The following is a 57,606-nucleotide window of genomic DNA, read 5'->3' as shown; positions in this document are numbered from 1 at the left end:
GCCGCGCAGCCATTGCCGCTGCCAATGCGCGAAGTCCGCGTACTGGATCGGCAGCTCCGGCAACGGCGAGGGCGCGCCCTGCAGGAAGGCGCGATACAGCGCGGCCACTTCGCGCACCACCACGCCCATCGACCAGCCATCGGACACAATGTGGTGCATGGTCAGCAGCAGGATGTGTTCCTGTTGCGCCAGGAGGATCAGGCTGAAGCGCACCAGCGGGCCGGTGGCAAGGTCGAACGACTGGTTTGCTTCCTCCTGCATGCGCAGGCGTGCGCGCGCTTCACGCTCATCGCCAGCCAGTTCGCCGAGGTCGACGATCGCCATCGCTGACGATACATGCGGCGCAATCACCTGCACCGGCTCGCCGTCATGCATGGCAAAGCGGGTACGCAATGCGTCATGGCGGCGCACGATCTCGTTGAGCGTTTTCGCCAGGGCATCGACGTCGAGCTGCCCCCTCAGGCGCACCGCCGCGGGTATGTTGTAGATAGCGCGCTGCGTTTCGAATTGGTCCAGGAACCACAGGCGCTGCTGCGCGAACGACAACGGCAGCGGTTCATTGCGCGGCGCCGGTGGTATTGCCTGCCCGTTCGGCGACGCCGCCACCGCATCGCCCGATTCGATGCGCGCCAGCAGCGCCTGCACGGTGGGCGCTTCAAAGATGCTCTGCACCGGCAACTCGACGCCGAACTCGGTACGGATTCTCGACACCAGTTGCGTGGCCAGCAGGGAATCGCCGCCAAGTTCGAAGAAATGGTCGTCGCTCTCCACGGATGGACGGCCAAACAGCTCCTGCCACATGGCGGTGAGTGCTTGCAGCCGGCTGGCCGGCGGCGCGCCCTGCTCCGCCGTTGCTGCGGCAGGCAGCTCACGGTGCACGGGCTGGCGCGCAAAGTCCGGCACGTCCGGATACGGCACGTCGGTCCAGTAGCGCTCGCGTGCGAACGGATACGTCGGCAGGCTGATGCGTCGCGGATGCGCGTTTGCGTACAGGGCACGCCAATCCAGGTTCAGGCCCTTTGTCCACAGTTTCAGCAGCTTGGCGAATTTGCCCTTGGCCACCCACGCCTGCACCATCGCGGCCAGGTCTTCGTCGCCCGCCAGCATCGACAACGCGCCACGCTTTGCCTGGCCACGATGGATGCCTTCCACGTTTTCACCACCCGCGACGAAGGCCGTCAATTTCTGTTGCAGGTCATGCAGCGAATCCGCCAGCAGTGCCAGGCGCTCTTCCATCGCCTCACGGCCCACCTGCAAGGTGTACGCCACGTTCGCCAGCGTCATATCGGCATGCGGCGAGGCGATCGCCGCCAGCAGTTGTCGTGCGCGCTCTTGCAGGCGCTCCGGATTGCGTGCCGATAGCACGATCATCGCGGGCGCCGACGACATCTGTTCCGCACTGGGTGGCGCCACGTATTCCTCGATTACCACATGCGCATTCGCGCCGCCCGCGCCGAACGACGATACGCCAGCGATGCGTGGCAGCTCGCGCAGTTCGCCATCCGCTTCCATCACGGGACGCGGCCATGGCGCCAGGCTCTGTTGCAGCACGAAAGGTGTGTCGGCGAAGCGAATGCTGGGGTTGGGCGTGCTCGCATGCAGCGTGGGCGCCAGGGCTTGATGCTTCATCTGCATCAGCACCTTGCTGATGGCAACGAAGCCGCTGGCGCTTTCGCTGTGGCCCACGTTCGACTTGTGCGAGCCGATGGCGCAGAACTGGGTGTCCTGCGTCCAGTGGCGGAACGCCTTGGTGAGCCCGGCAATCTCGATCGGATCGCCCAGGCTGCTGCCGGTACCCTGCGCCTCCACGTAACTCACGCAGCGCGCATCGATGCCCGCGCGCTGCATGGCATCGCGCACGACCTGCGCCTGCAGGTTGGGACTGGGCACCATATAGCTGTGGGTCTTGCCGCCCGCGTTGATGGCGCTGCCCTTGATCACGCCATGGATATGGTCGCCATCGGCCACTGCCCGATCCAACGGCTTGAGCACAAGCGCGCCCACCGCTTCGCTGTCCACGAAACCATCGCCGCCCGCGCCGAACGAACGGCACGCATCGCCGCTGGACAGCAGCATCAGCGAAGACAGGTCGATCAGGTGCGCGGGCGCGGTAATCAGGTTCACGCCGCCGGCGATCGCCACCTCGCTGTCGCCGCTGCGCAGGCTTTCGATCGCCAGGTGCACGGCGGTCAGCGATGACGAGCACGCCGTGTCCACCGCCATGCTCGGCCCCTGGAAATTGAACAGGTAGGACACGCGGTTGGCGAACGACCAGAAACGCACGCCGGTGGCGTAGTGCTCGTTCAACACGCCGACGAAGGTGCCGATCTTGCGGCTGCTGCACAGGCTTTCCGGCGTGTAGCCGGCGTCCTCGATGCTGGCGTACACCTCCTGCAGGAACAATCGCTCCTGCGGACTCATCAGCTGCGCTTCGCGCGGGGTGATGTTGAAGAACAGACGGTCGAAGCCAGCGATGTCGTTCAACCAGCCTGCGTAGCGCGTGTTGGTCTTGCCGGGTTGGTTCTTGCGGTCGTCGAAATAGCGGGCGTGGTCCCAGCGCTCCGGCGGTACCGGTGCAATGCAGTTGCGTCCCGCGGCGAGGTTGTCCCAGAACTGGTTGACGTTATCGGCGCCGGGGTAGCGGCCGGAGAGGCCGATGATGGCGATGTCCATGCGCTGGGCGACAGGTGCGTCTATGGATGCCGATGCCTTAGTTGCCGGAAAACCACCCTTCGTCATCCCAGCGAAAGCTGGGATCCAGCGACTTTCGCCCAAAGGCACCGGATTCCAGCTTTCGCTGGAATGACGAGCAGAAATTTCCGGCGGCTGAAAAACCATCGATTCATGTGCTGGGGTGACGAGTGGCGGGGCGGCGGAATCCAACCCCGTCCACCGTACCAACGCCTCCGCTTGGCCCTCCATGAAGTGCTCCACCAAGCGCTCTATCGTCGGGTATTCAAACAACAACGTCGTACTGATGTTGTCCGCCCCAAACACCTCCGCCAGCGCGTTGGTCAACTCCATCACCAGGAACGAATCGATGCCGTATTCGTCAAAGCCGGCGGTGGCATCGATCGCCTCCGGCGCAAGGCCGACGCTCTTGCCGATCAGCTTCTGGAACTCGCGAATGCTTCGGTCGCGCAGCATCTCGCTTGCCACGGCGGCAACAGGTTTCGCATCGCTCATCGTTGCGGTATTCCGGTGAGTGTGCGTGCCGCGCGTCGCATCGGGATCGAAGGCGCGGAAACTGAATTGACTGAAGCGGATGCAGACCAGGCCATCCGCATCGCACAGGTCGATGTCGAGCTTGCGTACCGCATCCGCCGGGGAGCTGCCTTCGCTGTAGCGCACGAGCGCCCACATCCGGGAGGTGCAAGGCGCGCGGACTTCCAACGCTTCCAGTGCGAACGGCAGCATCAGCGTCAGTGTTTCAGGCGATGAGAGCTGCAAGCCGAGCGGTGCCTGCAAGGCGGCATCGAGCAGGCTCGGATGCAAGACGTACTCATCGAATGAAGCGGCAACGGTGTCCGGCAAGGTGATGCGCGCCAGCACCTGGTTGTTGCCGATGAAAAGTTCATCCAGTGCGCGGAAGGCCGGCCCGTAATGCAGGCCGTGCTGCTGGAATATGGCGTGGCATTGCGCGCCGTCGACATGCGTCACGCTGCATTGTTCGCGCCATGCGGCCAGGTCGTGGCGCGCGGCTTGGGCGTGCGCATCAATGGGCGAGGTCCACACGCTGCCCTGTCCATGCAACGACGCCGAGCCATCGATATCGCCATGGATGTCGTAGTGGATCGCGCCACCTGATTCCGCGCGCAGGGTCAGGTGCACGTCCAGGCCCGCATTCGGCACTACCACCGGCCTTGCCCAGGTCACCTTGCGTAATGACAGGCCGTGCTGCGCATGCGTCGACAGCCGCGCCGCCGCAAGCGCCATCTCCAGTTGCGCCACGCCGGGCAAGACGCGCATGCCCGTCACGACGTGGTCGGCCAGGAAGAATTCCCCGCCATGGAAGCGGCTGCTGAAGCGTTGTGCCGACAGGTCAGAGGTGTTGCGATGTAGCAAGGGATGCAGGCATGGCGACGCGGCTTGCACGGCACCCGCATGCGGTTGCGCAAACGGAACGGCATAACGCTCGCGCGCGAAGGGATAGGTCGGCAGGCTGATGCGGCGCGGTATGCGTGCGCCATACAAGGCGCGCCAGTCGACAGCGCTGCCCTTTACCCATGCACTCAGCAGCGCATCCAGGTCGCTGCCCTCCGGCGCAGTAGAAACGGCCGGCGCATCTTTCTGGCGCCGCACTTGTCCGCGGTACAGGCCGTTCTCCTCGCCCGCAAGGAAGCGCATCAGCTTCTCGCGCAACTCGGCGAGCGAGCTGGCGACGAAGCCGAGCCGTTCCTCCATCGCTTCTCGCCCCACTTGCAGCGTGCAGGCCAGGTCATCCAATGCAACGTCAGGCTGCGCATCCAGGAATGCCAGCAGCGCCTGCGCCTGTTCGCGCAGGCGCGCTTCCTGGCGTGCCGACAGCACGATGGCGCAGGGCCGGTTTGCATTCGATGTCATGCGTGCCGGCGGCACGTATTCCTCCAGCACCACGTGCGCATTCACGCCGCCGAAACCGAACGAACTCACGCCGGCGCGGCGTGGCAATGCACGGCCGCGCGCATCGCGCATGGCCGTCCATTCGCGTGCCTCCTGCACCACGTAGAACGGGCTGCCATCCAGCTCGATGTATGGATTGAGCCGTTCGCTGTGCAGGCTTTTGACCAGCGTGCGGTGCTTCATCTGCAACAGCACCTTGACCACGCCCGCGATGCCGGCCGCCAGTTCCAGGTGGCCGATATTGGTTTTCACCGAACCCAGGCCGCAATGTGGCTGCGCCGCGGCGTTGGCGCCGCCATCCGCATACAGGCTATCGAACGCCATCTTCAAGCCGTTGATTTCGATCGGATCGCCCAGCGGCGTGCCGGTGCCGTGCGTTTCGATATAGGTAATGCTGCGCGGATCGACGCCGGCCTCGCGATGCGCCTTCATCACCACCGCGGCCTGCGCCTTGGTATTGGGCGCGGTCAGCGAATTGGCGCGGCCGCCGTGATTCTCCGCGACGCCGCGGATCACACCATGGATGGGATCGCCGTCGCGCTCGGCCTCCGACAACTTTTTCAGCACCAGCATCGCGACACCTTCGCCGCGCACGTAGCCGTTGGCCTCGCTGGAGAAGGTCTTGCAGCGGCCGTCCTCGCACAACATGCCGGATTTATCGAGGCTGATATGCGCCTCGGGCGTCACGATGGTGTTGACGCCGCCGACGATGGCGATGCCTGCATCGCCATTGCGCAGCGCCATTACGCCACGGCGCAGCGCCACCAGCGAACTGGAACATGCCGTTTCCACCGGCTCGCTGGGGCCGTGAAAATCCAGCAGATAGCTGATGCGGTTGGGGCCGACCGAAGGCACGCCGGCGGTGGATGAATACGCCTGCCCCCACAGGTTGGCGCGATGCAGCAGCGTGCCGTAGCCGGGCGCGCCGGTGCCGACGTAGATGGCCGTATCGCTGCCAGCCAGCTGCGAGGCGGCATAGCCGGCATCTTCCAGCGCCTTCCATACGTGGATCATCATCAGGCGCTGCTGCGGATCCATCATCTGCGCTTCCTTGGGCGAGATGCTGAAGAACATCGGATCGAACTCGTCGACACCGTCGATGAAGCCGCCCCACTTGATGCGTGTCTTGTTTTCTTCCCGCGCCGGATCGCCGTAGCACGCGCGCCAATCCCAGCGCTCGGGCGGAATCTCGCTGATGCAATCCTTGCCGTCGCGCAGGTTGCGCCAGAAGGCATCGAGATCGCGCGCCTGCGGTAACTGCCCGCTCATGCCGATGATGGCGATGGGTTCGGGGGCATCGGGTGTGTGCGGAATGCTGACGCTTGCTGTGTGCAGTTGTGCGGGCACCGCACGTTTCGGTGAAGCGGCAACTTCGGCGTCGCTTGCGATCACTGCGTCGTGATGCTCACGCAGCAGGTAGTCGGCCAGGCCGGCTACGGTTGGGTACTCGAAGAAAATCGTGGGCTTCAGCTCGAGCCGGTAGCGGTCGTTGATGGCGTTGCAGAATTCGGTGAGCGTGACCGAATCGAAACCGTATTCGCTGAGCACGGTGCCGCTGTCGATGTCATCCGGCTTGACCTTGATGAGGGCGGAGACGAGGTCGATCAGGGTTTGCTTGACGTCATCCGTTGCGTTTTCTGTCCTCGTCATTCCGCCGGACACTGACATCCGGTGCCTTTCGGCCAGAGTCGCTGGGTCCCGGCTTTCGCCGGGATGACGGGTGGGAGCATCTGGCGATTGAAGCAACAGCGCCGCGCGAATCCGCCCCGCATCCCCCGCCACCACCAGCACCTGATGCAAGCCGCTCGCCAGCGCCTGCCGCAACGCCAGCACGCCACGATCAGTAGCCAGCGCGTGCACACCCAGTTGCTGGGCCACCATCGCGCGCGTGGCGGCGTCCACCTGCATGCCGCCCTCGTCCCACAGCGGCCAGTTGATCGACAGAGTGCGGCCATGCCGCTGGCCGCGTGCCACCAGTTCGGCGCGGTGTTGTGCGAAGGCATCCATGAAGCCGTTCGCCGCGGCGTAGTCGGCCTGCCCCAGGTTGCCCACTGCACCGGCCATGGACGAGAAACAGACGAAGACATCGAGCGCCATGTCGCGGCTGGCGTGGTCGAGATTCAGCGTGCCCGCCACTTTCGCGGCCAGCACTTGATCCAGTTGCTGCCGGGTCTTGCGCACGATGAAGCTGTCGCGCAGCACGCCTGCGCTGTGGATGATGCCGTCCAGGCTTTCGAATTCCTCCGGGATGCTCTGCACCAGCTGCGTCAGCGCGGCGGCATCGGTGACGTCCACCGCGTGATAGCGCACCACGGCGCCGAGTGTTTCCAGCTGCCGCAGGTTCGCCTGGATCGCTTCGTTCAATGGCGAGCGGCCGGTCAGAACCAGCACGGGATTGCGCGCCTGTTGCGCGATGTCGCGCGCGAAGATCAAACCCAGTCCGCCCGCGCCGCCGGTGATCAGGTACACGCCGTGCGCCTTCCATGGCGACGGCGCAGTAGATGACGGTTGCCATTCGGCCCATGCGCCGACCTGGCGCTCGCCGTTGACGTAACGCACAAGGGGTGCCTCGCTGCCGCGGTTGTCCAGCAAAGCCTGCGCGATGTCCTGGCCATGCTCGATGCAGATCATCTGCCCGAACAGGCGCAGGTTCTCCTGTTGGGCGGTACGCAGCATGCCGCCCAAGCCGGCGAGCGTTCGCGCCATGCCCTCGCCCGGCACCGCCACTTGCAACCATGATTTGCCGCGCTGGGTCGCCAACGCCTGCAGATGTTCCAGCAAGCTTGCCGCTGCCGCTTCGTAGTACTGGGCGGGATCGCCTTCCACGGCGAGCGCGAGGCAGGTGGCTTGCGGCATGCAGGCCTGCACGCGCTCGATGACGGCTGCATCGGCGCCGCACACCAGCACGCGATGGTGCGCGATTTCGGCCTCGTCACGTCTCGTTGCGGCTTGCGCGATCCAGGCAGGCTGAAACAGCAGCGTTTCAATCGGCGCACTGGCAGCCGGCATGGGTGCGCTTTCCTGCATGGCAGGTGCCGGCTCGTTGCGTACAACCTGCGCCGGTGCCGCGCTCAGCGTGATCCAGTGGCGCTCGCGCGCGAACGGATACGTTGGCAGGCTGATGCGTCGCGGGTGCTGGTTGCCATACAGGCGCCGCCAATCGAAGGCCAGGCCCTTCACCCAAAGCTCCAGCAATTTGCCGAACTTGCCCTTGGCGATCCAGGCGGACACTGCCGCGTCGATATCGTCATCGCCAACCAGGGCCGACAGGGCATCCTTGTTCGGCTTCACCTGGCCGCGATACAGATCCTCGATGGCGGTGTCTCCCGCCGCATAGGCGGCGAGCTTTTCGCGCAGCTCGTCCAGCGACGTCACCAGCATGGCCAGCCGCTCGTCCATCGCTTCGCGGCCCACCTGCAGCGTATACGCCAGATCGTGCAGCGCGATGGCGTCATCCTCGTCGATCGCCGCAAGCAACTGCCGCACCTGTTCGTGCAGGCGGTCGGCGTGACGCGCAGACAGCACCACGATTGCCGGGCCGCTCCACGCGGACGACGCACGCATCTGGCGGTATTCCTCGATCACCACGTGCGCATTCGCGCCGCCGGCGCCGAACGAGGAAATACCAGCGATGCGCGGATATTCGCGCTTGACGCCATTGACCTCCAGCACCGGGCGCTGCCACGGCGCCAAGGCCTGCTGCACCACGAACGGCGTCTGCGCAAAATCGATGTTCGGGTTGAGCACGTGCGAATGCAGGCTGGGCGCCAGCTGGCCGTGCTTCAGTTGCAGCAGCACTTTCGTCACGCCGGCAATGCCGGCCGCGCTTTCGCAATGGCCGATGTTCGACTTGGCCGAGCCGATCGCGCAGAACTGCGTCGCCGTCGTCCAATGGTGGAATGCTTTGGACAAGCCGGCGATCTCGATCGGGTCGCCCAGGCTGGTGCCGGTGCCGTGCGCTTCCACGTAGCTCAGCGCACGCGCATCCGTGCGCGCTTCGCGCAGCGCGCGCTCGATCACCTTGGCCTGCGCGTTCGGGTTCGGCACGGTGTAGCCGTTGGTGCGGCCACCGTGGTTGATCGAGCTGCCCTTGATCACGCCATAGATGTGATCGCCATCGGCCTGCGCCTGCGCCAGCGGTTTCAGCAATACGGCGCCCACGCCTTCGCCCGGTACGTAGCCTTCGCCGCCTTCGCCGAAACTCTCGCAGCGGCCCTTGCCGGAGATGAACTTGCCTTGTGCCAGCAGCAGGTATTTGTTCGGGTGCACCGATACGTTCACGCCACCGGCGATGGCCGCCGCGCAATCGCCGCGCTGCAGTGCGCGGCTGGCCAGATGGATCGCCGTCAATGACGAGGAGCACATCGTGTCCAGCGCCAGGCTGGGGCCGTTGAAATTGCAGAAATAGGAGATGCGGTTGGCGATCGACGCCGGGCTGCCCGGCAATGCCACGGCACGTCCGCGTTCCTGTTCCTGCGCGCCGTAGAGCTGGTATTCCTCGTACATCACACCGACGAATACGCCGACGTCGCCATCATCAGCGACGTTCTCGCGGGTATAGCCGGCATCCTCCAGCGTGGCGTGCACGCATTCCAGGAACAGGCGTTCCTGCGGATCCATCAGCTCCGCTTCGCGCGGCGAGATGTTGAAGAACAGCGGATCGAACAGGTCCACACCATCGATAAAGCCGCCCCATTTGCCATACGTCTTGCCGGGCTTGTTGCGGTCCTGGTCGAAGTAGCGCGCGTGATCCCAGCGCTCCACCGGTATCTCGGTAATGCTGTCCCTGCCCTGGCTCAGGTTGCGCCAGAACTGCTTGAGATCGTTGGCCTGTGGATAGCGCCCAGCCAGGCCGACAATGGCGATGTCGCCCACCACCGGCGTGCTGCGTGACACAAAGCGCGAGCGCAGCGGGCTGGCCGTCGCGCGCGTGACGGGAAGCTGCGCCGCTTGCACGGCAACCGGCGATGCCGCCGGCGCATCGCCCAGCAACGCGATCAATTCACTTGCATGGCGCTCCACGAAATAACCGGCCAGCGTGGCGATGGTCTGGTATTCGAAGAACAGGGTCTTCGGCAGCGCACCGAACGCCTTTTCCAATTGCGCGGTGAGGTCCATCACCATCACCGAATCGATGCCGTACGCCTCCAGGCGCGCGTTGGCGTCGATGCCTTGCGGCGGCAGCTTGAGCGTGGACGAGAGCAGGCGCAGGAGGTAACGCAGCGTGCGCTCGTGCAGATCGTTCGCCGTGGCTTGCGTCGCATGCGGCGCGGACGGTGTATCGGCTTTTTCTGCAACCTCACCAAGCAGGGCCGCTTGCAAACGCTCGCGCTCGCCTTCGGCCACCAGCACCTGCGCTTGGCCCTGCGCCAACGCGCTGGCCAGCGCCATGCAACCGTTCGCCGTGCGCAGCGGTGTCATGCCCCACTGCTGCTGCAGATGACGACGCGTGGCCTCATCCACCTGCATGCCGCCCGCTTGCCACAGCGGCCAGTCGATCGACAGCGTGCGGCCGTGCCGCGCGCCCTGCTCCACGAGTTCACGGCGATGGTGCGCGAACGCATCCATGAAGGCATTCGCCGCCGCATAGTCCGCCTGCCCCACGTTGCCGACCGCGCCGGCAATGGACGAGAACATCACGAACACGTCCAGGGGCAATTCGCGGCTGGCTTCGTCCAGGTGCAAGGTGCCGTCGACTTTCGCGCGCAGCACGGCGGCCAGTTCGTCCGGCGTTTTCTTCATCAGGAAGCTGTCGCGCAGCACGCCCGCGCTGTGCACGATGCCATGCAGCGCGCCGCATTCGGCCACGATCTCGCGAATCGCCGTTTGTACGGCGTCGCGTTCGCCCACGTCCAGCACGCGGTAGCGCACGCGCGCGCCCAGCGCCTCCAGTTCGGCGAATTGCGCACGCACCGATTCGCCTGGCTGCGAGCGCCCGGTGAGCACCAGCGTTGCGCCGCGCGCCTGGCTGGCGATGTCGCGCGCAAAGATCAGGCCCAGGCCGCCGGCACCGCCGGTGATCAGGTACACGCCGCCGTCTCGCCAGGGCATTGGCGCGTCGGTTGATACCTGCAGCGTTTCCCACGCGGCGATTTGCCGTTCGCCGTGCGCGTAGCGGATGCGCGACGATGGAACATGCAGGTTTTCCAGCAGGACTTGCGCCGCTTCCTGCTGCGGCGCCACGTCGATCACCTGCCAGTGGATGTGCGGATATTCCAGCTGCGCCGTGCGCAGCATGCCAGCCAGCCCGGCGAACACTTGCTCGGCGCCTGTGTCGGGCACCACCACCTGCACCAGCTGCCGGCCCGCTTCGCGACCCAGCGTCGGCAACTTCTGCAACAGATAGTGCGCCGCTTCGGCATAACCCCGTGCGAGATCGATGCTGGCGGCAAAGCTCGCGCAATCGGCTTGAGGCAACTGGGCGCGCACCTTTTCTGCGCTCGTCGCGCCCTGCCCGCACAGCAGCACCAGGTGTTGCGCGATGGCATGGCTCGGCGCCGCCTGGACCGGCAGCGGCTTCCACGCCGGCGCTGCCAACAGCATCCGTTCGGGCGATGCGGACGCATTGCGTGCGGCCGAGGCATGCAATGTCAGTTGCGTGATGCGCGCGCACAGCTTGCCGGCGTCGTCGTACACGTCGATATCGAACTGCCGCGTCGCCTCATCCGACGATGCCACCGCACGCACCCATGCCCATGCCGTGGCGGGACACGTGGATACCGGTTCCAGCGCTCCCACGCTGGCAGGCACCCATACGGCATTCGATGCAGCGCCCTGCACGATGCCCAGCGTTGCCTGCATGGCCGCATCGAGCAGCGCGGGATGCAAGGGATAGTCGTCTTGCGCATCTGGCAGCACCGTCGGCAAAGCGATGCGCGCGAGCGTTTCATCCTGGCCGATCCATAGCTCCTGCACGCCCTGGAACGTGGGGCCGTAACGCAGCCCCATGCGTTCGAACAAGGCATAGCACTGCTGCGCATCCAGCCGTTGCGCGCCGCATCGTGCACGCAATGAATCCAGGTCATGCACGGCCGGCGCCGCATGGCTTGCGGCTAGCGTTGCGTAGCCACGGCTGTAGACCGTCTCGTCGGCGTCGCCATGCAACTCAAACGTAACCAGCTCATCGCCTTGCGGCGTCAAGCTGACATGCACGCCGATGCCGTCGCCAGTCGCCGTGGCCGGACGCAACCACGCTACGTCGTGCAGGCGCAGCGCGAGCGGCTCGCCGATGGATTCGCCGATGGCACGCCGTGCCATTTCCAGCTGCACGGCGGCGGGCATTACACGCGCGCCGTGTACGCGATGGTCGGCGAGGAAATATTCCTCGCCATTGAAGCGCGAACTGAAACGCTGCGCGGCAAAGGTGGAGGTATTGCGGTGCAGGAGCGGATGCAGCACACCCGCGTCCGTCGCCATGGCCGGGCCAGTGGGAATCCAGTAGCGCTCGCCTGCGAACGGATACGTCGGCAGGCTGATGCGGCGCGGACGCCCTCCCTTCGCATACAGGCGCTGCCAGTCGTACGGGAGCCCGTTGACCCACCACTCCAGCAGCTTGGCGAACTGCCCTTTTGCCAGCCACGCGTCGAGCATGGCATCGACGCCATCGCCGCCGGCAAGATTCAATAGCGTGCCCTGCTCAGCGTTGGCATGCCCGCGATACAACCCGTCGATCGTGCTTGCGCCGGTCAGATAGGCGCGCAGTTTTTCGCGCAGCTGGTCCAGCGAATGCACCAGCAGGCCGAGGCGTTCGTCCATCGCTTCGCGGCCGACCTGCAGCGTGTAGGCCACATCGTGCAGCGCATAGTCTGCACTCGCTTCAAGCGCGGACAGTAGACGCCTGGATTGTTCCAGCAGGCGATCCGCGCTGCGAGCGGATAGCACCACCAGGGCGGGACCATTCAAGGCATGCTGCGCTTGGAGCGGGACGCGGTATTCCTCGATCACCACGTGCGCATTCGCACCGCCGGCACCGAACGAGGAAACGCCCGCGAGCCGCGGGTATTCGCGCGGCACGCCATCGACATTCAACACCGGGCGCTGCCATGGCGCCAAGGCCTGCTGCACCACGAACGGCGTCTGCGCAAAATCGATGTTCGGGTTCAGCACCTCCGAGTGCAGGCTGGGCGCAAGCTGGCCGTGCTTGAGTTGCAGCAGCACTTTCGTGACGCCGGCAATGCCGGCCGCGCTCTCGCAATGGCCGATGTTCGACTTGGCCGAACCGATCGCGCAGAACTGCGTATCCGGCGTCCATTGGCGGAATGCTTTCGACAAGCCGGCGATCTCGATCGGATCGCCCAGGCTGGTGCCCGTGCCATGCGCCTCGATGTAGCTCACGGCGCGCGCGTCGATGCGCGCTTCGCGCAGGGCGCGCTCGATCACCTGCGCTTGCGCATTCGGATTGGGCACGGTGAAACCGTTGGTCTTGCCGCCGTGGTTGATCGCGGTTGCCCTGACCACGCCATAGATGTGATCGCCATCGGCCTGCGCCTGCGCCAGCGGTTTGAGCAACACCGCGCCCACGCCTTCGCCCGGCACGTAGCCTTCGCCACCTTCGCCGAAACTCTCGCAGCGGCCCTTGCCGGAAATGAACCACCCCTGCGCCAGCATCAGGTACTTGTTGGGATGTACCGACACGTTTACGCCACCGGCGATCGCCACCGAACAGCCGCCCTGGCGCAACGCCTGGCAGGCCAGGTGGATCGCTGTCAGCGACGAGGAACACATGGTGTCCAGCATCAGGCTGGGGCCGTGGAAGTTGTAGAAATACGAGATGCGGTTGGCGATGGAAGCCGGGCTTCCCGGCACCGCGATCGGCCGGCCGAGCGCCTGCTCCTGCGCGGCGAGCATGCGGTATTCCTCGTACATCACGCCGACGAACACGCCGACGTTGCCATCATGTGCAACGTTCTCGCGCGTGTAGCCGGCATCTTCCAGCGTGGCGTGCACGCATTCGAGGAACAAGCGTTCCTGCGGGTCCATCAATTCCGCTTCGCGCGGCGAGATGTTGAAGAACAGCGGATCGAAGCGGTCGACGCCGTCGATAAAGCCGCCCCACTTGCCGTAGCACTTGCCCGGCTTGCCGCGCTGTTCGTCGAAATAGCGCGCGTGGTTCCAGCGCTCCGGCGGAATCTCGGTGATGCTGTCGCGACCCTGGCTCAGGTTGGCCCAGAACTGATCCAGGTCCATCGCCTGCGGATAACGGCCGGCGAGCCCGATGATGGCGATCTCGCCAACCTCATCGTTCGTATCTTTGTGGCGGGCCGGCGCCGCGTAACGTGATTGTTGCGCACCAGGTACGGGCCGCATGCGTTCGGCTTTTTGCGCAGGCGGTGGTGTGGCGATTGCTGCAACGGCGCGGCGCTCGCCCAGCAGTGCTGCCATCGCTGCGCGATGATGCTGCACGAAGTAATCGCTCAGCGCGGCCAACGTCTGGTATTCGAAAAACAGCGTCTTCGGCAACGGGCCGAATTGCCGCTCCAGCGTGCGCGTCAGCTCCAGCACCATGATGGAATCGATGCCATAGGCTTCCAGTTGCGCCTGCGGATTGATCTTGTGCGCGGGGGTTTTCAGGGTGGTGGCGAGGAAATGCACGAAATGGCGAATGGCGCGTGCGTGCAGGTCGTCAGCGACCTCGGGTTCCGCTGCGGCTTGCGCATCAGGCATGGCCACATCGTCGGCCATGCGGACACGATCGCCAATGGGTGCAGGATCCAGCATGCGCAGGCCAAGCTGCAGAAAGCGCAGGCATACCTTGCCCTGTTCGTCGCAGACGTCGATGTCCACGATGCGCACCGCATCGCTAGTCGAGCTCCCGCCACGCACGACCACCCGTGCCTGATCAGGGCATGGCGCCAGCACGTCCAGGCGCTGCAGTGCGAACGGCAGCATCAAGGCAGGTTCGCGCCCTGCGCCGATATCCAGGCCGATCGCCGCCTGCCATGCGGCATCGAGCAGGCTGGGATGCAGCACGTAGCGATGCTTGCCGGCAAGCTGCGACGGCGGCAGCGCGATCTGCGCGAGCGCCACGCCCTCGCCCGCAAAAAGCGACAGCAATCCCTGGAAGCCCTCGCCATAGTGCAGCCCCAACCGGTGGAACGTGTCGTAGCACGCAGCGGCATCCCAATGCGCCCGCGTGCATGACTCGCGCAGCGCTGGCAGGTCGTGGGCAGCCGGTTCCGAAGATGCGGTCGTTTGGGTCGCCACGCCACGGCTGTAGATCGCGGCCTCGCCGTCGTCCAGGTCCGCATGCACCTCGTAGGCGATATCGCCGTGCCCGTCCACGCGCAGCGACACATGCAGCTGCACGCTGTGTTCGGCGCACAGCACCGGACGCTCCCACACGATGTCTTTCAGGTGCACGGGCACTGGCGCATCCAACGCGGCGCTCGCCGCGGCACGCGCCATTTCCAGCTGCGCCACGCCCGGCAGCACGCGCTTGTCGCGCACGATGTGATCGGCGAATACGAATTCGTGGCCATCGAAGCGGCTGCTGAAACGCGGCCCCAGCAGGTTCGAGGTATTTCGGTGCAGCAAGGGATGCAGCATGTCGACGCCCGCTGCCGCCGGCAAATTGGCGCTGCCGGCTTCGATCCAACAACGCTCGCGCGCAAAGGGATAGGTCGGCAGGCTGACCCGGCGCGGCTTGCGCTCGCCCTGCAACGCAGCCCATTCCACGCGCTGGCCGTTCACCCATTGCGCGAGGAGGCGTGTCCATTGCCCCCGTGCGGCTTCGCTGCGCAACGTGGCGTGCGCATCGTCGTGCATGGGCCCTGCGGCAAGTTTTTCGCGCCGCGCCTGTCCGCGATGCACATTGACGCCTGCATCACCGGCAAGGAAGCGTGTCAATACGTCGCGCAGCTCCTCGTGCGTGCGCACGCTGGCGGCAAGCCGTTCTTCCATGCTTTCGCGGCCCACCTGCAAGCTGTAGGCGATATCGTCCAGCGCGAGTTCCCGCGCAGCGGGCGTCGCAAGGAAATCGATCCATTGGCGAACCTGCGCGCGCAAGCGTTCCTCGTTGCGCGCGGAAAGCACGAAGGCGACCGGTTTGCCGGAGGGTGCGGTTGCTGCCGGCGCCACGTATTCCTCCAGCACCACGTGCGCGTTGACGCCGCCGAAGCCGAACGAACTCACGCCCGCGCGGCGTGGCAACGCTTCACCGTGCGCGTCGCGCAGCGGCTGCCATGGGCGTGTTTCGTTGACCACGTAGAACGGACTGCCGTCCAGCTGGATATACGGATTGATCCGCTCGCCATGCAGGCTCTTCACTAATGTGCGGTGCTTCATCTGCAACAGCACTTTCACCACGCCGGCGACCCCGGCCGCCAGTTCCAGGTGGCCGATATTGGTTTTCACCGAACCCAGCCCGCAGTGCGGCGCCGTCACGGCGCTGTCGCCGTACAGCGCCTGGAACGCTGTTTTCAAACCATTGATTTCCACCGGATCGCCCAACGGCGTGCCGGTGCCGTGCGCTTCGATATAGCCCACCGTGCGCGGATCGATGCCGGCCTGCGCATACGCGCGCCGCACCACGTCCGCTTGCGCATTCGGATTGGGCGCGGTGAGCGAGTTGGCGCGGCCGCCATGGTTTTCCGCCACGCCGCGTATTACGCCGTAAATGTGATCACCGTCGCGCTCGGCATCGGCGAGTTTCTTCAGCACCAGCATCGCCACGCCTTCGCCGCGCACGTAGCCGTTGGCGTCGGCGGAGAAGGTCTTGCAGCGGCCGTCTTCGCTCAGCATGCCGGCCTTGGTGAAGCTGATGTGCAGGTCGGGCGTGATCAGCGTGTTCACGCCGCCGACGATCGCCATCGACGACTCCCCGCCCTGGATCGCCGCCACGCCGCGGCGCAAGGCGACCAGCGAACTGGAGCAGGCGGTTTCCACCGGCTCGCTCGGCCCATGCAGGTCGAGGAAATAGCTCATGCGGTTCGGCCCGACCGAGGCCACCGCGCCGGTGGCGGAATAGCCTTCGATCGCCGTCATCGCGCGCGCGATCAAGCTGCCGTAGCCGGTGCCCATGGTGCCGACGAAAATCGCCGCGTCGCTGCCCGCCAGCGCGGGACCGGCATAGCCGGCATCCTCCAGCGCCTTCCAGATGTGGATCATCATCAGGCGCTGTTGCGGATCCATCAGTTCGGCCTCCTTCGGCGAGATGCCGAAGAACAGCGGATCGAACTCGTCCACGCCATCGATGAAGCCGCCCCACTTGATGTGCGTTTCGCCCTGCCATGCGCGCCAGTCCCAGCGCGACGGTGGAATCTCGCTGATGCAGTCGCGCCCTTCCAGCAGGTTGCGCCAGAACGCATCGAGGTCGGGCGCCTGCGGGAACTGGCCGCTCATGCCGATGATGGCGACGGGTTCGTTGTTGGTTGCGGTGGGCGGCGTGGGTTTGCTGCTGCGGGTCCAGCCACGCGTGCGTGCGCGCTCCTGCGTGTGTACGGCAGCCTGCTTCGGCTCGATGGTCGGTGTGGCGGTTGCCTCGAATAGGGCGCGGTGCTCGCGCACGAGATAGGCGGCCAAACCGTCGATGGTGGGGTATTCGAAGAACAGTGTGGGTTGCAGTTCCAGTGCGTAGCGCTGGTTGATGGCGTTGCCGAATTCGGTCAGCGTGACCGAGTCGAAGCCGTATTCGCTGAGCGCGGTTTCGCCGTCGATGTCTTCGGGTTTGACCTTGATGAGGGCGGAGGCGAGGTGGATGAGGGTTTGCTTGGCTTGGTCCACAAGTTGCCCACTTGCGTGCGAACCCAATTCCATCATTCCTGCGAAAGCTGAGGCGCTTCTCAACAGCGAATGCTGGTCAATCCAGTGTCTTTCTGCCGAAGCCGCTGGGTCCCGGCTTTCGCCGGGATGACGAGCGGGGGTGCTCCGCGATTCCATTTCCGTCATTCCTGCGGAAGCTGGCATCCAGTGCCTTTCGGCTGAAGTCGCCGGGTCCCGGCTTTCGCCGGGATGACGGGCGGAGGGTTCAGGACGTTGGGGAGAAAACGAGAGCGCCGCGCGAATGCGCACCGCATCGCCCGCCACCACCATCGCCTGCGCTTCGCCGCTCGCCCAGATCCGCCGCAGTGCCGCCACACCATCGTCCGTGTGCAACGGCCGCATGCCCCATTGGCGCAACAGCATGGCGCGCGTCGCATCATCCACCTGCATGCCGCCTTCTTCCCACAGCGGCCAGTTCACCGACAGCGTGCGGCCATGCCGTTGCCCCTGCATGAGCTGCGCATTGCGACGATGCACGAACGCATCCATGAACGCGTTCGCCGCCGCGTAATCCGCCTGACCGACGTTGCCGATCGCACCGGCGATGGACGAGAACACGATGAAGGCATCGAGCGCGACGTCGCGGCTGGCTTCGTCCAGATGCAATGTGCCATGCACCTTGGCGTTGAATACGTCATGCAATTGCGCTGGCGTTTTCCGCGCCAGATAACTGTCGCGCAGCACGCCGGCACTATGGATGATGCCATCCAGGCTTTCGAATTCTTCGGGAATGCCTTGCACCAGCGACGTCACCGCCTGCGCATCGCCGACGTCCACGGCGTGATAGCGCACTACCGCGCCCAGCGCTTCCAGTTCGCGCACGTGCGCCTGGATGCCTGCGTGCATGTGCGTGCGCCCGGTCAGGATCAATACCGGATTGCGCACCTGCGTGGCGATGTCGCGCGCAAAGATCAAGCCCAGGCCGCCGGCGCCGCCGGTGATCAGATAGACACCGTTCGCCTTCCATGGGCTTGCCGTGTCGGCCGGCGCCGTAAAAACTTCCCAGCCGGCTACCTGACGCATACCGCCGGCATAGCGCACGCGGGGTGCCGCGCCGTCGCGGTTGTCGCGCAATATCTGCACGAGATCCTCGCCCTGACCGATCTCGATCACTTGCCCGCGCAGGCGTGGATGCTCTCGTTGCGCCGTGCGCAACATGCCGTCCAGGCCGGCGAAAAGCTGTCCGTCGCCCTGCGCCGGCACCGCGACCTGCATCAGCGCATGGCCGGTTTCGCGGCTCAGCGATTGCAGCTGTTCCAACAGCAGTTGCGCGGCGGTTTCATAGCTGCCGGCGGGATCGGGTGCGAGCGCGACCTCGGCCACCATGGTGCCCGGCATGCGCGCGCCGACGTCGGCGGCACGCACGTCCGGCAGGCCGCACAGCAGGACATGGTGCGCGGCCGGCATGTCATCGGCTGCGGCGGAAGGCACAGCCGATGTCCACACCGGGCGCATCAGCAAGGCATCGCCATCCTGCGCGTCACGCGTTGACGCCCCCGCCACGGCGCGCAGCTCCAACTGCCGCAGCCGCACGCACACCGTACCGCTGTCGTCGCACACGTCGATGTCCAGGCGCTGCGTCTCCTCACCGCTGCTGCGGATAACGGCCCACATGTTTGCGGCGCACGGCGCAAGCACGTCCATGCCGCCGAGGGCGAACGGCAGCTGCAGCGATGATGGCGGACTCAGCAGCAGCGTCGCCTGCAAGGCCGCATCCATCACGCTCGGGTGCAGCACGTAACCATTGCGCGCGGCCTGTTTTGGCAAGGCGATGCGCGCCAGCACTGCCCCATGGCCGACAAACGCTTCGGCCAGGCCGCGGAAGGATGGGCCGTAATGCAGCCCCAGCGAATCGAAGCGTGCGTAGCATGCCGTTGCATCCAGGTGCGAAAGCGAGCATTGCTGCCGCAGTGCAGCCAGGTCGTGCGTAGATGCGGCATCGGCTGTTTCGACCGCGACCACGCCACGGCTGTGAACGGTGACGGCGTCGCCGTCCTGGCGATAGATCTCGGCATCGAGATCGCCATCATCGCGCGGCTTCAATGCCACGTGCAGATCCACGCCAGCGTCATCGACGCGCAGTGGGCGAAGCCAGGCGACGCGCTTCCAGCGCAGCGCTTCACCGGCATCGAAGGCCTGCTCCGAGGCGTGACGCAGCATTTCCAGTTGCGCCACGCCGGGCAGCACCCGATGGCCTTGCACGACATGGTCGGCCAGGAAAAATTCCTCGCCGCTGAAGTGCGTGCTGAAACGCAAGCCGTCGACGTTGGAACTGTTCCGGTGCACCAGCGGATGCAGCGATGCCGTTATCTCGCGCGCCGTTTCGCTGACCGCAATCCAGTAACGCTCACGCGCAAACGGATAGGACGGCAGGCTGATGCGCCGCGGCCGCGGCCCCGTTGCGTACAGGCGCTGCCAATCGAAAGGCAAGCCCTTGGTCCACAGGTCGAGCAGCTTGCCGTGCTTGCCCTTGGCGAGCCACGCCTCGACGATGGCCGGCAGGTCGTCGTCGCCAGCGAGCGCGGCGAGTGCTTCCTTGTTGCGTTTCACCTGGCCGCGGTAAAGCTCGTCAACCGAGGTTTCGCCATTGAGATAGGCATGCAGCTTTTCGCGCAGTTGATCGATCGAATGCGCGACGATGCCCAGCCGCTCCTCCATCGCTTCGCGGCCCAACTGCAGCGTGTAGGCAAGATCGGCCAGCGCGATCCTCTCCCCTTGTGTATCGAGCAAGGCGAGCAAACGCTTTACCTGCTCGCGCAGGCGGTCTTCCTGACGCGCGGAGAGCACGACCAGCGCAGGACCATCGAGCGTGATCGTGCGCGGTGCAGGCTCGCGGTATTCCTCGATCACCACGTGCGCATTCGCGCCACCGGCACCGAACGAGGAAATACCGGCAATACGCGGGTATTCGCGCTGCACGCCGTCGATGTCCAGCATCGGCCGCTGCCACGGCGACAGCTCCTGCTGCACCACGAAGGGCGTCTGCGCAAAATCGATGTTGGGATTGAGCACGCGCGAATGCAGGCTGGGCGCCAGCTGGCCGTGCTTGAGTTGCAACAGCACTTTCGTGACGCCGGCAATGCCGGCCGCGCTTTCGCAATGGCCAATGTTCGACTTGGCCGAACCGATCGCGCAGAACTGCGTATCCGGCGTCCATTGGCGGAACGCTTTGGACAAGCCGGCGATCTCGATCGGGTCGCCCAGGCTGGTGCCGGTGCCGTGCGCTTCCACGTAGCTGATGGCGCGCGCGTCGATGCCGGCCTCGCGCAATGAGCGTTCGATCACTTTCGCCTGGGCCTGCGGATTGGGCACCGTGTAGCCGTTGGTCTTGCCGCCGTGATTGATCGCGGTGGCCTTGATCACGCCGTAGATGTGGTCGCCATCGGCCTGCGCCTGCGCGAGCGGCTTGAGCAACACCGCGCCCACGCCCTCGCCCGGCACGTAGCCTTCGCCGCCTTCGCCGAAACTCTCGCAACGCCCTTTGCCGGAAATGAACTTGCCCTGCGCCAGCATCAGGTACTTGTTCGGGTGGATCGATACGTTCACGCCACCGGCCACCGCCACCGCGCAACCGCCGCGCTGCAGGCTTTGGCAGGCCAGGTGAATCGCCGTCAGCGACGAGGAGCACATGGTGTCCAGCGCCATGCTGGGCCCGTGGAAATTGCAGAAATAGGAAATGCGATTGGCGACTGATGCCGCGCTGTTGAGCATGGAAAGGTTGTTGCCCCGCGCCTGCTCCTGGGCGCCATACAATTGATATTCCTCGTACATCACGCCGACGAACACACCCACGTCGCCATCGTCGGCGACGTTCTCGCGCGTGTAACCGGCGTCCTCCAGCGTCGCGTGCACGCATTCCAGGAACAGGCGCTCCTGCGGGTCCATCAATTCCGCTTCGCGTGGCGAGATGTTGAAGAACAGCGGATCGAACAGATCCACGCCGTCGATAAAGCCGCCCCATTTGCTGTAGGTCTTGCCGGGCTTGGTGCGATCCGGATCGAAGTAGCGCGTGTGGTCCCAGCGCTCCAGCGGTATCTCGGTGATGCTGTCCTTGCCCTGGCTTAAGTTTCGCCAGAACTGCTCAAGATCGTTGGCCTGCGGGTAACGGCCGGCCACGCCGATGATGGCGATGTCGCCTATGTCTTCGCGACGCGTGGCCGTGCCGGGCCGCGTGGTTTCCATGCGCGTACCGAAGCGCGGGCGGCGGCGCAGATCCATCGCAACGGGTGGCGCGGCAGGTTCGCTGCGTACCGGTGCGCTCGCGGTTTCTTGCGCGGGTTCGCCGAGTGCCGTCACCAGACGCTCGCGATGGTTCTGCACGAAATACGTCGCCAACGCGGCAATCGTCTGGTATTCGAACAGCAGCGTCTTGGAGAGCGGGCCGAAGACCTGCTCCAACGTGCGCGTCAGGTCCATCACGAGGATGGAATCGATGCCGTAGGCTTCCATCGGCGCGCGTGCATCGATGCTCCCGGGTGCGCGCTTGAGCGTGCCCGACAGCAAGCGGACGAAATAGCGCGTGGCCTTGTCCTGCAGTTCGCCGGATGGCGCGCTGGCCGCCGGCTCAAATTTCGCCGGCACTGCATCAATGCTTGCGGCGCCGCTCAGGCTGGATGCGAAACGCCCGATCGCCCCTTCGGCCACCAGCACCTGCGGCAGGCCGCTGGCCAGTGCCTGCGCCAGCGCCGCGCAACCGCTGGCCGTGCGCAGCGGAATGAGGCCCGTGCGCTGTGTCATGTCTTCGCGTGTGGAGGCATCCACCTGCATGCCGCCCGCTTCCCACAGCGGCCAGTTGATCGACAACGTGCGACCGTGACGCACGCCTTGGACCACCTGTGCCGCACGGTGATGCGCAAACGCATCCATGAACGCGTTCGCCGCCGCGTAATCGGCCTGCCCGACGTTGCCGAGCGCGCCCGACGTCGACGCGAAGCAGATAAAGCAATCGAGCGCCATGTCGCGCGTGGCTTCGTCCAGGTGCAAGGTGCCCGCCACCTTGGCGTGCAGCACCTCGCGCAATTGCTGGCGTGTTTTCTTGAGGATGAAGCTGTCGCGCAGCACACCCGCCGCGTGGATCACGCCGCGCAGGCCGCCATGGACATCGGCCAGCTCGCGTACGAGTTGCAGCACCGCATCGTGGTCGCCCACGTCGAGCTGACGGTAATGCGCACGCGCGCCCAGCGCTTCCAATTCGGCGAGCTTGCCGCGTGTAGCCTCACTGGGCGCCGAACGCCCGGTGAGGATCAGTGTTGCGCCACTGGCCTGGCGCGCGATGTCGCGCGCGAAAATCAGGCCCAATCCGCCCGCACCGCCAGTGATGAGATACGCGCCTTGTGCCTTCCACGGCGAGGCGGCATCGATGGAAGCCGGCCGCTCCACCCAGCGACCCACCTGGCGCATGCCGCTGGCGTAGCGGATCTGCGAGGCAGCGCTGTTGCGGTTTTCCAGCAGCGCCTGCGGCACGTTTTGCCCGGCCTCGACTTCGATCAACTGGCCGACGATGCGCGGGTTTTCCAATTGCGCCGTGCGCAACATCCCGCCAAGGCCAGCCATGCTGCGGCCGATGCCCTGGCTGGGTACGACGACCTGGATCAGATGGCGGCCCGCCTGCGCGCTCAAGGACTGGATCTGCTCCAACAACACCCCGGCAGCCGATTCGTAGCGCTGCGCCAGCGCATCGCCGATGCCTAGACCGATGCACGCCGCATGCGGCAAGCCCGCCTGCACCTCGCCCGTTATCGCCGGCAAATTGTCTTCTTCGACGCAAAGCAGAACGACGTGCTGCGCATAGTCCACCGCGTGTTCCGAGTCCGTTGGCGCAGCCCAGTCCAGCTGAAACAGCGCCGTGCGCACCGGGTCGCCGGCATCCGCTTGCGCAACCGTGCGCAGGCAGCATTCGCCGAAGCGCACGCATACCGATCCCGTTTCGTTACACAAATCGATATCGAATTTCTGTAACGAACGCTCCGTTGCATGGCCGGCGCTGCGGCGTATCACGGCCCACATCTGACCCGTGCAGGGAGCGATCACTTCCAGCGAGCGGAGCGCGAACGGCAGCAGTGGCGTGCTGTCGCCGGTGCCTTGAACATGAAAAACGATCGCCGCCTGCAGCGCCGCATCGAGCAGGCTGGGATGCAGTGCGTAGCCATTCCGTGTCGGCTGCAGCGTCGCCGGCAACGCGAGCTGCGCAAGCGCATGTTCGCGATCGACGAACAGCGCGCCCAAGCCGCGATGGCCGGCACCATAGGCCAGGCCCATCCGTTCGAGCATGGCATAGCAGGCTTCGGCATCCAGCTGCGCTTGCGCGCCTTCCCCGCGCAAGGCCGGGATATCCACGACCGCCGCTGACGGCGCTTGCGCATCGATGCTCACCGCGCCCTGGCTGTAGACGGTGCCCTCGCCCTCCGTGTCGCCGTACAGCTCGAAACTGAATTCGCCTTGGCCTTCCGCGAACAGCGCGATATGCAGATCCCGCGTTTCGCCTTCCGCCACGACGGGCCGCATCCAGACGACGTCCTTCAGCCGGCAGGCGCCGGTACCCGCGGCGGCCTGTGTCGCGGCGAAGTACGCCATTTCCAGTTGCGCGGCGGCCGGCAGCGTGGCGCGCCCCTGCACCACATGATCGGCCAGAAAGAATTCCTTGCCGCTGAAGCGGCTGGTGAAGCGCAGCCCGGCGGCGTTGGATGTATTGCGATGAACCAGCGGATGGATGGCCAAAGACGGCATGGCCGACGAAGCCGGTCTCGCATCCACCCAATGCCGCTCCCGCACGAACGGATACGTCGGCAGCGCCAGGCGTCGCCTGGGCGATGGATGCAAGGCGCGCCAATCGATCGCCTGCCCCGCCACCCACTTCGCCGCCACGCTTGGCAGATCGTCGTTCGATGCCAGCCATGCCGCGGATTCCGCCGCTTGTGCCAGCATCTCCGCCGATAGCTCTTGGCAGAAAACGCCATCTTGCGTGGCCGATGCCAGCCAATTTTCCAATTGGCGTTGCAGGGCGTCGAACGAATCGGTCACCAGCGCAAGCCGCACGGCCATGGCCTGGCGCCCAACTTGCAGCGTGTACGCCAGATCGGCCAGGCCGGCGCGACGGATCTCAGTCGATGCGACGGCATCCAGCAACTGCTGCACGCGTTCGCGCAACACCGGCATGGTCTTGGCGGAGAGCACGATGATTGCCGGCGCATCATCGGCGGTCACTTCCGCTTGCGGCGCGACGTATTCCTCGACGATCACGTGCGAGTTCACGCCACCGAAGCCGAACGAGCTGATGCCGGCGCGGCGCGGAAGCGGCTTGCCGTTTTCGTCGAGCTTCGCCGGCCAGGCTTGCGCCCGGTCGACCACGAAAAACGGACTGCCCTCCAGCGCGATGCGGGGGTTGAGTTTCTGGTAATGCACCAGTGGCGGAAAAACCTGATGCCGCATGCACAGGATGGTCTTGATCAAACCGGCCAGTCCCGCCACCGATTCGAGGTGCCCGATGTTGGTCTTGACGCTGGCGATGCCGCAGGCGTGTTCCCGCAGCACTTCGCCGCGCGCGGCTGCGACGCGTGCAAAGGCCATCTTCAAGCCTTCCACTTCGATCGGATCGCCCTTGGGCGTACCGGTGCCATGTGCTTCGACGTAACCGATGCTGCCGACCGGCACGCCCGCCTGCCGCAATGCGTCGGCGATCACGTTCGACTGCGCTACCGAACCCGGATAGGTGACGGTGCGCGCGCGTCCGCCATGGTTCACGGCCGAGCCGCGCAATACGGCAAGGATGCGGTCGTTGTCGCGGATCGCATGATCGAGCCGCTTGATCAGGATCATCGCTGCGCCTTCGCCGCGCACGTAGCCATTGGCGCGCTCGTCGAAGGTCTTGCAGCTGCCGTCCGGCGACAGCATGCCGGTCTTGGAAAACGAGATGAAATGCGTGGGGCTGCACAGCACGCTCACCCCGCCAACCAGGGCGTGCTCGCATTCGCCGCGGCGGATGGCGTGCGCCGCCTTGTGCAGCGCCACCAGCGAACTCGAGCAGGCCGTATCGATGGGCAGGCTCGGACCGTGCAGATTCAGGAAATAGGAAATGCGGTTCGGGATGAGCGCGGTGTGCGTGCCGGTGGAAACGTGCCCTTCGATGGCGTCGAGCGCGTGGCGCAGATGATCTTCGTAGTCGAAATTGAACACACCGATGTACACGCCGGTGTTGCTGCCGCTGAACACGCCCGGATCGTAGCCGGCGTCTTCCAGGCAGGCCCAGGCCTGCTCCAGCATGATCCGCTGCTGCGGATCCATCACACGCGCTTCGCGCGCGGAAATGCCGAAGAAGTCCGCATCGAAGTGCTCGACACCGTCGATGAAGCCGCCCCACTTGCTAATGGATTTGTTTTCGTCCTGCACCTGCGCGGAATAGAACGCTTCCTTGTCCCAGCGGCTGGCGGGAATCTCGCTGATGCTGGAACGCCCCTCGCGCAGGTTGGCCCAGAACTGTTCGTAGTTGGCGGCGCCTGGAAGGCGGCAGGCCATGCCGATGATGGCGATGTCGGCTTCACGAGGCGCCGCGACTGCCGGCGTGCTTTCCTGGAACGTATCCCGCTGAACATTCATGGCCATACATATCCTGTAGCGTGTTCTTTCGGATGCCGCATCACGCGGCCTTGCTTGCATCCAGCGACGCATTTTTTTGGAGCTGCCAATCTCCGCGGCAGTCGTCAGGCGACCAGCGAATGGGATGCGGCGTGGACCGCATCGGCGCGTTCGGCGCGGTTTTCCCGCACACCGAGGAACCGCGCATAGGAGCGCGCAAGGTGTTCCGCCGCAGCGTCCATGATCTTGATCGCGATGCGATCCACGTGCCGCTTGCTCCAGTGCTCCAGCTCCGTGCCTTTCACCCATTGGTTGAACGAACCCAGGGCGGGGCCGGTGTGGATCTGGTAATTCACGCGGTCGCTGCCTTCACCTTCCATCGCGATGCGCGAGCTGTAGGCGAAGTACCAGCGAAACACCAGGGCCATCTTGTGCTTGGCGTTGGCCTCGGCCTTGGCGATTTCATGCTCGCGGTTCACCGACCTGAAATAGGCGGCCGTCTCGCGCCAGATCTCCTCGAAGGTTTTCTTGAAGAACGTGCCTTCCAGTTGCCGCCGCGTGCGCTCGGGAATGTCGTCCAGGCTGTCGTAGTGGCGATAGAGCGAAAACAGCTTGTTCGCACGCGCGGGGAAGAACACCGATTTCTTCATCACCTGGATCTGCGCGCCGAGTTCGAACATGTCGCCGGCCGGTGCGTACTCGGTGTCATGGATGTCCATTTCCTGCAGCATCGACTTGCCATCCGCACTCATGCCCGCCTCCACCGTGCACTGGTTGACCGACCCGGTAAGGATGAAATCCGCGCCCATCAGAAAAGCCGCTGCCGCCGCTTCCGGACCGCCGATGCCGCCGGCCAGGCCCATGCAAAGCGGCTCTTCATAACCATGCATGCGCTGCATCTCGTCGCGCATGCGCAGCAATGGCGGCAGCATCACGGCGGCAATGCCGCCGTCGGTATGGCCGCCGGAGTCGGCTTCCACGCAGATGTCGTGGCTCATCGGCACGCGTTGCGCAAGCTTGGCCTGTTGCGGCGTCACCAACCCACGCTGCAGCAGCCGCTCCACGATCATCGCCGAAGGCGGGCTCATGAAAGCCTTCGCCACTTCGGGACGCGACACCTTGGCGATAACGCGATGATCGCAGACGACACGGTTGCGCGCATCGGTGCGCAAGCCTTGCAGGCGAAAACGAACCAGGGCCGGCGTCATCTGCATGAACGCGGCCGCCTCCACGTTGCGGATGCCGTATTTCAGGTAAAGATCGACCACCGCATCTTCTTCGGCGGGATAGTCGTAGTTGGCGAGCAGGTTCATGCCGTAGGGCTGGCCGGCATTCAATTCATCTTGGATGCGAACGATGTTGGCCTCGATCTTCGCCGTCGACAGCCCGCCCGCGCCGAAGAAACTGAGAAAACCGGCCTTGCCCATCGTTATCACCAGCTCGGCGGAAGCCACGCCGCGATACATGCCACCTGCCATATAGGCGTATTCAAGGCCAAAGCGGCGGCGGAACACGTCGCTGCCGAGCGACGTTGCCAGGACACGCGGTTCACCATCGCGGCGGCCTGCCAGATGGCTTATGTCGCTGGACGTGCCTGCCGTGGGCGGCTCGTGCTCCATGCTCTTGAGCGGCAGCACTACCGCTGCCTCCTCCACCGCATTCTCGACGATGGGGGTGGTCTTGGCCTTGATCTCCTGCACCATCTTCGAAAGCACGCTGGCGCCGATCTCGTGGAACTCGACCTCGCCCCTGCCCAGCACGTAGCGGATCGAATCGACCCATTGCACCGGCGAGGCGATCTGCGCCGCCAAGGTTTCAGCGATGCGCGCGGAGTCGTAGGGCCGCGCCGTGGCATTGGCGATCACCGCCACTTGGGGTAATGCGAAGGTGAACGATTGCAGGAACCTGGCGAATTCAGCCTGCGCGGCGCGCATGTGGCGGGAATGGAACGCGGCGCTGACGTTCAACATCACGCAGCGCAGATTTTTCTTTGCGAACAGCTCGGCCGCTTCGGCGAGCTTGTCCTTGCGGCCGGCAACCACCGTTTGCGTGGGTGAATTGATGTTGGCGATGTCGATCTGGTCGAGCCCATGCTGGTCGAGCATGGCCCTCACTTCCCGCGCCGCAATGCCAAGCACCGCCGCCATGCCGCCGCCGCTGGCGGCACCCATCAGCTCGCCGCGTTTCTTCACCAGGCGCAGGCCCGTTTCGAACGAAAACACGCCTGCGGCAAGCAGGGCGTTGTACTCGCCCAGGCTGTGTCCTGCGAAAAAATCCGCCCGCTCCGGCCGATGCAGGTAATGCAACGCATTGACCACGTACAAGGCAGGCTGCGTGTACTGTGTTTGCGAGAGCAGCCCCTGCGGATCATGCAGGCACAGCTCTTCCAGCGAATAACCAAGAATGTCGGATGCGCATGCGACCTGTTCCGGAAACAACGGAAAGAGATCCTTGCCCATGCCCTTGAATTGCGAGCCCTGACCGGGAAAAACGATGGCTTTCATAGTGCGTGACTCCATGCTGCGCCCGTCTTGAATGTGCTTGCCCTGATCTGCCGGTATGACCGGGTGAAATGCCTGGTTTATTCCGCGCGCGGCGGGCCGATAACTTGCCTTCACGCCGGCCAGGCGCTGCATGTCGCTGCCCAAGGGCGACATGACGTAGTGGATGGAAGACGCCGAACCTGCCGGCAGCGCGTACTTCAGGAACGTCGCCAAGGTTCCGCCGGGGCCGACGTCGATGTAGCGGTAGTCGTCGTGCGCAGCGAGCTCTTTCACGGCATGTTGGAAGCGGATCGGCTCGCGCACCACCGACCAGAAATGATCCGCAGAAAGCGCTTGCAACGGCTTGGCCTGCGCGCAACAGGCCAGCGGCACACTGCCTTGGCGCAACGCCAGCGTGCGAAGGAATGCCTGATAGGAAGGGCCGGCGGCATCGATCCAGCGCGAATGAAACGCATAGCCGACGGGCAATGTTTGCAGCGTCATGCCAAACCGGCGCAGGTGGCTTTCGACTTGCGCGGCATGCGAATGCGGCAGCGACAGCACGGCGTGCGCGTCGAAGTTGACGGCGGCAAGCTCGCATAGGGCAAGCAGTTCGGGCGCCAGGCAACGCTGCCAATCGCCCATCATCGCGATCATGCAGCCACGTTGGCAATGCGTTTCGACCGCCATCGCCTGCTCGATCACCGCCAGCAGCGCGTCGCCCGGATCGATATGTCCAGCCACGGCGGCCGCGGCAAACGTGCCGAGGCTGGTGCCAAGCACCATGTCCGGCGTGATGCCCGCATCGACCAGCGTCGTCGCCAGTGCATGCTCCACCATGAAGATGGCGGCATGGCTGTGCAACAGGCGATCGAACGGCGCCCCGCGGGCATGCCGCTCGTCAAAGAGCATGGCCACGATCGATTCACCGCAACGCTCGCGGAACACATCGTCGGCCTGCAGCATGGCGGCGCGAAAAACCGCGTCGCACTCAAACAGCTCCCGCCCCATCTGGAAGTGATGCGAACCCTGCCCCGAAAATAGCAATACCGTTTTCACGCTAGCCACACGACACACGCAACACGAACCATGATTCCACGTTGAATCACGCCACTACCGGTGCATTGATCGTTCAATGCATGCATGGCGGACAGTGGAAACATCCGCCACAGGCGTACACGAGCCTATGCATGGCCTCCATCACTGCGAACAGCGAAAACAACCGGCGATCGCAGCGCTAAAAACAAATCGCGCACAGCATGCCGCTGTTTTATTTCATTTCATCGCAAGCAACGCGCTAGCCGGAATGAGTGCGCGCTTGCAGCGAACGCGGGCGCATATCGGTCCATGCCTCGTCGATGAACGCCAGGCAGCATGCTTTCGATCCTTGTTTTCCCGCTTTGGTCCAGCCATTTGGCACGATCTTATTTATCGGCCAAATCGAATATTGCCCTTGCTGATTGACGACGACCGCATAATCGGTTTCTTGCTGACTCGATCCGGTTGACATGCCTCTCTCTCGAAAAAAAGAAAACAAAATCGACCTTGCGCTTTAAATAGGACAAATAGCGAAACTCGCGAAGAAAATAGCTTGGCCTGATCCCCCCATGCTTCGCCCAAGCCGCTAGCCTCCCGCACAGGCAGGTGCAAGATGTGCAGTTCCAGGGCACCCCTCGACGCTCCGAAGTCGCGTCCCGATGTCTTCGACATGCGCGCAACACACATCCCATTGTGCGCGCGCCACGAGTACTGGAATGCCTATCCCAGCACATATGGGCGTGATGGAGACGTGAAAATCCGAGTGGATAATCCGTTATGTGATTTTTTGATGAAGATAAAAGGCGCGTTGCGACATGACGAAATATTTGGTGCAGCGCTGCGCGAGAGGTGCGCCTTGCCTTTTTATACCGTGCACTTCGACATCCCATTTTTACCGTATTGACGGGCCTCGCCCGCTGTAATGGCGATAAGTTCACGACCGAGTACTCAGTACGTTCGATTGGCCTTGCGTTTCCTCGCCATTGGCTCTTTCTGGCCGAAGCGCAACTCGGGTTGGCCGGGGGTGGCTATCTGTTTATCGGCATGGAGTGCGATGGCGCACCGCTCACTTGGCTTTATGATCCTTATAGCAAGCCTCCTAAAAAAGACGGCGAGTCCGTGCCTGTATGAGCATGTAGGAATTCGCTTGCAACGACATCTACCTATACGCGATGGGACAAAAGCCATGACTGCGGTTCGTCGCCGGCCTGCAATTTACAGCGGACAGCAAGCAGATCATCGAATCCGATGCGTTCATGGTGCCCTTCCGCGCTGGGGGTAGAGCCCAATGACCAGCCTTGCGCAATGCAATGCAAATGGTTGTTTTGAATATTCAGGCGCGACGCTTTTCCGGATTTTTTGGCCAGTTTTTTTGCCGCCTCCACTACCTTACTGATATCGATATCTACACAGCGCCCCGTATCTGTCGATCGCAAAAGTCCTCCCCCCACCGACTCCAGCCTGAGCGTCCTTCATCCAAAAACGACGTTCCCAAACATCAACATCCCAACAGCTACGAATGCTTCACGTCCTGTGTACGGTTCCGGTTACAACCATTGCTTTTCAATCTGTGATCTGTGTTTGAACCGAGGCAAGTCATGTCTTTGTCCGCACGCTGCAGTACCGGTAATCCTGGTCTCGACGCGATCCTGCATGGCGGTCTTCCGGCGGGTCATCTTTACCTGCTGGAAGGACAGCCAGGCTCTGGCAAGACGACTTTGTCGTTGCAGTTTTTGCTGGATGGGGTACGCCACGGCGAGCGATGCCTCTACATCACCCTGTCGGAAACCGCAGAAGAACTGATCGAGGTGGCCGCGTCGCACGGATGGAACCTGGAAGGCATCGAACTGTTCGATCTGTCTTCGGTGGAAACCGTACTGGGCAACGACCGCAACCAGTCCGTGCTTCATTCCTGGGAAGTCGAGCTGGGTGAAACGATCCGGCTGATCCAGGAAAAGATCGAGCACATCGCGCCTCGGCGCGTGGTGTTTGACAGCCTGTCCGAGCTACGCTTGCTTGCCCAGGACCCCTTGCGCTACCGACGGCAAGTCTTGGCCCTGAAGCAATACTTCTCCCCTCGCCACATCACGGTGCTACTGACAGATGACCTGACAGGCGGGCACTCGGCGCACGATACCCAGCTGCACAGCCTCAGTCACGGGGTCATCTCGCTCGAACGCTTCACCTTGGAATTTGGCGCTGCACGCCGGCGACTGCAGGTGCAAAAGCTGCGCGGCGCGACCTTCATCCGCGGCTATCATGATGTGAATATTCAAACCGGCGGGGTCGAGGTTTATCCTCGCCTTATTGCTTCCCAACATCATGTCGCGTTTTCCAACGATCCGGTCCCGAGCGGCATCACTCAGCTCGATGCGCTGGTCGGAGGTGGCATTCGTCGGGGAACCAGCACCCTGCTCACGGGGCCTGCCGGCACCGGCAAAACCACCCTGGCGCTTCAATACATCGCCGCCGCATGCGCGCGCGGAGAATGCTGCTATTTATATGAGTTCGATGAGCGCATCGGTACGTTATTCAACCGCGCGCAGAGCATGGGCATCGATCTGGAGCCTTATGTCCAAGCCGGCTGTCTGACTGTTTTGCAGGTTGATCCGGCGGAGATGTCGCCCGGCGAATTTGCCTGGCACGTCAGCCAGGCCGTGCAGGGGAAGGCATGCAAGATCGTGGTGATCGACAGCCTCAACGGTTACCTGACGGCCATGCCGGAGGAAAAACAGCTATTGCTGCAAATGCATGAGCTGCTGGCCTTTCTGAATCAATCAGGCGTTACCACCTTCCTTATCAACCCTCAATTCGGATTGGTGGGCTCCATGGACACCGGGCCGCTCAATGTTTCCTACATCGCCGACGCGGTCGTGCTCTTTCGGTTCTTTGAAGCCGGCGGCCGCATCCGAAAGGCCATATCCGTGATCAAGAACCGCAGCGGTAAACACGAGGAAACGATCCGCGAACTTCGCATTGACAGCCGGGGATTGCAGGTGGGCGAACCCTTGACCGACTTCCAGGGCGTACTTACGGGAACCCCGGAGTTCATCGGCAATATCGCCGCGCATGCCCTGCTGGAAGGTCGAGATGCATAGGGATGCCCCGCATGGTTATCGAGTGCTTATTGTGGCGCCATGGGAGCGCGATGCGGAAAGCTTGGCAAAGGTGTTGACCCTGGATGGTTACCACACCACCGTCTATCCGAATCTGGCGGCTTTGGCAGAACACATCGACGAAGACACCGGCGTCGTCCTGCTTACGCAAGAAGCACTCAAGCAAGGCACGGAACCGCTTCGAAACGTGCTGCAACGTCAGTCGACCTGGTCAGACGTGCCGTTTGTAGTGCTTCGTTCGGTGCGAAGCGGCCATGTTCCAGTGACCGTGCCACTGCCTCGCGAAGTCATCAACTGCATCGAACTCGAACGTCCGATCAGCTCGTCATCCCTTATCAGTGCCGTCGCCACGGCTATGCGGTCGCGGCAAAAGCAGTTTGAAATCCGCGATCGCCTCGCTGACCTTGCCGCCAGCCAGAAAGCACTCGCCAACAGCGAAGCAGAGTTGCGCCTGATCGCGGACGCCCTGCCCGTTCTTATCGCCTTTGTGGATACGGATTTGCGCTACCGCTTCGTGAATCAGGCCCATCAAACCTGGTTTGGCGTCTCGCCTGCCAGCATGCTTGGAAAAACAGTGGAAGAAATATTCGGCACGCCCTATTGGGAAACGTGCAAGGAAGCGATGCAACGCGCTTTGGCTGGCGATGAAACCCGCATCGAATGGAGCCGCCTGCGCCTGGATGGAGAACAACGGGTCGCCGAGATTCGCTACATCCCCCGCCGTCAGGAAGACGGACGTGTGGATGGCATTCACATCCTTGCTACCGACGTCACCGAACGCAAAGCCTCCTTGCAGGCCGCGCAACAGTTTGCCGCAACGCTGGAGCGCAAGGTCACCGAGCGAACGGCCGCGCTGCAAGCAGAAATACAAGCGAGGTCGGAAAGCGAAACGGCATTGCGGCAGGCGCAGAAAATGGAAGCCGTCGGCCAGCTAACCGGCGGCATCGCCCATGACTTCAACAACATGCTCACCAGCATCATCGGTGCGTTGGACATTATCAGCGTGCGCCTGAAAGACGGACGAGTGGATAACCTCGACCGGATGATCCGCGCCGCCTTCGATTCCGCAAACCGCGCAGCGGGCCTTACCCAGCGCCTTCTCGCCTTCTCGCGCCGCCAATCGCTCGATCCCAAGCCGGTGGATCTCAATGCGCTCGTTCAATCCATGTATCTGCTTCTGAGCCAGACGTTGGGCGAACGGATTCAGGTCAAAGTGAATCTGGCGCCGTCGTTGGACAAGGCGATGGTCGACGTCAACCAACTCGAAAGCGCCCTGCTCAATTTGAGCATCAATGCCAGGGACGCCATGCCGGATGGCGGCCAGCTTCGCATCGCCACACGCTATGCCTCGGCCGTTCCGTATGTGCGCGAAGGTTTTGCCGCCAATCCTTCCGGCTATGTGGTGCTGGAAGTCACCGATACCGGCGTGGGCATGGAGCCGAGCGTCAAGGAGCGCGTCTTCGAACCTTTCTTCACCACCAAGCCGCTGGGTCAAGGCACGGGGTTGGGCTTGTCGATGATCTACGGTTTCGTGGAGCAGTCCAAAGGCTATATCGACCTGCAATCCACGCTTGGAAAAGGCACCACGGTGGTGCTCTATCTTCCCGTCGCGCCACTGGAACACCTTGCTGCCCACGTCGATCCAGGTACGCAACTTCCCAAGGGCGAAGGCCAGCAGATACTGGTTGTCGAAGACGACGACCAGGTGAGATTCCTGGTGAGTTATTTGCTCGAGGAGTTGGGTTACCGGGTCACGACGGCACGCGATGCGGCGTCCGCGATGCCTCACCTGTCTGATGCGGCGCGCATCGACCTGTTGATTTCCGACGTGGGCCTGCCAGGCATGAATGGACGCCAGCTCGCCGAACTGGTGCGCCTGGACCACCCGTCCGTCCCGGTTCTCTTCATGACCGGCTATGCCGAATCCGCCGCCGTTCAATCCGAATTCCTGGGCGAGAACATGGCGATCATTACCAAGCCGTTCGCGCTGGATGATTTTGGCCGAGCCGTTCGACAGGCGCTGGCGCATTGAAATTCCGCGCACGAGCAAGCCGTTGCTCAATCCTACGGACCGCTGGTCGGGCACACGCTTTTTGCGATGCAGCGTGACATCTCGCGCTCACGGCGTATTAATTTGCAGCACAAGAATTAGATCGATCCAAATAATAGGATGATTCAGGATGATGCCGCCGCTGCGGCAGGCCTGAATAGGCTCGAAGAAGGGTGGAAAAAAGCCATGACCGCACGCGTTCACGCGCGCGTGAGTGTGGCCGCTTTCCGCCGCAAAGGTAGGGAGCTCGCTGTCGTATGAAAACTGCAGTCGTCCGACTTCCCGTAACGAGAGACCTGCGCGCCGCATGCGTGCCGGCCTTCGTCCTAACTGTTGCCATCGACAGCGATCGCACCAGCGATCCCATGTGGCGACACCAGAGCCGCGCGCCAAGCGCACCACACCAGTAGACCTGAAGCATTCCACGGCCGGCTTGCCGCGTCGCCATGCGCCTCGATGTTTAGATCGATCCAGCTACACCCGGAGGGAGGGAAACAACCAGAGCAGAAATCGCGCCGCCGCAGTACGTGATCCACGGGGGATGACCGCGCCGACTCCAGAAGCGCGCAAACCAGAAAGGGGAATTACGCAAATGATTTACCTGCCACACATGTTTACACGCAAGCCGTTGTACACCGCGCTCGCCTTGGCCACCCTGTCTTTGGGTGGTGGGCTGGGGGTACCCGTGGTTGCTTTTGCCGCGCAGACATCGCCGCCACCGACCAGCGGGGCGACAACATCGCCATCGACACAAACATCCGATAACGCCAAAAAAGCCAAGCAAGCCACCGCCGCGACCGAAAAAGCCGAGGGCAAAACCGGCCCCACGACCCTGCAGACCGTCGTCGTCTCGAGCTTCCGCCAGTCGATCGACGAGAACTTGCAGGACAAACGCGATTCCAACTCCATCGTCGAAATCATCAACGCGCAGAACATCGCGCAGTTTCCCGCCAAGAACATTGCCGACGCGCTGGCACACGTGCCCGGCGTGGTTATCACGCGCGAATCCGGCGAAGGCAAAACCGTCAGCATTCGTGGCCTGGCGCCGGAACTCACGCTGACCGAATTGAACGGCAACTACGTGGCCTCGGCCGATACCTCGGCAGGTCTCACGCGTTCGTTCAACTACACGCTGATACCGGCCAACATGTTTTCGGACATCAAGCTGTATAAAAGCCTGGAGGCACGCCTGGACGAGGGCGGCATCGGCGGCAACGTGGACCTGCACACGCGCCGGCCGCTGGAAATGAAAGCCAACGACGGTTTCGTCTCCATCAATGGTGCGGGCTCCGACAACAGCAGCAAGATCGATCCGCAGGCCTCGGCGCTGTGGTCCTGGAAAAACAAGGATCAAACTTTCGGCGTGCTCGTCGCGGGCTCCTACCTGAAGCGCCGGGACGTCGATTACATGGCCAATGGTTCGAGCTGGCACTGGTGGGCAAACAACTGTACCGATTTCTCCAAGTGCACCGAGCCGCCGGTAGACGTACATCATCACCAGTACGGCGCTGACGTGGCGCCCAATCTCGCGCTATGGCCCGGCGGCGGCGTCACCGACCAGGCTGGCAACGCCTATTCGGGTTACTGGATGCCGCAGCAGTTCTCCACCAGCCGGAACCAGTTGGACCTCAAGTCCACCGGCGTGCAGGCGACCATGCAGTTCAAGCCCACCGACCATTTCCTGCTGACGGGCAACTATTTTCGCTTCCAGCGCGACCAGTCCCAGATCACCAATACGCTGGAGGTACCCGAATGGGGCCTGCCCACCAGCAGCTACGCGGACCAGCAAGGCAGGCTGCTCGCGCCCAATGGCCTGACGTTCGACCCGTCGCACACCGTCGTCACCGGTGCGAACTACGTGCTTCCGCCGGCAGGCACCGGCTGTAACTCGACGACCAACCCCGTCACCGGCGCGCAACGGCAAACGGTGGATGTCTGCTCCACGGAGATACCGTGGCTCAACGGCAACTACTCCGTCGAAAGGGCCACCTCGCAAACCGTCAACCTCGAAGGCGAATGGGACGGCGGCGGCAACCTCAGCGGAACGTTCAACGTCGGCCGCACGTGGGCCACGGGCGGCCCGTCGATCGAGCTGGGCATGGCCGCCAAGCCGCGCAATTTCGTCAACGGCCAGTGGGTGGACGGCAGCAACGGCGCCGCGTGGACCTTGAATGGCAAGCCGACCATCTCGGCTACGCCGAACGTGCTGCAAAACATGCTCGCCGGTGCGGGCCAGGTGGATCTTGGCTCGACCGGTTCGAACATGGTCAATACCAGCACCTCGCAGAATTTCGCGCAGGCGGACTTCACCTGGGCGTTCGACGACAGCTGGATGCAATCGCTGCAATTCGGCATCAAGTATCGCGACAACCGCGCCGAACAGCAGAGCAACGAATTGCGCTGGTACTGCAAGGGCACCGAGCTGCAATTCCAGACCTGCGACCCGAATGCCGGCCAGCTGCCGGCAGGCTTTCTGCTGCCCTATATGCTCAACGGCCACACGGGGGCCTACAACGACAGCGTCTTCCCGGCGATCAATTTCCCCGCCTACTACAACTACCTCAACGCGACCTACGACCGGGTGGTCTACAACAAGCCGCAAGACACCTCGACGATCCGCGAGAAGATCTCGGCCGCCTATGTGCAGGCGAACTTCGATACGGGCACGCTGCGCGGGAACGTGGGCTTGCGTTTTGTAAGCACGGGCCAGGACCTCACCGTCGCCGACGACATCACCACCAACAACGCGGTGTACTACCACGATGCGAACGGCAACATCCTGATCTGCCCCACCACCGGCAAGAACATCGCCGGCGGCCCGTGCGCGCCAGGCGACTTCCAGTATCTGCCGCGCGAACAATCGGTGATCGAGACGTTCTCCAACGCCACCAGCCGGAAGCACTACAACAAGCTTCTGCCCAGCTTCAACATCGCCTGGACGCTGCCGAACAACTTCGTGATCCGCGCGGCCGGGTCGCAGGCGATGGCTCGTGCCAACTACACGGACCTGGCCGAGCTGGGCAGCCTCACCAACAACACGCAGGCGTACTACAACGACCGCAAGCAGTTCGGCGCGCCCTTGCCGGGCTGGTACGGCAGCGGCGCCAATCCCGACCTGAAACCGTTCACGGCGACCCAGTTCGACGTGGCGGGCGAATGGTATTACGCGCCCGAATCGGTCGTGGGCGTGGATCTGTTCGAGAAGAAGGTCAAGAACTTCGTCGTGCCGGTCACCGTCGACAACATCAACGTCAACGTCGGCGGCACCCAAGAAAACTTCATGCAGTACAGCACCAATGCCAATGGCCGCTCGGGTACCTCCAAGGGCGTGGAGATCTACACGCAGCACACGTTCAAGTCGGGCTTTGGCTACATCGCCAATTACACGCTCAACAAGACCAACGAAACACCTGTTTCGCTCGGCGACACCCAGGTAGGCAAGTCGGAGCTGATCGGCAGCGCCAAGTTCGCGGCGAACGTGTCGTTGTTCTATGAAAAGAACGGGCTGCTGTTGCGCGTCACCAACAATTGGACGGGCCGGACCATGCAGGGCTTGTCGTCGGGCCTGCCGATCTATACGGCACCCTATCGCCAGCTCGATCTGAATGGTGATTACGAGTTCACCAAGCATCTTATGGTGACCGCATCGATCATCAACCTCAATCACGCCACGGCGCGCGAATACCTGGGTGGCGATACCACGGCGAGGCTGTACCAGTTGGAATATGCGGGACGGCAGTATTACTTGGGTGTCACGTATAAGTTCGGCGATGGAGGTTGAGACCTGTCCCCTCCCCTGCTGTCGCAGGGGAGGGAGTTGTTCCCCGCAGCGTAGAAACATCTTCATCTCCACACCGGAGGAAACCATGCGCCCATCTTTCGCGCACTTTCGTCGTCGCGCCTTATCGATATCCGCTCTTCCTATCGCGTTGACGATCCTCACACTCGGCGGCATCAGCACAATCAATGCGCAAAACAGCAACACCCCCTCACCCATCGACGAAGCCAACCCACTCGTAGGCACCGCACCGCTCGACCAGCAAACACTGATCGGCAACGCACCACCGCCAGGCGAACCGCTGTACTCAGGCATGACCTCGCCCGGCGCGAGCCTGCCGCAAAGCTCGACCGAAGCATCACCCGTCAACGTCAACGTCGATCTCAGCTATCCCACCGGCGTCGCCGCACCCTATGCCTATGCACGCCCCACGATGATCGGCTTCACCGGCGGCGGCTCAACCTACGGCGGCCGCGCCGAGCCGATGATCATGCCGGTAGTCGGCGACTGGACAGTGCCGCCGGACTACTCGCCGTCGTATTACGACAAGGCAAGCGAAAAGGCATCGCCAGGCTATTACGCCGTCGATCTGGCCACGTTCCACACCAAGGTCGAATTGACGACGACGCAGCAGACCAGCCTGATGCGTTTCACCTTTCCTGCGAGCCACCGCTCAAATGTCATCATCAATCTGCGTCGCGATGGCGGCGACGTGGAGGTCGTCGGCGACCGTACCATTCGTGGTCTTTCCGCAAATGGGCGCTCGAAATACGGCACGGATGGCGATTGGTTCGTGGCCGAGTTCTCGCGGCCGTTCACTCGCTTCGGCACCTTCCGCGCCAACCACGACCACCCTGGCTTCGGCATCGGCGACAAGGACGTGCAAGCCAATCGCCGCACCGTGTCCGGCAGCTATGCAGGCGCCTACGTCACCTTCGACACGCAAGACGGCGAACAGGTGCTGATGAAAATCGCCCATGGCCATAGTGCCGACGAAGCCGAACAGCGATTGCGTGCGGAGAACCCGGGCTGGGATTTCGCGCGCGTGCACAACCGGGCACGCGCCGATTGGGCAAGACTGCTTGATCGCATCGAAGTCACCGGCGGCACGCCGAAGCAGCGCATGCTGTTCTACTCCACCCTGTACCACTCCTTCGCCAGCCCACGGCTGGTGGCGCACAAGGGCGAGCGCTTTACCGACGCCCATGGCAACGTGCAAGTCGCGGGCTACGACCGCTATGGGTCGGTGCCTTTCTGGGATACCGGCCGCAACCAGATCACCCTGTTGATGCTGCTGGAACCAAAAGTGGTGCAGGACATCATGCGTTCCGAGCTGGACCGGGCACGCGAACGCGGCTACATGGACACCTCCTTCCACGGCGACCACGCGGTATTCCTCTACGACGGCGCATGGCAGCGCGGCATCCCATTCGACTATGCGGACGTCTATCCGTATTTACGTAAAAACGCCACCGATCCAAACGGACCTCGCGGCTACCTGGCCGAATACATGAAGAACGGCTGGATCTCCGACATCATCCCACCCGGCAATCCCAGCCCGCCCTACGCGAGCGGCAAGGCGGGCGTGGCCACCACGCTCGAATACGCCTGGGACGATCACGCCCTGGCCGATATCGCCCGCCGGCTCGGCAAGGTGGACGACGCACAAATGTTCCTGCACCGTGCCGCAAATTATCGCAACGTGTTCGATCCCACGGTGGGTTTCTTTCGCGGCCGCACGGAAGATGGCAAATGGATTTCGCCGTTCGACCCAGGCGAGCCATACTACAACTTCATGATGAAGGAAGCTTCCGGCTGGTCCACGCTATGGCTGGTGCCGCACGACGTGCAGGGTTTGATCGATCTGCTCGGCGGACGCGACGCATTCAATGCCAAGCTCGATGCGTTCTTTTCCACGCCCTACACCGCCAAAGGCATCTGCCGCGATTGCACGGGCCTGATCGGCGAATACGTGCAAGGAAACCAGCCGGACCAGCAGGCCGCCTATCTCTACGCATGGAGCGGCCAGCCCTGGAAAACACAGGCGCTCGTGCGCCGCATCCTCGCTGAAATGTATGGCAGCGACGCCAGCGGCTACGGCTATCCCGGCATGGACGACCAGGGCTCGACCTCGTCGTGGTACGTGCTGAGCGCCATGGGGTTCTATCCCGTCGACCCTTCCACGCCTGACTACATCCTCGGCAGCCCGATCTTCGACCGCGTCCGCATCCATATGGGCAATGGCAAGGTCTTCCAGATCGTTGCGCAGAACAACTCGGCCGAGAACATGTACATCCAATCCGCCACGCTCAACGGCAAGCCGTGGACCAAACCGTGGTTCAGCCATGCGGACATCGCCAACGGCGGCGCGCTGGTGTTTACGATGGGACCGCAACCCAGCAAGGCCTGGGGTGCCGATCCGCATGACGCGCCGCCGTCGATGTCCACCGTTCGGCCTTGAACCAAATCCCTCTCCTGCCGGGAGAGGGCTGGGTCGAGGGTGCGGCCAGCGCGCCGTGACAAGCGCCGGCGCCGAGCATCGGCAATCCCGCATCGAAGACCGGCGTAAAGGATTTTGTGCTCGCCGAACGGCAACTGTTGCGGCGGCTGGAAGTTGCTAAGCGCCGGCCTCCACGCGCGTCCCGGCTGCCGACTGCGTCAACAGCGCCGCCTTGGCCGCTTTAGCCGTGTGATGATCGCCGTCATGGCTCCAGCCCGGCGGCATCACCAGGTACAACAGCTTGTTGCGCAATCCTGGCGCCTGCCATACGTCCCGCCCCAACAACCAGAATTCACCCAGGTAGGCATCAAGCACGCTGTAGCGTCTTACGGGCCGCGTGATGCCGTATTCAATGCGGGTGTCCGCATGCACTTCCATGTAAGTGCCGAAGATGCGGTCCCAAATCGGCAGCAGATTGCAGAAATTGGTATCCATGTAGAGCACGTTGCGTGCGTGATGGACACGATGATGCGATGGCGTCAGCACGACGCGATAGAACATGCCCAGCTTTCCTTCGCGCAGAACGTTCTCGCCGAGATGGATGAAACTGCCCCAGAAACTGTCGATGATCATGATCAGGACCAGCAGTGGCGGACTCACGCCCAGCAGCATGCAAATGCTCGTACGCACAAAGTCGGCATAGGTCCCTTCGAGAAAAATATGAGCAAAGTTCACCGATAGATTCATCGCCACCGGTGCATGGTGGGTGGAATGCAAGCACCACAGCAGGCGCACCTTATGCGCCAGGAAGTGATACACGAAGTGGGCCAGTTCCCATGCCACATAGCCATACAGCAATCCGTACCAGGTAAGCCCCGCCTGGAATGGCGCAAAGCGATGGAACACGCCGATACAAAGGCCAACCATGGCGATGGTCAGGAAGTTACCGATGAAGCGGTTCAACACCATCACCAAAAGCGGAACCTGGTAGTCCTCGCGCCTGGCCTGACGCAGCACGATGCCGCGCATGAGTTCGAATACCAGCAACAGCGGGATGATCGGCGCAATGGCCTTGCCGAAGCCGTCTATGGTGAACAGGTTTTGGTAGTTGCCGGACGCGAACATGTCCAGCAGAGGTCCCAGGCCAAGGAAATCATTCAGTTGATCGCGGATCCAGCCCAAGATATCCATGGCGGCCCTCCCCGGCAGCGCAATTCATGCCAATTTGTCACGATCTAAATGGCAGCGCAAGTAAAGCGCGCCAAGTGCGCTCGCTGTCGGCCGGAGCGCGCGGGAGCGAACCCCGACATCCTGTTATTACACGCCATGTGGGAGTTCGGCTGCGCCTCAGCCGCCCTGCTGTTCGTTGGCAGCGGCGTGATATTTCCTGCGGATGGCCGACAGGTCGACACGCGGCGACGGAGTCTTCAAATCCATCTCGCTCATGGTGTCGGCAATGATTTGCGAGATCGCCAGATCGCGGAACCACTTGTGATTGGCCGGAATGACGAACCATGGCGCCCGCTTGGTGCTCGTTCGTTCGATCGCTTCCTTATAGGCGTCCATGTATTTCGGCCACAGCAAGCGCTCGGCATAGTCGCTCTCGCTGATCTTCCATTGCCGCGCCGGATCGTCGAGGCGCCGCTTGAAGCGCTCGAGCTGTTCCTCGGGGCTGATATGCAAATAGAACTTCAAAATGCGCGTGCCGTGGGCGGTGAGCATGTTCTCGAAATCGTTGATGAGCTCGTAGCGTTTCGACCATACCTTGCGCGGCACTGACTTGTGTACGCGCACCACCAGCACGTCTTCATAGTGCGAGCGATTGTAGATAACCACCTGGCCGTTCCCTGGCGCATGCTGGTGAACGCGCCAGAGGAAATCATGGGCGCCCTCTTCGGCGCTCGGCTGCTTGAAGCCGTATACCCAGGTTCCTTGTGGATCCATGCCGCTGAACAAATGCCGGATGACGCCATCTTTGCCCGAAGCATCGAGCCCCTGCAGCACGATAAGCAACGACTGCTTCGCATCGGCGTAGAGCAGCTCTTGCAGCCGCTTCATCTGCGCCAGCGATTCTGCAATCGCCGGCGCCGCCGTTTCGTGGGATTTGTGCTTGCCGTGATAGGAAGGATCGATGCGATCGAGGTGCAGTTTCGCGCCCGGACGCAGGATGAATTCCTCGCCGTAGCTCTTGCCCATGCTCATTCCCCTGCTCGCGCCAGGCTCCTACCCCGTACTCCGGCATGTCCATGATTGGCACGCCAGGTTGAGGTTCGGCCACGCCTTACCCCAACCTGCATGCACTGATGGTGTTACGACTGCGACTGCGGCGGGGATTGCGGTGCAGCTTGCGTCGGCGGACCGGCGAAATCCACCACCAGCGTCACGCGGCGGTTGGCTTCGGCGCCATCGCCCGATTTGCCTTTCAGCACCTGGCGGTCGGCTTCTTTGCCGTAACTGACGGTGCGGATCTGGTCGGCCGACATGCCGCCGGTGCTTACCAAATAGTCGCGCACCGCGTCCGCGCGCTTCAGGCCCAGCCGCTTGTTGTAGGCCCGGCCACCGGCAGGATCGGCAAAACCTTCCACGGTGATCACGGCCTGCGGATAGTTCTTGGACATGATCTTGGCGAAATCGTCGAGCATCGGTTTGTCTTCATCGCGCAACGATGAACTATTGAAGGCGAAGTGCGAAACGGCATCGACGCGGATGCGCCCGTTCAGTTCCGCGATCTTCGCGTCGTACTGCGCGAAACGCTGTTGCATCTGTTGCGTCAGGCTGTCGATTTCCTGCTGCTGTTTCTGTTGATTGGAACGCAGGTCGTTGATGGCTGCATCGAAATCGGCCTTCTTGACGTAGCCCTGGCATCCACCCAGCCCAATAGCCAGCACGCTCAGGCCTGCACAAGCAAAACGTTGATAGGAACGCATGGAAGATTCCTCCTCGAGGAAAGGGGCAAAAAGGGTTACGCGGCAGATCGCTTTTCAGGGATCTGCCGCCCTCGTACTGCACGCAAACTCACGCCCGCCTTCCAGTACCGGCGCAATACTTCGAGATTCGATGGCCGCACGCGATGGCGGCGTCGGTCTTGCCGTCTTGTGCCGCCCGCGAGTGGAAAACCGGCCTGGCACAGAACAATGCTTGCTTTGGTTCGCTGATCGATGCGAAGGGAAGCAGAACGACATGGAAATCAACACATCACCCGACCGCCGTGGCGTGAATCGTTTCGTCACGACTTTGCAGTGTCATATGTTGCGATGGCGTGAACTTGACCAGGCTTGATAAGGCGCCATTAATCCTGCCGCTGACCGGAACTCAAAATGCCATGCCGGCTATGGCACCAGGATTTCCGATACATGCGCCGAGTCACCATGCACTGTTTGGTGTTGCAGGCGCTGGGGCGTGGCATCCGGCAATCGCCGAACCAGCACCGGTGCCGAAGCTCGGGTTATGTCGCAGAGTTGAAAGCACTGCAGCGGCCGCTCGCGCAACGCAATGGGCGAGGTGGAATGCGCAGCCAAGGCGCGTTGCCCATTCGCCAGGCGTTCCTGAGTGGGAATGGTAAAACCCACCTTGCCGCGCTGATCGACGATCGACAAGATGCGGCCGCCCCAATCACCGGTCAGCAAGTATTTCCAGATGGTACTGCGAGCATGCATGCGCAGGCGATACGTCTTGCCGAGGCTGGATAACCAGCGAGGAAAATCATTGCTGCCGGTGGCATCCACCTGCACCGCGACCGTCGCCCAGGGCGCCGTCGCAGCAGCCGGTGCAGGCAGCAGCGTTGCGGGCAATGCACCGTCCTCATCCCGATGCGGCAGCGTGCCGACCAGCCCCGTGTAGTAAACACACGCCGCGTCCATCGAATGCACATCGAAGCGGAGCACGCGCGGCTCGCCGCCATCCATGCGCTCGCTCCACAGTTCCAGCAGCTGTGATTCGGGCGCCATGATCGCCAGACTGTACCCATTCGCGTGCTGCAGGATCCGGAAACGACGCAGAAACGCCAAGGTGTCCTTATGCGGCAGAAACAGCAGATGGCGCGCGTGGCCGTCGGCGAAGTAATCATGGCGAACATCAATGGCAGCAAGAAGGCAATGCAATGGCATGGTCCAACGTCCTGCTAGGCGGGCACGCGAAAATGACCATGGCGATACTTATTCCGTGTTGACTTGATCCCCAAAACGCCCCTCCTCGCACTCAGATCCTGGCAATGCAAGAAAGATAACGTTGCCCGTCCGCACGTCCCTATCAGCAAAATGCTGATATTGATGTCCGGTTTGCCGAGCCAGGCATGGCTACATAGATTGGGGCAAAGAAGGGCTCAATCGAGCGACGCCATGCCTTCTTTCACGGCGTAACGAGTCAATTCGGCCACGTTGCGGATCTTGAGCTTGCGGAACACATGCGACCGGTGCGTGGCTACCGTCTTGGCGCTGATATGAAGTCGATCGGCTACTTGCTGCGTCGAGCAGCCTTCCGCAAAAAGCCGCGTGACTTCGCGCTCGCGCCATGTCAAGGGCGGCGGTGTCCATGCCGCGCGGCCTCCGCTTTCGCCGCGATATGCGTTCATGATGGGCGCTACCAGTTCTGTGCTTAGGAAAACCTGCCCGTTGCAAGTGTGGCGAATGGCGCGCGCCAGTTCGTCGTAGCAGTTGTCCTTGAGCACATAGCCGGATGCTCCGGCTTCCATCGCCATCAACACTTGCTTGGGCTGGGCGCTGGCGGAAAGGCATAGCACTTTGCACGGTAGCCGTTCACTGCGAATCCGCCGCGTCATCTCGATGCCGTTCATCACCGGCATGGCGACGTCGGCAACCACCACGTCGGGATTCAAGGTTCTGGCCAGGCGCAGGAGATCCACGCCATGGCTCGCCTGCCCCAGCACGTCGATGTCCGGCTCGCGCTGCAGCAGTGCGACCAGGCCGTCACGCAACATGGCGTGGTCGTCGCCAAGCACGACGCGCATTTTCATCGCGAGGCAATCCCGCCAGGCAGCCGTACCGTGCGCTTGCCCGGCCAGCTCCGTTCGCCAAAATCCCCGGGCCAGCGAATGCAGACATGCACGCCTGCACCGGGGCTGCTCTGCAAGTGGAAGGTGGCTTCGACACCGGCGAGGCGTTCAGGCATCGAGCCGAGCCCATGGCCGCTGCTGGGGCGCTGATAGATGGTGACCGGATCAAACCCTGGGCCGTTGTCGCTCACGGTCAATTCGAAGCCGTTCGGTAGTGCGGACAAGGCGATTTCTGCGTTCGCGCCGGGCGCGTGCTTGCACGTGTTGAGCAACAGTTCCTGCACGGCTTGCAGCACGGTAAAGGCGACTGGCGGCGGCGGATCGGCAACCGGATCGTCACAATCGATGTCAAGCGCCAGGCCCGTAAAAGAAGAAAGCCGACAGGCCAGGTTGATCAGCGACGCATCGAACGATGCCGGCGTCTCCGCCGCCAAGGCACTGCCCCACTCGTCCAGCAATTGCCGCGTCGTACGCAAGGCCTCGCTGACCTGCGTACGAATACCATCGAGCGTGTCTGCATCGACAGCGGCCTGGGCGTGCCTGGCGTGATCCAGCCCCAACAATGCCAGTGCCATCAGTTGTGCCGGGCCATCGTGCAAGCGTTGCATCAAGCGCGTGGCAATGTGTGTGTTCATGCCAGGCGAAGGCGCACGGCGCAAGGGAACCGCCCCTTCGCCTTCGGCCATCTTTTGAATCACCGACATACAGCTCCCCCTGCGTCACTTACCGTCCCTACCGCACGCCGAGGTCGAACCGACTGCTTCGATTCAAGCTCGTGCCAAGCAACATCGTAGTGGCCCACCCTGTACCGTCTTCAAGTGAGCCTGAGGGAAAGTGCAGCGATGCGCAGGTTGCCATGCCTGCATCGTCACCATGACGCCATCCATCGTGTGCATGCCGCCATTCGGAGCAAGCAAGCCGGCGACAACGCAAAATGCCGATCGGCATTCATCATCCTGGCATTGCACAGCGGAAAACTTGCCCCGTCCCCCGGAGACACTGGCAGGCATGTTCGCATTGATGGTCACCGTGCGGCAACCGCCATGCTTTTCACAAAAACCTCACGCGCCATGATGAGGCCTATCGGTCTGACCTGTGCTTCGCGTAGCGTCTACGGCGCAGAAATCCAGCCGAGCCCAAGACTCTTCTGCAGCGATACGAAATCCTTGAGCAGTTCCGCCCTGCCCTGCACGAGGTTTTGCTGTGCGCTGAACTGCACGCGTTGCGTATCCAGCAGATCGATCAACGATGACGCACCCGCGCCATAGCGCTGGCGCATCAAGCCGGCAGAACGATCGGCCGAGGCTTCGATCTGTTGCAAGCGTGAAACGCTTTCGCGTTGATGGCCATAGCGCGAGAGTGCGTTGTTGGCATCCTGCAAGGCGGCCAGCACGGTTTGCGTATAACGCGCGACAGCCTCATCCCGGCCTGCCTCCGCCTGGCGAATACTGCCGCGCGTGCGGTCGAAATCCAGCACATCCCATTGCAGGTAAGGCGCGCCCAGCCAGGTGAAGGCGCTCTTGCGCAGCAAATGCCCGGGATCGCCGGCGTTGGAACCGATAAAACCCATCATCGATACTTTCGGAAACAGATCCGCTTCGTGCTGGCCGATTTGCGCATTGCTTGCCGCGAGGCGGCGTTCGGCGGCCCGGATATCCGGGCGCTGCTTCAACACGGTAGCCGGGTCCTCGATCGGCACCGAAGCCGGCATGGCGGGTAACGCTGCGGGTGCAGCAAGTTCGCGATCCAGTGCACCGGGCGCCTGGCCGGTCAGTACCGCAAGTTGATCGAGCGATTCGGTGATCTGCTCGTCCAGCGGAACCAGCGTGGCCTTGGTGTTTTCCACTTGCGCGGTCTGCCGTTCTACATCGGCATCCGTGACCACGCCGCGCTCGCGCTGCTGGCGAATCAGGTCCAGCGTTTTCTGTTCCAATTGCGCGGATTGATCGGCCAGCAACAGCCGCTGTTGCTGGCTGCGCAAATCGATATATGCCTGCGCCACTTCCGCCGCCAGCGATACTTGCGTATCGGCCAGGTCCGCGTGGACGGCCTCGGCTTGCGCGGACGCCGCTTCGATCGCGCGACGCGTGCCGCCGAACAGGTCGAGCTCCCATGAGGCGTCGAACCCTGCGCTGTAGAACTGCAGCGGACCACGCCCATGCGAACTGTTTGTGGTTTGTCCGCTCGATGACGTATTGCTGGACGATTGCTGGGAGGACTGCAAGCTGGAGAGATCCGGCTGGCGCATGCGCAGCGCCACCGCATCGGCCGAAACCTTCGGCATGTCCGCCGCGCGTTGCTGCTGCAGTTGGGCGCGCGATTGGCGCAGGCGCGCCTGCGCGGCATGCAGGTCGGGATTATTTCTCAGTGCCTGGTCGATCAGCGCATTCAAGGTCGGATCATTCAGCGATTCCCACCAGCGGCTGGGCGCATGTCCCACCGTGGTGATGCCAGTCGCCGGTGCGCGCACGAAGGCACTGGCATGCGCCGCACTAGGGGCAACCTCGGGCGCGCCGTGATAATCCGGCCCGACCGTGCAGCCGGACAATGCGGCCATGGCGGTGAGCAGTGCGAAACCGGACATGCGTGCATAGCGCAGGCAAGACATCGACATGACAAAAACCCTTAATGAGCTTCGCTGACCGGCGCGTGATGGCGCGGGGTTCTAAGCAACAACGCCAGTGGAATACAGCAGAGCAAGGCGATTCCCAGCACGTAAAACACTTCGGAAAAAGTCATCACCAGCGCCTGCTGCTGGATCTGCGCAGCCAGCTGGCCGAGCGCGCGCATCTTCGAATACGCCATGTCGCCGGTGCGCGCGAACCAGTTCGCCGCGCTTGCCGCGATGCGTTCCTGGCCGAGCACCGAATTGGCCGACAGCGATTCGCGGATCGACGCAACGTGGAACGTATTGCGCCGGTCGATCACGGTACCGATGATCGCCAGGCCAATGGAGCCACCAAGGTTGCGCGCCATGTTGTAGATACCGGCGGCGTCGCCGGATTCCTCGCGCGACACCGCCGCCATCGACGCCTGGTTCAACGGCATCAACGCCAGCATCTGTCCGGCGCCGCGTACCAGCTGCGACCAGACGAAATCGTGGCCGACGCTTTGCGCGGTCAGGTGAATGTCCAGCATGCAGCTGACGAAGAAACAGAACAGGCCGCTGATGACCAGCACGCGGTAGTCCATCTTGCCGAGCAGGCGCGGCAGGATCGGCATCATCATGAATGCCGGCACGCCGGATATCAGCATCACCCAGCCGGATTGCTCGGCGTTGTAGCCCGATACAAGCCCAAGAAACTGCGGGATCAGATAGATCACGCCATACAGCGCCGCACCGACCACCATCACGATAAAGATCACGCTGGCATAGCGCGGATTGCTGAGCAGGCTCAAGCGCATCACCGGCCGCTTGGCGGTGAACTGCGAAATGGCGATCAGCACCATGCCGATCAGCGACACCACACTGAGCCAGATAATGGTGCTGGATTGAAACCACTGCTCGCGCTGGCCCTCTTCCAGCACCACGGTCAGCGAACTCAAGCCGGCCGACAAGCCCACGATGCCCAGCCAATCAGCCTGCCTTAGCGCTTCCAGATGCAAGGGCGCCGACGGCAAACCGGCAATCAATAACGTGATCAGGCCAAGGCATACCGGCAGATTGATGAAGAAGCACCAGCTCCAGCTGATGTTCTCCGTCAACCAGCCGCCGAGCACGGGACCGAGCAGCGGGCCAAGCAGCACGATCAAGCCGAACGCCGTCATGCCGATCGGCAACTGCGACATCGGCAGGCGCGTGCGGATGATCGTCTGCGCGGTGGGGATCATCGCGCCGCCGGTAAAACCCTGGCCGATGCGGCCGATGATCATGATGAGCAGCGTATGCGACATGCCGCACATCATCGAAAACAGGATGAACAGCACCGCGCAGCCAAGCAGGAAATTGCGCAGGCCGAACACGCGCGTGAGCCACGCCGCCAATGGAATGATCACGATTTCCGACATCAGGTAACCGGTGGAAATCCAGGTGCCTTCGGTGCCGGTGGCACCGATTTCACCCTGGATTTGCGGCAGGGCGGAGTTGGTGATCGAGATATCCAGCGTCGCCATCAACGCGCCGAGCGAGCCGGCCGCGACTGCGATCCAATCCGAAACGCTGGCGCGCTCGGGATGATGCGCCGGCGTGGCGGCTGCCTCAGCCATGCTGGTTATCCGCCACGTGTTGTTGCGCGTGGCCGTCCGATCGCGTGTCCACGTCCACGGTTACCGACAGGCCCGGCACGAGCCGCTTGCGCGTTTGTTCGTCGGTGTCGATGCGAATGCGCACCGGCACGCGCTGCACGATCTTGGTGAAGTTGCCGGTGGCGTTTTCCGGCGGCAGCAGCGCGAACTGCGAACCGGTACCCGGCGCGAAGCTGTCGACCACGCCATGCAGGTCGGCATCGGGCAACGCATCCACGTGCACGGTGGCCGACTGGCCGGCACGCATGCGGCCGATCTGCGTTTCCTTGAAGTTGGCGGTGAGGTAGATGCTCTGCACTGGCACCACCGTCATCAGGCGCGTGCCGGGCTGGGCGTATTGGCCCACGCGCACGGTGCGGTCGCCGACACGGCCGCTGAGCGAGGCGCGAACCAGCGTGTCCTGCAGATCCAGCTGCGCCTGCTTGGTAGATGCTTGTGCCGCCTCCAGCTGCGCCTGCGCTTGCGCAATCTGCGCATGGAGATCGACCATGCGCGCCTGCGCCTGGTCGAGCGCGGCCTGATCGGCGGCCACGCTGGCCTTCGCCTGGTCGCGGTTGCTGATCAGCACCGACAATTGGTCGCCGCTCTCCGCACCGCTTTTCGCCAGCGGCCCGTAGCGGCGCACTTCATCCTCCGCATGCCTGGCGCTGACTTGCGCCACCTGCAACTGCGCCCTCGCCTGTTCGATGGCCGCCTGCTGTTGCTTGATGCCTGCCTGCGCGCGCTCGACGTCCGCCCGCCGTGCGTCCACCGTCGCCGTGGATTGATCCAAGGCCGCCTGATATTGGCGAGCATCCAGGCGCACCAGCGGATCGCCCGCCTTCACGCTGGCGTTATCGCCCACATACACATCGGTGACGTAGCCGCTGACCTTGGGCGCCACCGTGACGCTATCGGCCTGCAGGTAGGCATCGTCGGTGCTTTGGATAAAGCGCCCCACCAGCCACCAATAACCGAGTGCGACCAGCCCTACGATGCCCAGCAGGATGGCGACCGGCAGCAAAAAACGCGGCACTTTCCGGCGCGGCACAGCGCCATTCGGCGCATCACCCGATGCGCTGGTGTTGGAAGGAGGCATGCCCATCGACCTTGAAATTATTCCAGCTGGAAAATTTATTCCAACCGGTATAATTTTGTCAAATGCTATCTTGATGGCAGAGAGGAAAAATCGGATGACTCAAGCCATGACTCAAGCCAAGCGCCTTCGGCGCTCCACCGCCAGCGGCTACGCGCGCGGCGACGAAACGCGCCAGCGCATCATCGATGCAGCCATCCAGCTGTTCGGCGAACACGGCTTCAAGGACGCCTCCACGCGCGACATCGCGGCAGCCGCGGGCGTCAATGCGCCGGCGTTGCAGTATTACTTCGAGAACAAGGAAGGTCTATATAAGGCTTGCGCCGAATACATCACCGAAGATCTGCAAGCACGCTATGCGCCATCCGTAAAGCACGCCAGGGACGCACTGAAAAACAATGCCGACGTCGAAACGCTGGTCGAAGCCTATCTGCGCATGCAGGTGACCACGCTGGACAGCGTGCTGGTGCAGCCACACCTTTTCAAGGGGCGCCTGGTCGGGCGGGAGCTGGCCGGCGAATCGCCCCAGATTGCCTCGGAAATGCTGCGCAAGAAAATGAAAGAGCCGATCAACAAGCTATTGTTGTCGCTGCTCGCACGCATCATGCATACCCGGCCCAACGATGCCATCACGCGTATCCGCATGCTGACCCTGAAAGGTCTGGTGCTCGCCTTCTACTACCCACCCGGCGCTTGCCTGGAACTGCTGGAGTGGAAGGAAATCGATGCTGACAAGAGCGCGATGATCAAGGCCGCGGTGCAGGAGCAGACGCGTACGCTGTTGATGAGTTGGCATGAGGCCGGCATGCGTAAAGATGCGGCGTGAAGCCTACATGCTTGCAGGCCGAATCTAAATTAGCACCACAACTCCTGACCGACCAGCCGCGGCTTTGCGCATTCTCCAGCAGGCAAAGGTAGCTTCATGCCAGGATGCCAGAAGCTGAGTTTCTGCAGTATCTCCGGCATTTCCGAATCAATGACGGCAAGCGGGTTGCCGTCGCCGTATCGAGTCGCACTGCGATAACGCAAAATTTGTTTGTATCCACCAGTCGACCCAAGCCTCTCGACAATGATCCAGAAGCCGAAGGGCGCATCGCTGGTCGGATCAGCAGAAATGATGGCCCCCGCCAGCGGGCCATCCGCGATATAACGGATTTCCTGACTGTTATTCCTGCCTGTCTGTTTTTTATAGACGAGTGTGAAGCCATCTTGCTCACGGTCATAGGCAAGCGCCACGGTTGCCAGACGCTGATTGCTGTTGCCAGAGTGCTGACTGGCGACCTGCATGAGGAGAAGTGGCCGGTCAGGACGGGGATGCACGATTCGGACGTCGGTCAAATAATGCGGATCGGAGTAATCGTCGGCTCCCGAGGATAGGCGCAAGACATTATCCAGATCTGAAGAACACGATGCTCCCTTGTCGCGGGTCACGCAGAGCCGAATTTTTCCCGGGATCGAATCCATCGTCACTGGATCGGTGACATTGGGACCTTGCGATGCCATGAAACGCCAGTCTGATTTGGTGCTGAGAGACTGCGACAAGTCGATCGACGAGATGAGCGTATCCCTTGAAGGGCGCGATTTTACGTCCTGTGCCTGCGCTCCGCTAACGGCAACTGTCAGCAGGGATATCAAAAGAAACGACAGCAGGCCAATTGTCATTGCGGACTCCAGTTTCTTCAGTTCGTAACGGTTGAATAACGTTCACTTCGGCGTCAGAAGCGGACAACGCGAAAATGGTTATCAGCGAAGGTTGTTGGACACAGCAAATGCAGCCCACAAAGTTACAAGCACAGCCATCCCTGCCGGTTGAATACGTTCTGGGGGTTGCGTGCAGTCCTTGCGGGCAGGATACCGACCTGACGTGACTGTGAGCATCACGACGCGTCCCAAATGGAAAAGCAAGAAATTTCTCACGAGCCAAGCTCACCGGATACATATGCGGCCAGCTCTCTGGTGTTTCTGACAAACTCCGCTTCCAAATCAATGCCACACTTATTTGCAAGAACAATGATCGACCATAAACAGTCTGACAATTCATGACCAAGTTTTGCTTTGCAATCATCAATGTCTCGGATGCCAGCGTTTGCTTGGATCAGCTTTGCCAGATCGCCCACGTCGCCCACAAATCCCAGCGCAAGTTCCGTCGTGGTCCAGATACGCCCCCACCTCTTGATTTCAAACTGTTCGTAGAGTTCGTTTAACTGGAGCGCTGACTTTTCTAGGTCACGGAATTTCATGTTGATTGCACCTTGGACAGGGAATACCGGGACGAGGATGACGCCCTTCGCCATGGCTTGGCTTTTTGTGTGTGGAGGATCAAGGTTTTCAGAAGGGTGCGGATAGCCATTGTGTCTGCTTCAAGTGGCGGACTTCTTAGGCGTTGGAACCAACTGCCAGGACCCCAATGAATTCCGCAGCAGCTCTCGGTACTGTGCCCGGCGCTCCTCGTCCCCAGTTACCGAAGGGATGCAAAGTTAGCGCCGCTCATTTTGGCAGCAGCATAAATTTCCCACAAGAAGGCGGAATGCCTTGGGTTGGCTCCATCGGAATCTCGGCAGCCCTCCTGAGGCAGTCGAGTGCCTCGAGTACACGTTGACGACGTTGAAAAAGCTTGTATTGCTCTTGATGCACCTTGTTCCAACGCTGCTCAGCGGCCGCATGAAGCGCTGGCAATCCATCGCAGCTTGGCGATACGTCCCGCCCCAGATTGGTAGAGGTCCCATCCGTACAAAAGGACTTCTGCAACATCAAGTCAAGGAAGAACCAAGAACCACGCTGAAAGTCCTCCTGTTTCTCTTGCGCTCTGCTGATGTATTCCGCCTGCGACTCGTAAGCTTCGATCTGGATCGCAATAACGGCCGCTGCCGCCCTGTCAGGAGAAATACTGGAAGTAACCCTCCTTTGCTCGGCGTATAAGGCGCGTGCCTTGTTCTCGATCATCTCAAGATCATTCCCTTGCGGCGTACTCAGCCATACGTCGGTATTTTTTATGTAGTCGTTTAACCGGGCCGTCATCGAGATTGCGGAAGACGTTTCATCAGCCCGCAACCGCTTCTTGAAGGACGATATCTCACTGTATCGCGCCAAAATCTGCTGGTATGAGTTCTCCGTGCTCAAGACAAAGGTGGCATGGCTGCTCCCGGATACATCGCGCGGCCGCGTCCAGTACAAGCGGAAGCCCGTTGAGCTCATATTGCCCTCCAGACCGCTCATCCTGCTCTGCAGTGGCCCACTCTGGAGTTTCATGGTCAGCGGCGCGACGCCGGTGTTCGAATACATGAACACCAAAATTGACTTCGCGCTGCTTGCCCAGAACACCAGTCAGGCTAGATGTTTCACGGACGAGCTCACCCGAATTGTCCAATCGGGCAACCTCGATGGTGCCTTTGAATTCATCTCCCCTCACCTCGCTAATGCGCACAGCAAAAGCGCTGGGATCTTCCCCCCAATCATCGGCAATATAAATCCCTGGAATCAAAGACATTGCAGGCTCGGAAATAGCCTTCTTGTTAGTGGTGTCAGTTACGGGCGCGCCTCCCGCGTCAGCGTGAGCGCCGAAGAGGAGCAGCGTCGCGGCCATTGTCCAGCCAACCAGCAGTTTCATGGCATTCCTTCCGCTAGATTCAGGTGCTTTGAAGAGAGTGAAATGGCAAGGCGCGGCCCACAGCCACATCGCAACGTAAACGCACTTCTAGCGTGGCCCATCTCCCCCGGCTTAAGGCGGTGCGGATGGTTGTCGTACCCTTTTCCTGAGTAGCCGACCGCCCAGCAGGAACCCAAGCAGCAGCAAGCTCACGCCTCCGGCGACTGCCGTTAGGGGATGGACATGAAATCGCGCTGTCAACTTCTTCATGCGATGCAGCCATAGTGGTTTTGCCGCCGTTTCAAAATCCGGATCAGGGCATTGGTAACCGAATTTCTTGGCTCGAAGTACATAAGCGCCGTGCTTCACGTAAAGCTGCCACGCTTTATGAAGGCCGGCGATCGGATCATGATTGTCTATGGCCTTGGGCGGGGCCTGATTCATCCAATGCGCGGCATGGCACAGGATGGCCGCATAGGCCTGTGATCGAGGTGGCATCAGCGCTGCGGCTTTCAGCGCTTCGTCGAATGCGATATACCACCGCAGATGCTCCTGATCGGGTGTCGTATAGTTTTCTTTCAGCCGAACGAGTTCACTCGCAGATATTCCTGGATAGTTAGGCGTGGCTTTCTCGCCGTTATGAGGAGAGTCATGATCCATGACCTGATCGTGCTCAACACGCGTAAGCAGAGCCAGTTGATACCACGCCGCACCGCGAACTACCGCTGACGATCCATGCTCAACCTGGTCATAAGCAGTGGCGTAGGCTTGGATAAAGTCGCGCTGGGTTTTGAGGCTAACGTTCAAACCTGTATCAAAAGAAGAGTCGTAGTTAGAGACACGAAGATCATAGACGGCATTCGCATATGAAATGGCCTCCTTGTAATACCCCTCTCTTACTAACCGCTTGGCTAACGCAGAGTGCAATCTCCAGCTGTCGTTATCGTTCACCCGGGTTGCGTTGAGCGCAGGATCCGGCGGCAACGTTACGACGAAGTCCCGCAACTCCGCCGTGGTCAACACGCGCTCCGCCAAGTACGTCGTCAGACCATTGTCGTCCGCAACCCCGATAGCCTTCCTATCGCAAATAACCTGATCGCGCATGGCCGGAATGAATTCAGCGCGAGCACGCTCGAGCTGAGTCATTTCCAGGCACGCCGCAGATTGATTGAATGGCGACAGGCCATTTGGATCGATGTTGGTCGAAGACATCGCCACAGCTTTCTTATATGCAGCCTCGGCATCTGTCAGCTTATGGCTCAGCACCAGCAATTTGGCCTTCAGCCACCAAGCCAGCGCTGTGTTTTGTCCATCGATGAGCGTGCGCGTGAAATCGAAGTCGCCCACGCGATATGCCAAGGCAGCCAGCCGGTCTGGGTAGGCAATTTTTTCCCTTGGCCATTGCTTTGCGATTTGCACGATGCGATCCATCGCGCCATTGTCTACATTACCGTAGGGATGGCCGCCCGGCGTGTAGACGTATTCGCGCACGCGGCCATCGTCATTGAATTCCAACGCATAAGCGATCAACAGACGTTGCCCGAGGGGAATGTTTTCGACTTTGGCCATACCGTCCTGGTCCTGATACAGCGCCTGCGCGACCCATTTGAGCGACGCGATGCCCTCTTCTGATCCGCGCACCGCCTGTTCTGCGTAAAGGCCGATCGTCGAGGCGAGGTCGCCTTGTGCGCGGCGCAGGCGCGCCTGATCACCAAAGCTCGCCACGGCAAGACCGCCCGGGTCCGGCATTCCGGCACGCGCCAGCGTGCGCGTCAGCACGAAAGCCTTTTCCGCCATGGCCGCATCCCCATGCAAAGCATAGCTCCGGCCAAGCATGTAAGCGGCCGTCACAGCACGTGGCCGTTTTGCCGCGTCGGACAGATCAAGCACCGCCTGAAAGCGCGGAATGGCTTTGTCCAGCGCAGTCAGCTGCTCGGTATCCAAGGGACCGAGGGATAACGGTTTGGTCCAGGGATCCGGTCGCGTGACTGCCACGGGTCGTGCGATATGAAAGTCCACGGCAGCGGCTGTATAGAGTCGAATCGCCTCAGGCAGGTCTTTGCCGATCATGTACGCGGCGTCGCCATTTGCGGCTGCCTGCATGGCCTTGACCTCGGCAGTAAATACGTCTGGGACTGCTATCAATTTGGCCTGTTTTTCGTGTTCCTCGTCCCGCTGTTTGTTTTGCGTGGTTTCGTCGTCATAGGACGCGGCTGCGGCAAGCCGTATATCGCTCATTGCATGTCCCAGCACGTCCTCGTCCACTTCATCGACAAGTAAATGATCATGACGCGCAGGCAGCAAGTGGACCGCTTCGAAGACAAAGCCGTTGTATGGTGGATACGCAAGAAAACCCGGCGGAATGACTGGCCCATCCGTGGCACCGGCGGTTCCGGGGCAAGCGGTCGCCAATGCGACAAACGCAACCGTGCGACGCCAACGGGATCGCCCGGGCACAACGACATTTCGATTCAAACTATCCCCCTAACCCGTCTGGAGCTGTCAAAATCCTTTTGCCTTTACTTAGCACACTTTGCAAGCTGCTCGTGGACAAGGCCTCCTGATTTACACGAAAGCAAGCAACGTCGTTGACCATCCCACTATCGAAGGCGATTTTTCCAGAATAACCGCGAATGGTGCTGGCGATTTTCGGTAAAAGAAATGTCCGCGACGGGGCGAAGGCAAACCATTCACTAAAATCCGAGGGAACCCTCCTTCACCAGCAATCTACGATACAGAACCGTGGCGAGCTCAGCACACCCACCCGACTCACGCCTCCTTTAAGGCAACACTGAACAAGTATCGCCGTCGTCACCAGCCCTGTCTGTTCGCAGGCCACAGGGCCGTCGGCG

23 protein-coding genes are annotated in these 57,606 nt (G+C 62.3%); 5 read left to right on the top strand and 18 right to left on the bottom strand.

What is annotated here, in order from left to right; genetic code table 11:
• The 4 genes from V7M64_RS13140 to V7M64_RS13125 all read right to left on the bottom strand — a co-directional run.
• Positions 1-25,953 (bottom strand): SDR family NAD(P)-dependent oxidoreductase (locus V7M64_RS13140; protein WP_333679645.1); only part of this gene is annotated, 25,953 nt, incomplete at its 3' end.
• Positions 25,954-26,057: 104 nt separating this feature from the next.
• Positions 26,058-29,474 carry an ACP S-malonyltransferase gene (gene fabD / locus V7M64_RS13135; protein ID WP_333679644.1) on the bottom strand — a complete coding sequence of 1,139 codons (3,417 nt, stop codon included), beginning with the start codon at positions 29,472-29,474 and terminating at the stop codon, positions 26,058-26,060.
• Positions 29,475-29,712: 238 nt separating this feature from the next.
• A complete protein-coding gene (locus V7M64_RS13130) occupies positions 29,713-29,925 on the bottom strand; it encodes an MbtH family NRPS accessory protein (RefSeq protein ID WP_333679643.1) in 213 nt (70 codons plus the stop codon).
• A 691-nt stretch (positions 29,926-30,616) separates the two neighbouring features.
• Complete coding sequence (locus V7M64_RS13125) at positions 30,617-30,889, bottom strand: hypothetical protein (RefSeq protein ID WP_333679641.1); 273 nt, start codon at positions 30,887-30,889, stop codon at positions 30,617-30,619.
• 162 nt (positions 30,890-31,051) lie between these two features.
• Here V7M64_RS13125 and V7M64_RS13120 point away from each other — a divergent pair, with 162 nt between their 5' ends.
• From V7M64_RS13120 to V7M64_RS13105, 4 genes are all read left to right on the top strand, one after another.
• Entirely contained in the window at positions 31,052-32,551 is a 1,500-nt protein-coding gene (locus tag V7M64_RS13120) for an ATPase domain-containing protein (RefSeq protein WP_333679639.1), read from the top strand.
• Entirely contained in the window at positions 32,544-34,601 is a 2,058-nt protein-coding gene (locus V7M64_RS13115) for a PAS domain-containing protein (protein ID WP_333679638.1), read from the top strand. Before V7M64_RS13120 ends, V7M64_RS13115 begins: the two co-directional genes overlap by 8 nt.
• 610 nt (positions 34,602-35,211) lie before the next feature.
• A complete protein-coding gene (locus V7M64_RS13110; protein ID WP_333679636.1) occupies positions 35,212-38,400 on the top strand; it encodes a TonB-dependent receptor in 3,189 nt (1,062 codons plus the stop codon).
• An 85-nt stretch (positions 38,401-38,485) separates the two neighbouring features.
• Positions 38,486-40,858, top strand: coding sequence for a GH92 family glycosyl hydrolase (locus V7M64_RS13105; protein ID WP_333679634.1), 2,373 nt, complete (start codon positions 38,486-38,488; stop codon positions 40,856-40,858).
• Between the two features lie 156 nt (positions 40,859-41,014).
• On the opposite strand, the gene V7M64_RS13100 is transcribed toward V7M64_RS13105, so the two are convergent.
• From V7M64_RS13100 to V7M64_RS13060, 9 genes are all read right to left on the bottom strand, one after another.
• The gene (locus V7M64_RS13100; RefSeq protein ID WP_333679632.1) at positions 41,015-42,028 is read right to left on the bottom strand and encodes a sterol desaturase family protein; all 1,014 of its coding nucleotides are present in this window, start codon (positions 42,026-42,028) and stop codon (positions 41,015-41,017) included.
• A 156-nt stretch (positions 42,029-42,184) separates the two neighbouring features.
• Positions 42,185-43,033: a polyphosphate kinase 2 family protein gene (locus V7M64_RS13095; RefSeq protein WP_333679631.1), complete on the bottom strand. Its 849-nt coding sequence runs from the start codon at positions 43,031-43,033 to the stop codon at positions 42,185-42,187.
• A gap of 113 nt (positions 43,034-43,146) precedes the next feature.
• The gene (locus V7M64_RS13090) at positions 43,147-43,764 is read right to left on the bottom strand and encodes an OmpA family protein (protein WP_333679630.1); all 618 of its coding nucleotides are present in this window, start codon (positions 43,762-43,764) and stop codon (positions 43,147-43,149) included.
• 402 nt (positions 43,765-44,166) lie between these two features.
• The gene (locus V7M64_RS13085; protein ID WP_333679629.1) at positions 44,167-44,943 is read right to left on the bottom strand and encodes a hypothetical protein; all 777 of its coding nucleotides are present in this window, start codon (positions 44,941-44,943) and stop codon (positions 44,167-44,169) included.
• Positions 44,944-45,158: 215 nt separating this feature from the next.
• Positions 45,159-45,809, bottom strand: a complete 651-nt coding sequence (locus V7M64_RS13080) for a response regulator transcription factor (protein ID WP_333679628.1) — start codon at positions 45,807-45,809, stop codon at positions 45,159-45,161.
• A complete protein-coding gene (locus tag V7M64_RS13075) occupies positions 45,806-46,552 on the bottom strand; it encodes an ATP-binding protein (protein ID WP_333679627.1) in 747 nt (248 codons plus the stop codon). The genes V7M64_RS13080 and V7M64_RS13075 overlap by 4 nt, the downstream gene beginning before the upstream one ends.
• A gap of 407 nt (positions 46,553-46,959) precedes the next feature.
• Positions 46,960-48,462, bottom strand: a complete 1,503-nt coding sequence (locus V7M64_RS13070; protein WP_333679625.1) for an efflux transporter outer membrane subunit — start codon at positions 48,460-48,462, stop codon at positions 46,960-46,962.
• Positions 48,463-48,473: 11 nt separating this feature from the next.
• Positions 48,474-50,054 (bottom strand): MDR family MFS transporter, encoded by a 1,581-nt coding sequence (locus tag V7M64_RS13065; RefSeq protein WP_333679624.1) that lies wholly within the window; start codon positions 50,052-50,054, stop codon positions 48,474-48,476.
• Positions 50,047-51,171: an HlyD family secretion protein gene (locus V7M64_RS13060; RefSeq protein ID WP_333679623.1), complete on the bottom strand. Its 1,125-nt coding sequence runs from the start codon at positions 51,169-51,171 to the stop codon at positions 50,047-50,049. The genes V7M64_RS13065 and V7M64_RS13060 overlap by 8 nt, the downstream gene beginning before the upstream one ends.
• 94 nt (positions 51,172-51,265) lie before the next feature.
• On the opposite strand from V7M64_RS13060, the gene V7M64_RS13055 reads away from it, so the two are divergent.
• A complete protein-coding gene (locus V7M64_RS13055; protein WP_333679622.1) occupies positions 51,266-51,994 on the top strand; it encodes a CerR family C-terminal domain-containing protein in 729 nt (242 codons plus the stop codon).
• Between the two features lie 29 nt (positions 51,995-52,023).
• Here V7M64_RS13055 and V7M64_RS13050 read toward each other — a convergent pair whose 3' ends face one another.
• The 5 genes from V7M64_RS13050 to V7M64_RS13030 form a co-directional block, all read right to left on the bottom strand.
• Positions 52,024-52,830 (bottom strand): hypothetical protein, encoded by an 807-nt coding sequence (locus V7M64_RS13050; protein WP_333679620.1) that lies wholly within the window; start codon positions 52,828-52,830, stop codon positions 52,024-52,026.
• Between the two features lie 251 nt (positions 52,831-53,081).
• Positions 53,082-53,408, bottom strand: coding sequence for a nucleotide pyrophosphohydrolase (locus V7M64_RS13045; protein ID WP_333679618.1), 327 nt, complete (start codon positions 53,406-53,408; stop codon positions 53,082-53,084).
• A 247-nt stretch (positions 53,409-53,655) separates the two neighbouring features.
• Positions 53,656-54,288: a hypothetical protein gene (locus V7M64_RS13040; protein WP_333679616.1), complete on the bottom strand. Its 633-nt coding sequence runs from the start codon at positions 54,286-54,288 to the stop codon at positions 53,656-53,658.
• Positions 54,242-54,775 carry a hypothetical protein gene (locus V7M64_RS13035; RefSeq protein ID WP_333679615.1) on the bottom strand — a complete coding sequence of 178 codons (534 nt, stop codon included), beginning with the start codon at positions 54,773-54,775 and terminating at the stop codon, positions 54,242-54,244. The genes V7M64_RS13040 and V7M64_RS13035 overlap by 47 nt, the downstream gene beginning before the upstream one ends.
• A gap of 111 nt (positions 54,776-54,886) precedes the next feature.
• The gene (locus V7M64_RS13030) at positions 54,887-57,229 is read right to left on the bottom strand and encodes a hypothetical protein (protein ID WP_333679614.1); all 2,343 of its coding nucleotides are present in this window, start codon (positions 57,227-57,229) and stop codon (positions 54,887-54,889) included.
• Positions 57,230-57,606: the final 377 nt, after the last annotated feature.

This window comes from Dyella sp., assembly GCF_036746095.1.
Taxonomy (GTDB): Bacteria; Pseudomonadota; Gammaproteobacteria; order Xanthomonadales; family Rhodanobacteraceae; genus Dyella_B.
The sequence above is the reverse complement of the archived record's forward strand: the minus strand, read 5'-3'. Positions and strand labels throughout refer to the sequence as shown.

Coding starts and splice junctions, on each gene's coding strand:
- V7M64_RS13130 (WP_333679643.1), bottom strand. CDS start 29,925: ATGTCAACCGGATCGAGTCAGCAAGAAACCGATTATGCGGTCGTCGTC.
- V7M64_RS13120 (WP_333679639.1), top strand. CDS start 31,052: ATGTCTTTGTCCGCACGCTGCAGTACCGGTAATCCTGGTCTCGACGCG.
- V7M64_RS13115 (WP_333679638.1), top strand. CDS start 32,544: ATGCATAGGGATGCCCCGCATGGTTATCGAGTGCTTATTGTGGCGCCA.
- V7M64_RS13110 (WP_333679636.1), top strand. CDS start 35,212: ATGATTTACCTGCCACACATGTTTACACGCAAGCCGTTGTACACCGCG.
- V7M64_RS13105 (WP_333679634.1), top strand. CDS start 38,486: ATGCGCCCATCTTTCGCGCACTTTCGTCGTCGCGCCTTATCGATATCC.
- V7M64_RS13100 (WP_333679632.1), bottom strand. CDS start 42,028: ATGGATATCTTGGGCTGGATCCGCGATCAACTGAATGATTTCCTTGGC.
- V7M64_RS13095 (WP_333679631.1), bottom strand. CDS start 43,033: ATGGGCAAGAGCTACGGCGAGGAATTCATCCTGCGTCCGGGCGCGAAA.
- V7M64_RS13090 (WP_333679630.1), bottom strand. CDS start 43,764: ATGCGTTCCTATCAACGTTTTGCTTGTGCAGGCCTGAGCGTGCTGGCT.
- V7M64_RS13085 (WP_333679629.1), bottom strand. CDS start 44,943: ATGCCATTGCATTGCCTTCTTGCTGCCATTGATGTTCGCCATGATTAC.
- V7M64_RS13080 (WP_333679628.1), bottom strand. CDS start 45,809: ATGAAAATGCGCGTCGTGCTTGGCGACGACCACGCCATGTTGCGTGAC.
- V7M64_RS13075 (WP_333679627.1), bottom strand. CDS start 46,552: ATGTCGGTGATTCAAAAGATGGCCGAAGGCGAAGGGGCGGTTCCCTTG.
- V7M64_RS13070 (WP_333679625.1), bottom strand. CDS start 48,462: ATGTCGATGTCTTGCCTGCGCTATGCACGCATGTCCGGTTTCGCACTG.
- V7M64_RS13065 (WP_333679624.1), bottom strand. CDS start 50,054: ATGGCTGAGGCAGCCGCCACGCCGGCGCATCATCCCGAGCGCGCCAGC.
- V7M64_RS13060 (WP_333679623.1), bottom strand. CDS start 51,171: ATGCCTCCTTCCAACACCAGCGCATCGGGTGATGCGCCGAATGGCGCT.
- V7M64_RS13055 (WP_333679622.1), top strand. CDS start 51,266: ATGACTCAAGCCATGACTCAAGCCAAGCGCCTTCGGCGCTCCACCGCC.
- V7M64_RS13050 (WP_333679620.1), bottom strand. CDS start 52,830: ATGACAATTGGCCTGCTGTCGTTTCTTTTGATATCCCTGCTGACAGTT.
- V7M64_RS13045 (WP_333679618.1), bottom strand. CDS start 53,408: ATGAAATTCCGTGACCTAGAAAAGTCAGCGCTCCAGTTAAACGAACTC.
- V7M64_RS13035 (WP_333679615.1), bottom strand. CDS start 54,775: ATGAAACTGCTGGTTGGCTGGACAATGGCCGCGACGCTGCTCCTCTTC.